Source organism: Stieleria bergensis (assembly GCA_007745635.1).
GTDB classification, from domain to species: Bacteria; Planctomycetota; Planctomycetia; order Pirellulales; family Pirellulaceae; genus Stieleria; species Stieleria bergensis.
The window spans coordinates 5,873,860-5,931,158 of sequence record CP036272.1 but is presented as its reverse complement, the minus strand read 5'-3'; the positions used below and the strand labels follow the sequence as shown (position 1 = coordinate 5,931,158).

Here is a 57,299-nt window from a genome sequence, read left to right as displayed (position 1 = left end):
TTTAGCGTTCAGCAGTTTGGTTACTTCTTGTCACGTCTGGCTGAAACCCCTGACCTTGATGGACGTCCTTTGCTGGATTCTACGATGTCGCTTTTCGGCAGCGGGATGGCCTACGGTCATAGCCATGGAAATGCCAACCTGCCCTTGGTGCTGGCCGGCGGTTCTGGCTGTGGAATCAAACATGGTCGTCACTTGGATTTGAACCAAGGTCATTTCGATGGCTACAAAATGGATGACGCTGGCTACCATTATCGTCTATGTAGTCGACCCGCAAACGTCAAAGCGCACATGAGTAATCTACTACTGACGATGGCCCAGAAAATGGGTGTCGAGGCGGGGCAGTTCGGTGATAGTAATTGCGAATTGGATCTGACATGAATCGTTGGCTAGCTCTCTGTGTCCCGTTTATCGCTTTGGTTGGCTCCATTGGATTGAGCACGGCTGAAGATCCGTATCGACCTCCCGTGGGCGGATTTGCCGATCCATCACAAGCCAAACCATACCGTGGTGAATTGGTGTTTGTCGATCATATCAATCGACGCGGTAGTTTGCGTTTGCATGTGGATGGGCACTACCATGAAGGTAAATTGCATCATTTTGCGATGCTGCCTTATGGCGTCATTCGCTATCGAGGGGCTCCGGCGGAATTGAAAGACATTCCCATTGGGACCGTGTTGTACGGCCGGTTTTATCTGCCACCTGATCCGAAAACTTCCATCGTTCCCAGCAATCATGGTCGTGACGTGACGGCGCCAGCAGAGACTTATGCGGTGTTGTTAGAGGATGGGCCGAGTCTGGCGATACGGGAACAGAAATCGTGGACCCTGAGCAGTGTCAAAATTGACGGTGAGGCCGGCGAACTGGTGGCCAGTCTGCCACGGCTAGAAGGCGGCGAAGGCTTGGGCGGTGAGCATAAACTGACGATTGATGGTTCGACACGCATCTGGCGTGGCCGCGAATTGCTGGGCATGCAGGACCTGATCGACCAAGCCGAGTGGCCCAAGTCAGGCACGATGGACCTGCAAGGCGTGGCGGTTCAAATGAGTTTGGCGTGGCACCCGCGTTACCTGTATCAACAGTTTCATGTCAATGATCTGTGGCTCGATGAAGCGGCGATGGCCGTCGCTGCAGAACGCCAGCGACAACGTCACATCCGACACATTCGAACGCGCTGGATGCCCGCGATGATTGATTCCTGCGACTACGGTCAATTTGGAAACGCCACCGTCAAAGCCACGCTACTTGGCGGCATGGATGAATCGCTGTACCAGCAGTTTAAGCCAGCGCTTCGTGGCAAGATGGCCGTTGCTGAGGACACGCTGCGTACCTGGTGGCCGGACCATGATGGCATGGATGGACAGATCACTGATGTCCAGCAAATCGATCAAGCTCCAGTGCTTGGAAGCAGCGGCATTCAGATCACCTTTGAGGTGCCGTTGATCTTGGAAGGCTTTCGCCCCGGCAGGCTGGTTCGTGTGCGACCGCAGAACTGGCCCAACGTGAAACCACCGGTTGAAGAACGTGTGCGGAGCATCAACGAGCGTTGGCCTAGTGCAGAGATCTTTCAGAAACGCTAGCTGAGTTCCATTACGCCGCATCGGTCGACGTTGGTTGCGCATGCGCGGCGATCGAGTTCCACTGGCTCGTGTTTGCTCTCGCTGGGATTTCGCCTTGTGAAAACGAACGCTCAGTGCTTGCGGTCTCCTATCAACTCCGTTCATGATCGCGCATAATCATTCTGAATCTTGCGCTCTTCAGGTGGACTACAAATGAAACCCCTTGTTCAAATTTCGTTGGATCTGACCAACATTGACGAGGCACTGGAAACGGCCGAAATGGCGATCCGTGCTGGAGTTGATTGGCTGGAAGCTGGCACCCCGTTGATACTGGCCGAAGGCTTGCATGGCGTGCGTGCGTTGCGGGAGCGTTTTCCTGACGTGCCGATTGTGGCTGATCTGAAGACCATGGACGGCGGCTACCTGGAAGCGGAAATGATGGCTGGCGCGGGGGCGACTCATGTTGTGGTCATGGCTCGGGCTCATGAAGAAACCATCCGCTGTGTTGTTCAGGCCGGAAAAGACTTTGGTGTTGCCGTGATGGGCGACAACTTGGGCTACCAGACCATGGTTGACGGTGCCAAACGCTTGGAAGAGTTGGGCTGCGACTACATCGTGCATCACATCGGTTACGACGAACGACGTGGCATCGCAGCGCGTGGGTTGCCGATGCCAAGTCCGCTAGATGATCTCCGTGCGGTCGTGGATGCGGTTGAGATTCCCGTCCAAGCGGTGGGTGGATTGTCGTTAGAGCAAGCCATCGCCTGTCCCAGTTATGGGGCGCCCTTGGTGGTCTTGGGGGCTCCGCTGACCATAGATGCCGATCAGTTCAAAACCGCTGACGGTAACTTGGAAAGTTCATTGAAGCTGATTTGCGATCAGGTGCACGCATTCGGAGAGGTGTCCAAATGACTCAGTCGCCCGCTGTCGTTAACTATTCTCCGGAAGCCTATCATGTCGAACTGCGTGAGTTCGCTCAGCCCACAATCGGTGATGATGACGTGCTGGTCGAAGTCGCTGCTGTCGGCGTGTGTGGCAGCGATCTGCATCAGTGGACCAGTTCGCATAGTTGGCCAGTCAACTATCCCGTGGTGCTAGGACATGAATTCGCCGGCACGATTGTGCAGACCGGCAGGAACGTTCAAGGTTGGCGTGAAGGTGACCGCATCGCCAGTGAAACCGCTGCGGTGATCGATCCGCAAAACCCGCTGACGCGGCGCGGTTTGTACAACCTGGATCCGACTCGAAAAGGATTCGGGTACGGCGTCGATGGTGCGATGACACGGTACACGCGTGTGCCGGCGCGATGTTTGCATCAGGTTCCAGAAACTCTGCCGTTTGAATATGCCGCGCTCACTGAGCCTTGCTGTGTGGCATACAACAGTGTGATTGGTAACTCAAGAATCAATCCAGGGGATCGCGTGCTGGTGATCGGCCCTGGGACCATCGGGATCCTCTGTGCTGCCATCGCCAAGCTTGCCGGTGGCCAGGTTGCTGTGTTGGGATTGCCCTCCGATGCCGAGCGATTTGAAATCGCCAAGCAGTACGGCTGTGAAACCTTAACCGATGCCACCGAATGGGCGCGTGAGCGTGACGGCATGGGAGCAGACGTGGTGATTGATGCTGCTGGTGTTTCAGCAACGCTGAAAACGGCGATCGATTTGGTTCGCCCAGCCGGTTGGATCACAAAGGTTGGCTGGGGGCCAAAGCCATTGGACTTTTCCATTGATCCGCTGGTGCAAAAAAATGTGACGCTGCAGGGTAGCTTTAGCCACCACTGGACGATCTGGGAGCGCGTCCTGGCGATGCTTGATAGTGGTCAGCTGGATGTGAAGCCCATCATTGGGGGACAATGGCCGCTAGAGCAATGGCAAGAGGCCTTTGAAACCATGCACTCTGGTTCAGTGGTCAAGTCGATTCTTAAGCCAACGCTTTAATGCGATGGGTGTTGTTTCTTGTGTTTCTGATTGGATGGATTGATGCCCAAACTTGCTGCGTTTCCCAAGCTGTATTTGCCCGAGCTTTGTAAAACCGGGACCGTTAGCTTAGATCGCTGGATCAATGAAGCTGCTGAATTGCCCGTGCAGGGTTTGGAATGGTATGCGGGCTTTATCGAAATGCAAGATCGAGCCAATTGGCCAGCCTTGCGGCGGAAGGTCGAAGAGAAAAAACTCTGTATCCCCATGGTGTGCTGCTCGCCAGACTTTACGCATCCCGATGCGGAGTTTCGCGAACAGCAAATGGAACGTCAGCGATTTTGGATCGACATGACCGCTGAAATGGGAGGCCGTTATTGCCGTGTGCTCTCCGGGCAGCGACGCCCCGAGTTGTCTCGTGAGCAGGGCGTCAGTCTTGCAGCCCAGTGCATCGATCAGTGCGCACCCTATGCAGCTCAACGCGGCGTGACGCTGATCATTGAAAATCACTACAAGGACGACTTTTGGACGTATCCTGAATTCGCTCAGATGATGGACGTGTTTTGCGATCTCGTCGACCGGGTCCAGTCGCCAAACTTTGGCGTCAACTATGACCCCAGTAATACCATCCTTGCCGGTGAAGATCCGATTGTGTTGTTGCGGCGGGTCGCCGATCGAGTGGTCACGATGCACGCCAGTGATCGTTACCTGATCGACGGCACCTTGGAGGACCTGCGCCGTGAAGAGGTCGGCGTCGAGGGGTATGCCAAGCGATTGCGGCACGGTGAAGTGGGCAAAGGGTTGAACGATTACGACTTGATCTTTTCAATTCTTAAAGAAGCGGGCTTTGCAGACAACTGGATTAGCATCGAAGACGGCGTCGAAGGCATGGATCAGTTGGCCCGCAGTGCTGACTTTTTAGTCAAGAAGATCGCTCAACACTGGCCCTCGTAAGACCGGCACAGGTAAGACCTGCCCAGGTAAACTTGTGCCGGCACAGCGCTCGTCGATCACCGCAAGCGATCACTTGGCATGCTTGTTAGGCTTTCAGCCAATTGATGGTCCAGTGGCGATCGCTGGTCATTTGCACAGCCTCAGCGGGAATGTTTTGCTCGGCCAAGAGGTTGCGAATTTCGCCAAGTGTCAATGCTGCGTGCAGGGATTGCCTGAGCAACTGTTGGGCAAACTCTGATTCACCGCCGGCGTGTTCTTTCACCAGGGCTTCCAAGGTGGTTTCGTCCTGAGGCCGGCAGAGGTCACGCATGAACAGGCGGCCACCATCAACCAGGACGCGAACGGCTTGCTCAAGCATCTGTCCCGGTTCGGCAAGGTGATGCAACACGGTGTTGCTGGTCACAACGTCTCCCATGGCGTCGTCAAAATCGTCCATGGTTTTGCAATCGCCGTGGGCCAGCGAGATGCGGCCTTGTACGCCACCAAACTCGATCTCAAAGCGAGCTGCTTCGAGCATCTCAATTGAAGCGTCCACCCCGATCGCCTCGACATCCGCAGACTGCTGGCAAAGCAAGACAGGGATGGCTGCATTCCCACAGCCGAGGTCAATCACACGGACTCCCGGCAGCCCAGCTTTTAGCAGATCCTGGACAAATTTTCCGTTGACGACGCGATGGTCCATGTTGCCGTATTCTTGGACTTCGGCCACATCATCCATGGTCTCTGGTTCGAGTGTGCGGGGCAGTTCGCTATCGGTGATTTCAGGGCTCATGTTCAAACGTCGGTTGGGAATCACATTTTGATGGGCGCGCGGCGATGGCACCATCAGTTTAGCTTGCTGCAAGCCGCTCGGTAGGCCAGTGAAATGGCTTAGTTCAGTTGGTCGAAGGGCTCGTTGCCAGACGCGGTGCCCAGCGCTCCCCAGACCCCAAATTTAGACGCTTCATTCGGTTCAAGCTCCAGTTTTTTCAGGTCGTAAACGGTCTCGACAGCAGCTGGAGCGACTGGCAGCGGCAGCGGCGCTTCACTGATGCCATTGCCGGCCGGTCGCGGTGTCTGAGATCCGCCAGCGGTCACGTTGGATGAAATTGCATTGGGCATCGTCGTATTGCTGCTGGTCACCGGAGCCACGTGGTGGGGCTTGGCTGGCTGACCTGTGGATCCATAGTCGATGCTATTGGTCACAAACGTGACGGCTCCGTCAGCCATGGCCACATGGCAGCCGCCTCGGTGATAACTGCCTGCGGAAAACAGGCCGTCGACCAGTTCATGGCCGTTGATCGCGACGCTGGGGCTATTAGGGGGCAGCACCGTGTTGACCAAGCTGTATCCCGAACGGCCGTCCGCCCAGCGTGCACCGCGACCATGGTCGCTGAGTGAAAAGGTTTTCTTGTAAGTGCCGTCCCGGTTGCTATCAATCATGCCTCGCGTGCGTCCCGGTTTGAATAGATACTGAACGCTTTGATCGACGACATACTGTCCCGGAATCGATCGATCACCACGGTCCGTGCCAATTTCGCAGATCGTAATCGTATGGGACATTCCATCGATGATGTCTGAGTAATTGCGCTGCAATGAACCCGCAAAGACGCCTCGAGGGTTCTTTGCGCTATGAATGTCGACCAAGCGATCACCGATGCAGAAAGTATAGTTTGTCAGGCCGAATTCCTTGTGCTCTGACGCATCGCCAGGGCAGCGATACGTAGCGACTTGCGTGACCCAGGGTTTAAAGTGCCGGTCCCAGGGGACGGGGCCCATCGAACTGTAGACTTTGCCATCGGAGCGATAGCTTATCGGTGTTAGGATCTGTCCCCAGAGAGGCTGTTGCTCAATGAAGGGCAGGAGTGCAACCAGTCCACTGAGTCGCCCTTGATTTGTTTCCAAGGAGCCAGCTTCCGATGGCCCATTCTCCGTCCCACCGATCGCTGCAGGCAATACATGGAACGCTGCATGGTAGCTGTCCATACCAACCGCCAATTGGCGAAGATTGTTGACGCACTGTGCGCGTCGAGAGACGATGCGACTTGTCGAGATCGCGGGGAGCAACAACGCAAGGATGACAACGATGATGACCACGACGACCGCCGCTTCTAATAACGTAAAACCCGTTCGATGGGTCGCCTGACTTTGCCTGTTCATGATTCGTTTTGGGAAGAAGCGTTCGGTAGGGTGTCGTGCCTGCTTATGCGATTTGCAAGCGGTGATTGAGAGACTTGATTCTAAATGGGAATGGATGGACTCGTTGGGATTGATGCGATCAATCAAGTGCATCGACCTTATCGCCGGCGGTGGCCGTTCCCAGAGCACCCCAGATTCCAAAACGGGATGCAGTGTTTGAAGGTTGCCTTAACCGATCAAGCTGCGATTGGGGCTGACCCGCAACGCTGTCATGCACGTCCGTCAGCGGTGCTTCGGCGATCGTCTGCCCACGTTGAATTGCCTGGTCATCACCGGTGACATTGTCGTTCATGGGGGAATGCTTGGGGCCTCGCGTGCGTGTTGCCTGACCGCAATCGATCGTGTCGGTAATGAAACTCACGGCTCCGTCGGCCAACAGCACGTGGCAACCGCCCATGTGGCGACTGCTAGCCGAGTACAGGCCGTCGGCCAGTTCATCGCCATTGATCGCGACGCTGGGGCTGTTGGGGGGCAGCACCGTGTTCACCAGGCTATCTCCAGCCGAGCCATCGGCCCAGCGTGAACCGCGGCCCTGTTTGCTTAAGGGGGCACTGTCGTTGTAAAAGGACGGCCGTTCTGCGTCGCACAGTTCGGTGGTGTGATCGGGAGCGATCAAGTACTGGATGGGTTGGTCGATGGCGTACTGGCCTTGCAGCCCCCGGTCGCCCAGATCGGTGCTGATTTCGGCCATCGCGATCGTGTTGCCCGTTCCGTCGGTGATTTCATCAAAGCTGCGCGTTAAGGAGCCCGCAAACACCCCGCGAGGATTGTCCGCGCGATGGACATCGACTAAGCGATCACCGATGCAGAACGTGTAATTGGTCAGCCCAAGTTCACCCGTTTTTGCAGGATCGCTGGGGCAGCGGTAGACGGGGATCTCGTTCGTCCATGGGGTGAAATGGCTCTCCCACGGGACCGGCCCCATCGAAGCGTAAAGCTGGCCGCCGGGACCTGGTTCGGTAGGCGATTGAATTTCCTCGTACAGAGCGGCCTGCTCGACAAGAGGGAGTAACGCGACGAGTCCACTAAGCCGTCCCTGATTGGTTTGCGGCGAAGCCGGGCTGCCGTTCAAACTGAGCTGACCGGTGCCACCTAAGGCAGGCGGGAGATGCTGGAAACGCTGATGGTAGTTTTGTAACGCAACTCCAATCTGTTGAAAGTTGTTGCCGCAGATCATCCGCCGCTGTGCTTCGCGAGCCGTTCGCATAGAAGGGAGTAGGAGTGCCACAAGCACGCCAATGATGGCGATCACGACCAGTAGTTCCACCAGTGTTAAGCCCTGGAGCCGAGCAGGTTGATTCGTTGACGTGTTCATGTGATCGCCTCGTTGGGGAGCCATGTCGCGGTCGGTATGACGATGGCAGTGATCCAGGGAACTTTTTGCGCACGCTGCACCCTTCATGTTAGCCGATTGCCGCAAGGTTCAGTTGCAAAAGCCATCGGTGTTTTCAATCAATCCGAGGCTTGTCGTAGCACGACCTCACAATAGCACGTTGTGTCGGGGGCTAACGCTGAGGCGGTTGAGTCACCGGCAGTTGAGTCCTCAGTTGGTTGTAACATTCAAATACCAACAGCGGCAGCAGCCAGCTAATCCATGCACTCCAGCGATAAACGGTCGGTGAACTGGTGTTTGTGACAATGCTGACACCGGCGATCAGGCGCAGGACGATCGGTGCGCACAGCATCAGGAATGTACGCATCGCCCAGCGCTTGTGAGCTTGGTGATTGCGACGGTAGGCATGGTATCCAGCCAATGCACAAAACAGGGCAACCAGCGAAGCATTGATGGCGAAGGCAAGCCCCGTCCACCAACCTGCCAGTGTGCCAGCGGCCATGATGAAGCCACTGGGCACGACGCCCAGAAAAACAATGGTCGCCAGTACCCGGCCTGAAAGTTGATGGTACCGCATGGCGAGACCCGACAGCCCGCTGCCAACCATGAAAATTCCCAGCAGTAAGGCCAGTGGGGAGCTGATCAAGTGCAGGTAAAACGCTTGGCGATACAGCCCTTGAAACATCGACTGGCGACCGATCAGGAAATTCGCCTCAAAGTTCGGTGGGAAATAGTGACGGTACTCCCAGAGAATCGCGGCCACGTTTTTGGTCAACAGAATGGCAATGGCCAACGCTAACCAGTTGACCAGAGACCAACGTTTTCGATTGACGTTCGTGGAGACTCCTGTGCTCAAGACGCAGCCCCTGATCATTGGCCAGCCGGCGACTGACTTGGCTTGCTTGTCTTCGACTCGTTTGTCTTTGCATGGGGGCGGCGAGCTTCCAGCCAAGGCTGGTTGGGCGCTTTGCTGGGATCGTTGATCGCCCAGTCAGGCTTGGGAAACCAACGTAGTCCACTGATGCGCTGATAGGTTTCCCAGACGTGTGCTGCTTGCGGATCGGTCACGCGCAGATCGCCGGTTTGCGTCAGGTAGGTCAGCAGTTGTTTTCGCAGCGAGTCACGTAGCTTGCTGTTGCCCGGTTGATCGATCAGGTTGTTCAGGCAAGCGGGGTCGCTCTGGATGTCATAGAGTTCTTCTGCCGGGCGCAAAGCCACCGACGCGTTGAAGAGATTTTGATTTCGATCGCTGTCACTTTGATACTTGATCATCCAGTCCAGTGTGGGGCAGGCATCGATATCATGATAGCCACCGTGGGGCGGGCCCAGTTTGGATGTGACGACATTCCCATCCTTGTCGTAGGTTGCCGCAGCATACTTTTGGGGTGTGCCCGCAGGGTAACGCTCCGGCGTGAAGTTGATGATGTACAGGTGTGAGTCGGTACGGATGCATCGACAGGGGTAGCTCAGCGAGTTGAATCGACTTGATGAATGGCGTTCGCGTCCGCTGAAGACCGCTTGTCGTTGATAATCGGCGACCGGCTGACTGTCTTTTCGCAGAGAGGGAAGCAAATCCAATCCGGGCATCTTGTCGGCCTGTTTGGGTGTCACACCCGCCGCGGCGAAGATTGTTCGAGTGACATCGATCAGGCTGACCAACTCTTGCGAGTCCTGGCCGCCGGTGATCTGCTTGGGCCAAGCGATCGCCAGCGGCATATGGATACCGTATTCATACAAATTGGCTTTGGCTCTGGGGAATGACATGCCATTGTCGCTGGTGACAATCACCAAGGTGTTTTCCAGTTCACCGGCGGCTTCCAGTTCATCAAGCATGCGCTGCAAGTGTTGGTCAAACCACTGGATTTCAAACAGATAATCTGCCAAGTCACTGCGGATGGTTTCACTGTCGGGCAAGAACGTTGGCACCACAATCTTGCTCAGGTCCATGCCGCTTTGTTTGCCCAGTCCGCTGCCAAAGACACGGTGGGGTTCACGCGCACCAAACCAGAAACAGAACGGCTGGTCATCCTGGCGTGCGGTTAAGAATTCTGAAAAGTTGCTCGCATAGTCCGTTGAAGCGATGCCCGGTGGCGACTTCATCTTGTGTTGATCGTAGGATTTGCCAGCTGGATTGTGAGGCCAACCGGCGGCGCGGCCGGGACTCCAGCCCTTGCCAGTCATGCCGACGTGATAGCCACTGTCTGCCAGCTGTGACGTAAAGACGGGCAAGTCCCTGGGGAAGGTGCTAGCGTGGGTCCCTGCGGCACCGTTTTGCCAGATCTCGCGACCGGTTAAAAACGCTGCTCGCATCGGACTGCAGCCAGGTGCCGGGGTAAACGCGTTATGAAATAAAACCCCTGCTTTGGCCACGCGATCAAAACCGGGGGTCTGAATGACCGGATCACCATAGGCTGAAGCGTGTGGGTAGGACTGATCGTCGGAGATTGCGATCAAAATATTGGGACGCGACTTTGTTTGTGGTTTCGCCGCGGTTTGCTGGGCGGCAGTCTCGCTGTGAATCGCACAGCCGAGAAACAGAAGCAGGCAAGAAATGAAACAAGGCATGCGCCACATGGTTGTCGCCTAACGGGAAGAGGGAATTGGATGAGGAAGCATCGTTCTAGCGCCAGCCCGCGACTGTTTAAAGTCTCGGCAGTGTCCGATGGCTTTTGCGAAACTTGAGTGGCGTCTGCCCCAGGTGTTTCTTGAACTGTTGCGTGAACGCACTTTGGTCGCAAAAACCAAATCGCTCTGCAATCTCGCCAACGCTTTGGTCGGTTTCAACCAAGGCATCGGTGGCTGCTTTGATGCGCGTCTTTGCCAGGAACTCTTGGACGTTCATGCCAAAGAGTTCGACAAAGCGTCGGTGCAGTTGTCGAGTGGAAATCTGCGCCAGCTCGGACAACTCATTGACTGTGATTTTACGATGTAAGTTCTGGTGAATGTGTTGCAGCAACTCGTCAATCTTGGAATATGCCTGAACTTCTTCTTTGGCACCTTTATAGTTTCGGACCGCCCCCATCACCCCGATGATGTTCTGCTGGAGGTCATAAATGGGCAGTTTTGTGGTGGAGAACCAATCCAGCATGCGATGTTCGGTGTACCAGATTTCCACGCGGTTGATCAGCGGTTGCCCGGTGCGCATCACAAACTGATCGTCACGTACAAACTCTTTGGCCAATTGATGGGGAAAGTGGTCAAAGTCAGTGGTGCCGATCACATCGCGTTCGGCGGTAACGCCCAGCCGATTGAGGATGGTTTGGCTGGCGCCCATCATTCGGCTTTGGGAATCCTTGAAGAAGAAGTACACATCGGGCAGGTGTGAAAACAGCAGATGAAACTGCTGTGGGCCTCCCATGGCAAGGAAAAACTGCTCCTGCTGCGGGTGAACGGCCACGGGCGGAGTTGACGATCGATGGTCAGCGGCACTCGGCATTGGGGAACAGTTTTGCGAGGTCGGATCAGGAGGCGAGCCCCACAATCCTGGATCAAAACGCCGCGCAATGCAAGCGTAGCGACGGGGGGGAGGTTTTCCGGTGAGGGCGTTCACTGCCTGAGATTGGCCAGGGATGCTGGGAATTTAGGACGGATGTGGCTACACTAGGGCCGCGGACTGCTGCTCGCGCCGGTTGCTCGGACGCTGGCGGTGCGTCCTCCCGCCTTGAAACTACCTGCCCAGGCCGCGTTTGGCCGTTCCTTTTTTACTCCTTGAGACGTTTCGTCATGCGAAAAGTGCTTGCTTCATGCGCCATGATTGGTGTTCTTTGTTCTGTTGCCACCGGATTCAAAAAGGCTGACAACCCAGGCCCTCAGGTTGCCAGCTATGCGAACGCTTTTCTTGATAAGCTGACTGATGATCAAAAGTCGCTTGCCGTGATGGACTATGACAACGCCAAGCGAATGGATTGGCACTTCATTCCCAAAAAGTCTCGCAAGGGTCTCGTCCTGCGAGAGATGAACAAGGCCCAACGCACCGCGGCCCTGCGTCTGGTGAAATCGGCACTGAGTGAGGCCGGCTATGGCAAGGCCAGCAAAATCATGATGCTCGAAGGCGTCCTTCGCGAACTGGAAGGCCCGGACCGCAATTGGGAACGCGATCCCAATAAGTATTACGTGACCATTTTTGGCACTCCAGGCGACAAAGGTAAATGGGGACTTAGCTTCGAAGGTCACCACCTGTCGACCAACTTCAGTTTCCGCGATGGTCAGCTGGTTGACAGCACGCCGCAATTCATGGCCGCCAACCCTGCTACGGTCATGAATAAGGTCTCCGGTCCGCTTGGTAAAGGGACGCGAGTCTTGCGTGACGAAGAACAGCTTGGTTTTGACCTGGTGAACTCGCTTTCCGGTGACGCGCTAACGGCCGCCGTGATCGCTGAGGAAGCACCCGCAGAAATCCGCTTTGCAGGTGCCGTCCAAGCCAAAGTGGGCGACCCCGAAGGAGTTGCCTTCAGCGCGATGGATAAAAAATCACAGGAACTGTTGCAGCAGCTGGTCGCTGCGTATGTCGACGTGGTGACTGAGAATGTGGCTCAAGAGCGTCGCGACATGATCGCGGAAGATGGTTGGGCAAGCGTGCATTTCGCTTGGGCTGGAGCCAAGAAGCCCGGCGTTGGCCACTATTACAAAGTTCGTGGCAAGCGGTTCCTGATCGAGTTTGTCAACACGCAAGCCGATGCAGCTGGAAACCCAGCCAATCACATTCACTGTGTGTGGCGAGATTTGACCGGCGACTTTGATTTGCCACCAGCAAAGTAAGCTGACTGAGATCAACTGACAGGGCCGGCATCGCGTGCCCTACATGGCCAAAAAGGCGTATAAGCCAACCAGCGTTTTGGCATCTTTGATTTTGTCTGCTGCAAGCCACTCACGCACTTCCTCACGCGTGGCGATTTGGTTTTCGATCTGCTCGGTTGCCTCCCGAGCCGATTCGCCTTCAGATAGCTCTGTGGCCAAAAACAGGTACATCACTTCGTCGCTGATCCCTGGCGCGGAGTAAAACGTGTGAATCAATTTCAACGCACCTGCGCGGTAGCCCGTTTCTTCAATCAGCTCACGATCAGCGGTGGTTTCGACGGGCTCATCGGGCTCACGCGTTCCGGCTGGTAACTCAAGGAGCGTTTCACCCACGGTTGCCCGAGTGTTTTGGATCATGACCAGGCGTCCATCATCCAGGATCGGCAGCAGCACAACAGCCCCGGGATGGCGAATCACTTCACGCTGGTAGGTCTGGCCATCACTGCCCACAAGGTTCAATCGATGGACGTCAAAGCGATTTCCACGTAAGACGATTTCTTCCTGGGGGCCTTCTGATGAGTTCATTTCAATCGCTGCTTTGCAAAGAGGAAGTTAGCGGACAGAATGTTGGTTCACGAAACAACCAGAGAACCGCGGCTAATGTGTAGACAGCATGTTCGGATTCATTAATTGCAACAAGCCCACTGATTGGTCCTCGCGAGACGCGGTCAATATTGTGCAAGGCCATCTGCGTGGCAAGAAGGTCAAAGTCGGTCACTGCGGGACACTGGACCCGCTGGCCGATGGCGTGTTGGTCATCGGGGTGGGGGCAGCCGCCAAATTAGTGCCGTATGTGCACCAGTGCGGCAAGTGTTATCGAGGTCAGTTCCGCCTGGGCGAGGAAACTGAAACCGGGGACATCGAGGTGTCGCCTACCAAGTTTCCAGAGGATCCCGTTCCCACGCGGGCGAGTATCGAAGCTGCTTGCCCAACATTCCTGGGCGACATCAAGCAAGTCCCGCCAGCGTACTCCGCGATCAAAATCAATGGTCGGAGGGCTTACAAAATGGCACGCAAGGGACTGGACGTCGAAGTCCCACCGCGGCAAGTGTTTATTGAGTCTCTGAAAGTGATTCAATACGAGTACCCCAATCTTGAGCTGGAAATCGTTTGCGGAACGGGAACCTACATTCGCACCTTGGGCATGGATCTCGCTCGAAACTTGGGCACCCATGCTGTGATGACTGGACTGCAAAGAAAGCGCGTCGGAGAATTCTTCATCGATCAAGCCGTGCCCATCGAACAGATCCGTGAGCAGCCATTGGAACAGCTTCTGCAGCCCGCAGCGCTGGGCGTGAGCCATTTGCCGCAAGTCATTGTGGACGCGAATCAGCACCTTGACTTGGTGCATGGGAAATTGCTTGACGAGGTTGAAGTCCTGTCACCGAAAAGCCAGTATGCCACCATTCCAGTCGCTGATCAGGAAAGCGAACCGCAGCATGTCGCCGCAATGGATCAAGCGGGGCGGTTGGTGGCGATCTTGGCCAAGCAAGGCCAGCGCTGGAAGGTCAAGAAATGTTTGGTGACGGAGGTCTGGCGCGGAGACGAATCCTGATCCAGTCCATTGCATGTTGACAGTCCAACGATTGCTCAGGTGACAATCACTTCGTCGGCCAGCCGTCCTTGAGCACTTGCTTCATCGCTTTGAGCGTTTCTTGACTCACGTGATGCTCGATTCCCTCACTATCGATCGCCGCTACTTTTTCGCTGACTCCCATCGCTAACAGAAAAGCTTTGACCACTTGGTGACGCTGTTCGCAGTGCTCCGCCAAGCGACGTCCTTCGGGGGTCAATTCGATCGGTCGGTAGGGTTCTGTTTTTGCATAGCCATCGCGGACCAATCGCGCCACTGTGTTGTTGACGGTCGCGTGCGTGACAGAAAAGAACTCTGCTAAGTCAGCTGAGCGACAGATTCCCGTGCGTTGAATCTGTGCGGCAATCGCCTCCACATAGTCTTCTGCCGTTTCCGAAGCGTGGTCGGCTCGAGTTCTGCTAAAAGCTTCTGCCATGAGCGATTGAAATGCACGTGGTGATAAAAGAGGTCCTGTAGGAAACGGGAACTGTACACTGTATCGCTGTGCGAATTCAATGACCAGTGGGACGGGGGAAGTCGCTAGCAGATCGCGTGCAAACCACCTGTTTAGCCTGCGATGCTCAATTCATTTCGTCGCGATTCGCAGTGGGCTTTGGCTGCGAATCGCAGTGGGCTTTGGCTGGCGTTGGCGGCGAATGAGGATTTTTCCTTTGGGAAAACCCTTGCAAGCGACGCGCGGCCAGTTGAGTGACGGTGTTTCCTGTGGTTGGTCTTGGTCAGGGGGCGGGAAACAGGTCTTGACGGGGTTGGGTTGTCAAGTAGGCTTTAAAAAGTTAGCTGAAGCTAAGAAATCGTTCCCTCGGCGAAACCAAAGACATATGAAGCCATCTTGCCTGTCACCCGCCAAACGTTTCCTCCCCGCAGTGCCGCTTGCTCTGGTGGCAGTGTTGTTGCTGTGTCTGGCTGTTGGTTGTGGCTCGTCAAGTTCGCCAGCGGTTTCGTCGCCGGATCGCGTGGTGGACGCCGAGAATCCATTGCAGGTGACGGCAACCGTTGCCATGGTGGCCGATTTGGTTCGCAATGTGGGCGGTGAGCGGACTGAGGTGAACCAGCTGTGTGGCAGCGGCGTTGATCCGCACCTTTATAAAGTCACTCGTGATGACGTTTTAGCGATGCGTTCGTCGGACATGGTGTTCTACAGTGGCTTGATGCTTGAGGGCAAGATGGCCGATGCGTTGGTCAAAGAGGCTCGCAAGCGTCCGGTGATCGCGGTCACTGAAAACGTGCCCGAGGAGCTCTTGCTTGAACCCGATGATTTTGCCGGTCACTACGATCCGCATTTGTGGATGGATGTGTCAGCTTGGTCGCAGTGCGTGGACGTGATTGCGGACGAGCTCTGCGAGTTTGATCCTGAAGGCGAATCGATTTATCGTCGGAATGCAGAATCCTACAAGCGACAGTTGAGTGCGTTACACCAGTATGGTCAGGCGTCCCTGGCGACGATTCCCAAAACCTCACGGTTGATGGTGACCTCGCACGATGCCTTTAATTACTTCGGTCGTGCTTACGGCCTGGAGGTGACCGGAGTGCAAGGGGTTTCCACCGAAAGTGAAGCCGGGTTGCAGTGGATTAATCAGTTGGTCTCAATGATTGTTGACCGAGATGTGAAGGCGGTTTTCGTCGAAAGCAGCGTGGCTTCGGATAATGTCGAAGCGCTCGTTGAAGGTGCTCGGGCCAAGGGGCACGAAGTCAAGATCGCTGACAAAGAATTGTTCAGTGACGCGATGGGAGCGCCCGGGACGTATGAGGGAACCTACATTGGGATGCTCGACCACAACATCACCGTGGTCACACGAGCATTGGGGGGACAAGCAAATCAAGCTGGCTTGAACGGTCAGTTACAGACTAAACCTTAAACCCGCCGTAGGTGGGTGAGATTGAATGAGTCATTGATGACTGGGCCGGCAAAGATCGAAACGACAAACCAGGATTCTGTAGAACAGGGTGACTGTCCCCTTTCGGTGATGGATTTGACGGTTGCTTATCACCGCAAACCGGTGATCTGGGACGTTGAATTTGATTTGCCAGCGGGCTCGTTGGTTGGCATCGTCGGCCCCAATGGTGCTGGCAAAAGCACGTTGCTCAAGGCGGTGATGGAGTTGGTGCCGCGAGCTTCCGGACGCGTCGAAGTGTTCGGTAAACCCTATCATCTATCACGCCGGAACGTTGGCTATGTGCCGCAGCGAGAAAGCGTGGACTGGGATTTTCCCGTCGATGCGTTAGACGTTGTGACCATGGGGTTGTACGGCCAAGTTGGTTGGGGCCGTCCGGTGCGGCAAAAACATCGTGATCTTGCGATGCAAGCACTGGAGCATGTTGGCATTGCCGACCTTGCTAAACGGCAAATCAGCCAGCTCTCCGGTGGCCAGCAGCAACGCACTTTTTTGGCGCGAGCATTGGTGCAAGATGCCGATCTGTATCTGATGGATGAGCCCTTTGCGGCGGTTGACGCGGCGACTGAAAAGGCCATTGTCGAGATTCTGCGCGAGCTCAAGCAACGCAAGAAAACCGCCGTGGTGATCCACCATGACTTGCAAACCGTGCCTGCCTATTTCGATTATGTGGTTCTATTGAACATGCGCGTCGTGGCGCATGGCCCGGTGCAGGAAGTGTTCACTCCCGAGAACCTTCAGAAAACCTATGGTGGACGTCTCACATTGCTCGATGAAGTCACCGAAGCGATGCGACGGCGGGAGCGGTCACTGTGATCTGGTCTGATCTGTGGGATGTGCTGTTACTGCGAGACTACAACACGCGAGTGGTTTTGTTGGGGGTGGCACTGTTAGGAGCGGCATCCGGTTTAGTCGGCAGTTTCACTTTGCTGCGGAAGCGATCCTTGATGGGCGATGCGTTAGCGCACGCGAGTCTGCCCGGTTTGGTGATCGCATTTATGATTGCGGTGGCCGCAGGCGGTGATGGAAAGTCGATGCCGTTGTTATTGGCTGGGGCCACGATGGGTGGCCTGGCGGGTGTGGCTTGCATTTTGTTCTTGCAGCGTTTTACCAAGTTAAAGCAGGACGCCACGTTGGGGATCGTTCTCAGTGTGTTCTTTGGGCTGGGCGTGGTCTTGCTGGGCATCACTCAGAAGATGGACGCCGGTCACAGCGCGGGGCTGGAGACCTATATCTTTGGCAAAACGGCCTCCATGCGGCGGGCCGATGGAATCATGATCGCGATCACGGCGTTGATTTCGATTTTGGTCACCGGGGTGTTGTTCAAGGAGCTCAAACTGCTGTGTTTTGACGCGGATTTTGCTGGCTCGCGAGGTTTGCGTGTTTGGTTGCTGGACACCATTTTGATGGTCTTGGTCGTGATGGTCACGATGGTGGGCCTGCAAGCTGTGGGCTTGGTGTTGATGGTCGCAATGTTGGTCATTCCCGCCGCAGCGGCCCGGTTTTGGACCGAATCGATTTTCCGCTTGGCGTTGGTCTCTGCATCGATCGGTCTGGTTGGCAGCGTGCTGGGGGCGACAGCGAGCGCGGTGATGGCCGATCTGCCCTCAGGAGCAATGATCGTGTTAGCCTGCGCCTTGCTGTTTGCAGTCAGCATGTTCTTTGGTACCCAGCGAGGCGTGCTCCCCAGGCTTTGGCGACGGCGGCAGTTGAATGCCAAGATTGCTCGACAGCATCTCTTGAGAGGCATTTACGAGCTGAGCGAAGCTGAGTTTCAAGATGCAAATCCAGGGCACTGGGTGAGCTTGATTGACCTGCTGCAAAAACGAAGCTGGAATTCCAAGCAGTTGCGCCGCCAGATTGAGACCGCTGAGTTGGTCGAATTAGTGCGTTACAAAACCGATCAAGTGGCGCTCACCAGCGCCGGTTATGCCGAGGCTGCTCGCTTGACCCGTCAACACCGTTTGTGGGAACTGTACCTGGTGCACTATGCCGACGTTGCGACCGCTCGCGTGGATCGCGATGCAGATGACATCGAGCATGTGTTGGAACACGATGTCGTTGAGAAACTTGAGCGGTTGTTGGATCACGATCCGATTCGGATTGCCGTTCCCTCCAGTCCACATGCGATGGAGTCGACCTGATGGCGATGTTGGCAGTGTTGCAGGGATGGGATTGGCAATTTGACGGCTGGATCATGGTTGTCGGCGTGTTATGTGCGACGTCGACAGCACTGCTGGGCAATTTTTTAGTCCTGCGGCGAATGTCGATGCTGGGTGATGCCGTCAGTCACGCTGTCTTGCCGGGCTTGGTGGCTGCGTTTCTGATCAGTCATTCACGCAGCAGTCTGGCAATGTTTGTTGGCGCTGTGATCGTGGGCGTGTTGACGGCCATGTTCACCGAATGGATTCGTCGCTTTGGCCGTGTGGAAGAGAGTGCAGCGATGGGCGTCGTCTTCACGTCGCTGTTTGCGCTCGGCTTGGTGATGATCGTTCAAGCCGACCACGTTGATCTGGATGCTGATTGCGTCTTGTATGGTGCGATCGATTTGACACCGATGTTCACCGTCAACATCGGGGCTTATGAGGTGCCACAAGCAGCGGTGGTGTTGTCAGTGGTGACATTGATCAATGCGGCCTTTGTTCTGGTGTGTTACAAGGAGCTAAAGATCAGTTCCTTTGATCCCTCGCTTGCGCATTCGCAAGGGGTGCGTCCCGCCTGGATGCACTATGCTTTGATGGTTTTGGTGGCAGTGACGACGGTGGCCTGTTTTGAAAGCGTTGGCAACATTTTGGTCGTGGCGATGTTGGTGGTCCCTCCATCGGCAGCGTTCTTGCTGACGCATCGATTGGGGCTGATGATCGTGCTGTCGGTCGTCATCGGAGCTGCGGGGGCGATTTTGGGGCATGTGGGCGCCTTTGCCATCCCGCGTGCGTTTGGGATGCCCAGCACCTCAACCGCTGGCATGATGTCGGTGGCCCTTGGCGGTTTGTTTGTCCTGGCGTTGTTGTTTGCTCCCCAGCAGGGCTTGGTGTCGCGATCGATTCGCCGCTTCGTGCTTTCGCAACAGATTCTTCGCGACGATATCGTGGCCTACTTGTATCGTGCGGGCGAGCGTCACGGAGAAGCGATTGCAAAACGCAGTGACCTGATCACCGAGTTGTTTAGCTCGGCGGTGCCGATGTCTCTGGCGCTGCGCCGCTTGGTCAGGCAGGACTGCATTCGCGATTGCGGCCAGCAGATTGAACTGACCAAACAGGGTGAAAAGCTCGGTAAAGCCTTGGTTCGTTCTCACCGCTTGTGGGAGAGTTACTTGGTCGAGCAGGCGGAACTGGATCGGTCGAAGATTCACGACAAGGCCGAACAGTGGGAGCACTTCACCGGGCAAGCCTTGCGTGATCGCTTGGTCGATCAGACCTCTTCCACTGGCCTTGATCCGCACGGAACGGTGATTCCCGCCGAACCAAAGAGTGACGACGACGGTCCGCCGGATGCAAGCTAGCGGAGTTGGAAACGCGTCTCGTAGCGCGGCGTTTCACTGATGAATTCGTTGTCACCGCTGTCAAATTTAAAGCGATCGTTTAGCGGGGCTGCTTTCAGTGGTTGCAGGTTGTTGAGCTGCAGCAATGAAATCATGTTGCGTCGGCTGATGGTAGCGTCCTGATCGTCGTCCTCTGGGGGCGTGCCAAAGTGTTCGATCTGAACCGGCAGTCCTTTGCCAAAACCCGTCGGTTGATCGTTCTGTAGCGCGACGGCAACGTTGATTCGCGTGGGATAGCTTGGGGGCAGCTTTCCGCCAGACTGACTGATGATCGCCTCTCGTTTGCTGTTTTTCAAATTGCCAATGATGACCATCAGGTCCTGTCCATTGGCGTCACTTGTCCCGAGCGAGAGGTCGTAATCGCGTCGCATGGTGTCCAGGATCTCGCAAAGGCCGCCGGTGAGCATGCTGGGCCGAATCTCCACCGGGTGTCCGACGTTTGGCATGCTCTCCACTGGCTTGCCTTTCGAGCGATAGCGATCGTCCAGGAGGCCCAGGTCGACGCGGCTTAGATTTAGCCTGCCAGCGATCATCTGGCTCGTCCACAGCAGACGCCCATCACTGACTTGACGCAAAAGATCTTCGCGGCGACCGGCAATCTGGGTGTGCATCTCGAATCGCGCGGTTCCTTGACCCTGGTGTAAATAGCTACCAAGACACAGGATTTCGCGTTCTTTGGATTCCTGTTGGGTGCGAACACGTTGCCAGAGGTCGCAGCGAAACCCCGGCCCGTTGGCGATTCGCACGATCAACTCGCTGAGTTGTCGTTCAGCGCGTTGCTGGAGTTGCTCGGCCGAGAGCTTGCTGTCGCGGTCTGGATCTGGAAGGTCGCTGGGCGAGCTGCCTGCTGTGGCCTGCTGGGAGGCAGTGTTTTCCGGAGCCGTGTTTGCTGGCGGTTGCGCAGGTTGTTGATTGGCTTGAGTGGTGTTGGCCAGGAACCTGTCGCTGCACAGGATCAGCAGGGCAAGAAAAACGGCGATTCCTAGCAGCACTGGGCGGTAGAGTCTTGCAGTTTTGCCTAAGTTAACATGCCGGCCTGGTTTGGCGGCTGTTGGGCCTGGGCAGGTTTGCATTTTTTCCGGATCGTTGTGTTTGGCGGGAAATGTCGCGAAATCCCCCGATAATTGCATGCTTTTTTGACTCTCAGAGTCAATCCGGTGTTGTCGATCGATCTTCATTGTCGGGTTATGGCGATTTTTCCAAAGAATTGCCTGCGAACCTGCCGATGCTGTTAGCACGAGGCAGGTCTGCCGGTGAGGTGCCTGGATCGTAGAGACGAACTGGGTCATAAGTCCACCCAGATCGTGATCGCCTGAGACACCTTTGATAATTCAGCCTACGCGGGCTTGTCCCCGCAACCGCATTCGAGCGCGGTGAAACCCAAGGAATGGGGGAAAAGATGAAACGCTTCGTCAACCACTTGTCGCTAATTGCGGCTGGTGCGATGGTCGCGACCGGATGCGTGCCGACCCGCCACAATTTGCCACCAACTCAACACCTGATGCATCCCGGACCCGGCGTCGATGGACCCGGACCCGGTGTGCTTGGTCCACAAGCTGCTATGGGAGCCCCCATGGGCGCTCCCATGGGAATGCCCGCTGGAATGCCTGTTGCATCGACCGGCGATCTGCCTGGCGGCAGCGGTGTGGTTCCAGCGTCATTCGCGGATCCATACTGCCCACCTGGTAGCCAAGGTTATGCCCAGGGCAGCGTCATGGAGGGTGCCATGGTAGCGGCACCTCAAATGCAGAGCGTCCAAGTCACGTTCGGCCGTCCCGAAGGCATGCAGATTCGCTACGATCAAACCGGTAGCGGTACCTTTGACAGCGATCCCTTGATCTGCCCCGCTCGGCAGAACTTTCCGCAAGGTGGTCTGTACCGTCTGAAGTTGACCAACATTCCAAACCGCGAAGGTGTGGAGCTGTATCCGACGGTCGAGCTGGCATTTGCCAATCCTCGCACCGGAGCTTACTTGGCGCACAACTCCATTCCGATTCAGTTTGACCAAGAAGACTTTGACCAAGTCGTCACTGGTAACTTTGTGACCAAGGTTCTGTACCTTCCCGATCCGGACTTCCAAGGTCCTGCGTTGGCTGGTATCGACACTCTGGTTAGCACTCGACTGGATCCAGGCATCGACCCGATTGTTGAAGCCGATCGTCGCGGTTCGATCCTGGCGATCATTCGCTTGGGTGACAAAGACATTGAAATGGCTGGTTCAGGTGCCTTGGGTGCCATGTCACCACCGATCAATGGTCTGCCTGCACCATTCGCCGTTGCGTCCAGTCAGGGTTGCGGCCCGATCGGTGCTCCTGGCGCAGCGGGGCCATCGATGATCGCTGGTGTGAACATGCCTCAGTATGGCATGACAATGACTGGCACTCCAATCGGTCTGCCTGGTCCACCGCACTTGCCATTGGGCGGACCCGCCGGTCTGACCAAGCACGTGATGACCAATCACACCAAGGTTCACATGCCAGCACCTGTTGACAAGTTCAAGATCAACGTCAGGCAGTCTCCGGGTTACCGCTACCCGAACCCTGTAAGTCGCGTGAACATCAGTCAACGCAACCCTGCAGGATGTCTGCACGGTGCTAACTGTCAGACCTGTCAGTAACCGCTGACGAAGCAATCGAACAGGCGTCGGCATCGATAGGGTTAGACCTGCGGATGACCGACGCCTTTTTTTATACGTCTCCGAATCAACGCCAACGCTTGATATCGCTCTTGCTGCCGGTTGATTCGTTGAAGTTCAATGCACCTGTGAATTGAAGGTCCGATGGCAAGTCGCATCATGATCAGATTAAAGCGAACATTGCAGGCATTGCATGCCGGTGATCAAGCCGTACGGATGACCAGCTGGTCCAAAGCCCTGGTTGCTTTGCTTTCGACACTGCTTATTGGCTCACTCGCCAGCCAAGTCATCGCCCAAGGTGCCCGGCCGCTGCCGATGCAGCAAGGCCATCGGCTCTACAACCCTTCCATGCCACCTGGGAATATCTATTATCCTCCAGGTCCTGTGAATCACACTCCAGAGTACTTCCAGCCGGTTGCATTCTCTGGCCCCGGTAAGGTCCAGTTCTCGATGCCTACTGGAGATGGTTTTCAAGAGTCACAACCAGAATTGATGGTTGGATTGAATGTGGGACGCGTGTATCGATTCCGCGTCACCAACATTCCGTTTCATCCCGGAGCAGAACTGTATCCAACGGTGGAACTCTTAGGACGAACCTTTCCACCTGCCGGAGCGGAATTGCGACATCCGATCCCATTGAACCTAAGCGAGACCGATCTGGCCAACGCATTGGGTGGATTAATGGTGACGCGAGTGGTTTACTTGGAAGATCCTCAGTCAGCGTTTCCGCTGGCTGTCGAGCGCAAGGATGCCACTCCGATTGACGTTCCAACCGGTCAAGACCTCCTGGCCACCGCTGACACCTATGGCAGGCCCATTGCAGTCATTCGAATTGGCTCGCTGGCGCCCCCAACAAGCCCTGTGTTGATGGGCCAGTTTTACTTTGGTTACCCGAACTGGATCCCCTTGCAGGCTCCAGCGACCGGGGCCGCCGGGGCGGAACCAGAGCCTGTCTCAGCATCAAACACTCTGCCCCATCGTGTTGGCGATTTGCCAACTGCCGTGCAAGTCGGTTACACCGCGCCGGTGACAAGACGCCGGTCACCGACAGTCGTCCAGCCCGCCGCCAGCGAGCCACTTTATCGCCTCGCTGATCAGAAATAAACCCATTCGTGCTCGCCTTTGCCAAGGCGTTGACGTTGCCTGAGCCAGTTCAGGTCAATGCAAACGATCCCAACGGGATGCAACTCATGATGTTTACCAAATCACCAAACGAAATCGCCCGGCACTCGTCTCCCGCTGAACGGCTGGTGTCACGCATCCCCTTGATCATCGCGGTTCCTTGGATTGTTGCTGCCATCATGGCCCTCTCCGGATGCCAGTTTGGCGGTCAGCGCCAAGTCACGATCTCTGAGGCCAGAACAGCGGGACTGATGAATCAACCGTCCCCGCAGTCGGCCGCCCAGGTCCCGCAGTCGGCCGCAGCACGAGGTGTCCCGTCCAATCACTCACAGGTCGCTCCGGTCGACTACCAACAGAGTGCCGTGCAGCCAGCAACTCTGCCGCCAGCAACTGTGCCGCCGGTTGGGAATTCGGCAAGTCAGGCGGGCGACTTGCCACTTGCCAGTGCTCAGTCTTACAACACTCAACAGGTCGGTGATCTGCCCGCCGTGATGCCACAGGGGCACATCGTTCATGCTCAAACGGTTGGCTTTCGCCACCGGCGTTTGCTGAATCAGGCACCGCTGGGGTATTGTCCCAGTTGTCCGGATGATTCAGCCGGTGTTGTCAGCGGTCCTTGTGTGCAATTTACCCAGGCCGGGGCGTTGACGGTCGATCCTCAAGAATACCTTTGCAACGGTGGCGATTTGCCTGCCAGCGTACGGATGATGAAAAACGGTGACATTGGCGGGTTGAATCCTCAGGATGCTGCCGCAAGCTATGTGACCGTCAATGGAAACGTTGACGTGCAGGCGAGCAACCGCGTGTGTGTGTATTCACCACGATTCGGGGCTGTTCGGCAAATCAGTGGCGCCATTGCTGGGGAACATGCCGTGGGTCCCAACAATACGATTCAGCCGGTGGGTCCCAATGGTTTTGGCTCGATGCAGCCTAGCTTGGCCGTCCAAGAGCAACACGGTCCGATCACAGCCGATGTCGCCAAACGCATCGATGGTTTGCAAGATCGCAACCGCGTCGTGCCAGTGGAATCGTTGCTGACGGTGTTCCAAATCGAAGACGCATTGGAAACCTTGGCAGTCTTGCGAGTCCGAGGCCCTCGCGGGCTGGAGAGGACACAGATTGCTGTCTTGCAACGCGGAGCGGTTGCGGCCGAGACGTGGTTCAAGCGTGATTATGTCGAAGCGGCTGTCCGAGACCAGCGTGCGAGTGAAATTGTTCGAGACCAAAGTGTCAGTGCAGTGGTGTTGTATGAATATCCAGACGATGGACGCTTGGAAATCGTCAAGGTCGCCGATCGTCAGGAAGCCTTGCAAGGTGAAGTGGTTAACTTTGCCATTCACGTTCGCAACGTTGGCGAATCAGCACTCCAGCACGTTGAAATCGCTGACAGTCTCGTGACGCGTCTGGCATACGTCGAAGGTTCACAGTCGGCGACCGCTGATGCACAGTTCGTGATTGTCGACAACGAGGCCAGTTCGAGCCGCATCAGCTGGACGCTCACCGAGCCACTGAAGGTTGGTGAACAAGTCACCATCCAGTTCCAGGCCAAGGTTCGCTAGATGGCCCGCGAGTGGGCCGAATCGTAGGCTCGTTTGCCAGCCGGCGGCCTGATCCGCTGGCTGATCCGCTGGCTGCAACACCTTCACCTGCTGCGAACCGCAGCGATGGTGAATCTCTCAAGTTTCTCGCCAATCTGACGCTTCCTGCGTGACTCGCTGTCGGCGATGTGGTTCAATGATCAGTTGCCCGGCCGATTGTCTGGGCGATCCGCTGTTCTGGGCGTGCTGCCGGTTCGAGCATTCGGCTTGTCCATGCGTTCCCCGGCGCGGTCTGATTCTTTTTCACCCCACAGCTTATTGGGAGACCTCCGAGATGGTCATTCGTTCTTCAAGACGTGTTGGTTGGCTGCGTTTCAGTGTGATGCTTTGCCTGACAGGAATGTTTTTGGCGTCCGCTTCGGCCGCAAACTGGCTGACGCCTGGTCCGGTCTCACTGAAATCCATTGGACCGATGACCTTTACGCCCGATGGCACCTTGCTGATCGGAGATCCCAGTGCGGCGACCGTTTATGCCATGCAGATCGAAAAGAGTGCTGGCGATGCGGCGGCCAGCGACTTCGCTGATCTGACAGCAGCGATCACCAAGCAACGCTCCGCTGGTTCGGCGATCAGCCTTGGTGAGTTGGCGGTGCATCCCGAAAGCAAGTCCACATTCGTGACTGCGATGGTTGACGGCAAGGTGCAGTTGTTGCGGATCAGTGGTGACAACATCAGTGAGGTGAACTTAGATAAAATCAATCATGCTTCGAAGCAGTTAGCCAGCCCGCCGGCGGACAAAGAGTTTAGCCGCCGTGGTCGCAAGTATAACCTTCGCAATCAATCGATCACTGACTTGGCTTTCTTTGATGGCAAGCTCATCGTCTCGGGATTGGCGGCTGGTGACTCACCGTCACAGGTCTTGGAAATGCCTGTCCCGTTTGCCGAGAACAGCATCGCCACCGGTGTCGAGATTTTTCATGCAGCACATGGTCGCGATGAAACGGCAACGATTCGGACCTTTCTGCCGATGAAAATCGATGGTCAGCCAACGCTGTTGGCTGGGTTTACCTGCACTCCGCTGGTTCGCTTTGATTTGGGAAAACTCGACGGATCTCAGCGAGTGCGTGGCACAACGGTTGCTGAGCTTGGTAATCGCAACACACCGCTGGACATGGTGGTTTATGAAAAGGACGGGGCAACCTTCATCTTGATGAGCAATTCAGCTCGGGGGATGATGAAGATCTCGACCACGGGGATTCAGGATCGCGAAGGCTTGACCGATCGCGTCTCCGGTGGCGGCACTGCTGGGCAGGCATTTGAAACCGTTGATGCCCTCGCTGGGATCGTGCAGATGGATCAGCTCGATGGCGGCCACGCCGTGGTGTTGCAGGAAACCGACCATGGGCTCGCGCTCAAGACCATCGAGCTGCCCTAGTTGATGCCTGGCAAGACGGTGCCGCGTTGATCAGTCCGCTTCGTAAGGACGCGGACGCAGCTGGCGAAAGAGCGCTCGTTTCTGATCTGGCAGCGAGTAATCGAAGCCGCAGGAGTAGAGAAATTTCTCTGACGAACTGATCGCCATGATTTCCATCACGCCCAGTTCGCCGGTCCGTTGCACACACAGGTCAACCAGTTTTTGGCCAACGCCTGATCGCTGGTAGTCCGCACGAACTGCCAGCGATTGCAATTCAGCCAGTTTAGGGCTGTAAACTTCGACAGCGGCAAATCCGATGACGGTGCTCTTGGGCAGGTCGGAATCGCTTTCCAAGTCGTCTGTGCCTTCTGCTGGGATGCAGGCAACAAAGCCATGTCGTGTCAGTTCCGTGATCTCTGCATCGGTCCTGGACAGCAGGAGATGCTGGGACACATAGGGACGCAGCAAGGCATGGATCTTTGGCGTGTCCGACGGCAACGCTTGACGATACTCGATGCAGTGATCGTCGCTCGGCGATGAGGCAGTGGAGTCGTTCACGGGCTTTTGGGGCTGCGGCCGGACCGTTTCTGCCGAGCCAAAATGCATGGCGGGCAGTCCGGAGCCGGCAGTCAGGAGCGGGCAGGAGGTGGAACTTAGTTCAGTTGGACCGGGTTCGTTGCCGCCTTGATGGTTTTGCGCATCAGTTTGATCGGGGCTTCGTTACCGGTGAACAACTTGTACTGATAGGCGGCTTGACGGACAAACATGTCCACGCCGGTGATGACACGGCACTGAGCTTGTTTGGCATATTTGACAAGCAGCGTGTTTTCAGGATTGTAAACGGTGTCAAAGACCACCATGTACTGGTTCAACGCCGACGCGTTAAAGGGCGATGTATCCAAGTTGGGGTGCATGCCAACCGGAGTTCCGTTGATCAACAGCTGCACGTTCTGTTCGTGACGTTCTTCCCAAGGGCAAGACGAACAGCCCAATTCGTTGGCCAGCACCATGGTGCGTTCCACGGTTCGCGAAGTGACGATCACGTCGGCCCCACGCTGTCGCAAGCCCCACGCGATCGCGCGTGAGACGCCACCGGCACCAAGCACCATCGCTCGCACCCCCTGCAGCGACTTTTCCCGCTCCAGTTCTTGCCGCTCAAGCTTTTCCAAGATGCAGTCCATTGCCGCTCGATAATCGGTGTTGTAGCCCAAGGCTTCGTCATCTTGAAAGATCAGCGTGTTGATGGCACCAATTCCATTGGCGCTCGATTCAGCATGCGTGCAGTAGTCCAGAGACGTTTCTTTATGAGGGATCGTGATGCTAATGCCGTTCAGGCCCGCTTCACGAGCTCCGTCCATGAACCGGTGCAAGTCATCCTTGGCCACTCGTAGCGGCAGGTAACGCGCATTGAGTTCCTGGTCAGCGAAGGCCGTGTTGTGGATCAAGGGACTGTAGCTATGCCCGACCGGATCGGCGATCACCCCGAACAGCTGCGTTTGGTCGTCAATGTTGCGAACATCGTACATCCCCGACATCTCTTTCCAGTTCAGCTGACCGGGAGCCATTTTGCGATCAGTGCTGTAGGTAGCATACGTGAACGGAGCGCCAAAGCGGTGCGCGAGCAAGCGCGTGATCATGCCGACTTCACCCATGCAAATCCCGATGGTCGGGATTTTGGCATCGCGGATCAGGCGAAACATTCGCAGGTTGTCGTCGAACGAATTCGCCATCGTGGCGATCTTTACGATGTCCGCGTCCTCTTCTGACATCGCCGCATGCAAGTCTTCGAGGTTGTCGGGGGTTTCCGAAAAGTTGTGATAGCTGATGATTCGCTTGGTGTTCCCGTAACGCGGGATCTGGGACGCGATATCAGCTTCGATATCAACATACTCGGCCCCAGAGACAATGGCCGAACGCAGCAACATCAATCGTTCCTGCTCGCTCTTGGTCCAGCGGCCACCGTCTTGGCGGCGGCGGACGGTGATCACCACGGGGCTGGGACGATCGTTCAGCAATCGACCCAAATTGACCGCACGGCCGATGAAGTCCAGTCGCAGTTCAACGAGCTCGGCTCCTTCTTCAACAAGCTGCTTGTGCTCTCCAATCATTCTGGAGTGACTACGGCGGCCAAGGCTGACACAAATCATTTTGGATGTTTCATCAAGGCAGGGACGGACGGCCTGGAGACTCTCCTCGTCGGCTGCCCAAAGGCTGCCAGAACCGTCACCGATCATGCAAATTATTTGTTTGAGCGAATCGTTTCTGCAAACGCTGACCTCACGCCACCTCAGAGAGTGCCGTGACAACCCGTGCCGTGACAACCCGTGCCAAGACAAGGATTGCCATGGAAAAGTCATCTGCAAAAAGCCACGTTCTGGCCGAAAATGCGTTCGCAACCACCCGCGGCGGCCCGTTTTCGACCCCGAAATTTTGCCCCGGCAGGGCATTCTGTCTGCTCCAGCCAGGCAGGGTATCGAATTGTAGACACATCCGATTCGCAACTGTCGTCTATAATACGCAGAAGGCTATTGAAGTATCAGGGGGGAAATTGGATTCCCGAAACGGTTGCCTCAATCTGAGCCCGTCTCTGGCAACGATCCCAGGACACACGCCCCGTCAAGCATGCTTCAGGACCGGCAAGGATGGCATCCCCGGAAGCCACCTTGGAGCTGGCGATTTAACGCCGCAAAGGTCGTTTTCCTCAATGATTTCTCTCCTCACCAGACTCAAACCCATGAAAAATTGCCGTCAACCCGCCTCGGTTCTTTGCCGCTGTTTGGTCCGAGGAGCTCATTGGACGTGGGCAGCCTCTTGCGTCTGTGTCTTGAGCGTCTTGGCACAAGGAACCTCTCAGGCTGCTCCGCCCCCAGCATCCAGTACGCCAGCATCCAGCACGCCGCAAGACGCCCAGCCCCAAACAGTGCCCGCCCAGCCCTCCACGGGACAATGGTTGTGGCCACGCGGAAATGCACAGGGCACCGGCGCGATTACCAATACGTTGCCTGCTGAACTGCAGGTCGCTTGGGAGTTCACCGCCGACGAAGCGATTGAAGGTGAGCCTATCGTGACCGCAGAGGCTGTGTTTGTTGCAGATGTCTTTGGCAAGGTCTACGCGCTGTCTCGACAAACTGGCAAGCTGTTGTGGATGAAGGATTACGAAACCGGCTTTCTGGCGGCTCCTATGGTTCACCAGGGCAAGCTGATCATCGGTGATGTCGATGGCCAAGTTTATGCCTTGCAGGTTGGCGACGGCAAAGAACTCTGGAAGCACAGCACGGCCGGCGAAATCAGTGGCGCCGCTGCGGTCTACAAGGATTCAATTTTGATTGCCAGCCAAGATGGGAAACTCTATAGCTTGGACGATCAGACTGGCAAGCAACGCTGGGTTTATGAGGCCGAGGATCAGATTCAATGTTCGCCCTCCATCTCCGGCGATCGGACTTTTCTTGGCGGCTGTGATGCTCGACTGCATATCGTTGATTTAAAAAGCGGCAAGTCGGCTGCAAAGTCATTGCCACTCTCCGGGCCCACCGGGAGCACGCCGGCGATCTGTGGTGACTATGCCATCGTTCCTGTGATGGACGGCATTGTCTTTGCGTTTGATCTGAAAACCATGAAACAGCTCTGGGCCTATCAAGACCTGGAACAAGATCAAGACTATCGCAGCAGTGCTGCCACCAATGGCGAAGTGGTCATTGTCAGCAGTCAACGGAAACACATTGACGCGTTGGATCTCAAGACTGGCAAGCGACTGTGGCGTCACACGCTGCGGAGGCGCAGTGACGCTTCACCTGTGATCGCCGGAGATGACGTGTGGGTGCCAGCAACCGATGGGCGCCTGCTAAGATTGTCTTTGCAAGATGGTCGCGAGAAATGGACCTATGAAGTTCGTGGTTCGTTTATCGGCGGCGTTGCTGTCACCGGTGACGAACTGTTCATTGCCGATGACGACGGCATTGTTCGCTGCTTTCGAAAGAAATAGTCACTCTCAAGCCCGTTGAGGTCACGGTCATCGTGACCGTCATCGGACAGTCTGAGCAAAAAGGGGACGCAGGCCTATCTTTTCCCATACACGCTGGCGGGGTCAACCAAACGCGTTTCAGCAACCTCTAGGTTCGTGCCTGCGGTGTCGACTTTGCGGAAGAAGCACGAGCGATAGCCTTTGTGGCACGCCGCGCCCGATTGGTGCACCTTCAGCAGAATCGTGTCCCGATCGCAATCCACTCGGACTTCGACAACCTGCTGGCGGTGGCCACTGGTTTCGCCTTTGCGCCAAGGTTGATTGCGTGAACGGCTAAAGTACGTCGCTTGGCCGGTCTCGATGGTCTCGCGCAGTGTCGCTGCATTCATCCAGGCCATCATCAGGATCTCCCCCGAGTCAGCATCCTGCGCGATCGCAGGCAGCAGACCATGAGTGGCTTTGCTGAAGTCAGCAATGGCGGCGACCGCCGTGGCATCTTGCCCATCAACTTGTCCGGCGGTCTCTGAGGGTTTTGGTTCGGTCATAGCTCTACAAGCCGCAGGCAGCTGTTGGGTGAAAGCGAAGTTTGGTGTTCGGCCGTTGAATCATCAGCATGATCGGTGGGGCAACGACAGCATCGAAACGCAGGCCAATGGTGTTTAGCCACAATCCATGCTGCTCAGTGCACTGCCTCTAGCGTGCTTGGTCCCCGGGCAAAGGAGGGCTGGATTATAGGCGCATCCCAATGTTTCGGAACATCCGGTAGAAATTTCATGGCGTTTGACCGACGATTGCCCCGACGCTGAATTCTTGTCTTTATCAGAGTCGATAGTTGATCAGCTAGGCAATCGACAATTCCCATTCAAGGTGTCCCACGTCATGAGCGCGATCGACTTTTCTATCGTCGTCCCAGTACGTGATCAGCAGCAGGCCGTTGAGTCACATTTGAAGGTCATTGCCGACGCCTTGGTGGACAGCCTGAACATTGTGTATGAAGTCATTGTGGTCGATGACGGAAGCTTGGACCAAACGGTGGCGGTGGTCAAGTCACTGGCCGAGACGGATCATCGCATCAAGTTAGTCACTCATCAGCAGCCACGCGGGATTCAAGTCGCCGGTGAGACCGGTGTCCGGCATGCTAGCGGCGAATTTGCCTTTGTCCAGGAATCTCTTTGTCCGATCTCGATTGATGATCTAAAGCAACTCTTGCAGATTGCCAAAGATCCGACAGTTGTCATGGCGCGAGCGGAAACCGTGCGGCAACCGGTCTCTGCCCAGTTGCACAGCCAATTACAGGCAATCGGCATTCAATTCCCCGGACAGTTGGGGAGTCCAATGATGCAGCGATCGATCCTGCGCATGATTCGCTTGCGACATCTCAAGCAGGTCGCGGTCACATCGGAGACGCAGGTCACTGAGGGCGAAGTGCGCTGGTTTCACTCGGTGACCCATGACCCATCTGAAAGTGATCAAGCGAGCACGCCAGCGAGTCAGCCAGCCGTGCAGTCGCCTGTCGTCACGCCCGTGCAGTCGCCTGTCGTCACGCCCGTGCCAGCGCCTAACTACAAGACGCGAAGCCATCAGGCCAAGTCCAGTCTGCCAATTGATTTGCCTCAGAACAGTGTCACGCATCAGCCCAAGGCAAATTTTTAGACGCACCCAGATCGGTGCGATCGCTGCGAGAGGCTCACGTGCGGCCTTAGAAAGGCCGCTCAACGGAGAACTCTGCGATGCGAATCAGCGATGCTTTGGCGGGTGAATCGACCAAGGGCTCAAGCGCTTGCAGAGCTTTCTCTTTGAAGTCGTTGGCGACTTGCTGTGTAAAGGATTTGGCGTCGGATTGATTCAGCCAGGGCAAAATGGCTTTCACGCGTTTGTCGGCCGGTCCTTGCAGGATTTCGATCACGGTGTTGCGATCGGTATCCGAAAGCGTTTCCAGTAGTCGGATGACGGGCAGCGTCATCTTTCCTTGTTGCAAGTCGGTGCCCAGCGTTTTGCCGACCGCATCATCCTGACCCCATAGATCAAGGTAGTCGTCAGCAATTTGGAAAGCGATTCCCAGGGCGTCGCCGTATTCGCTCACTTGGGAAATCATCTTTTCATCGCAGCCTGCTTCGGCCGCCGCTAGCGAGCAGGCGACGCGGCAGAGTTCAGCGGTTTTGCCGCGAATGATCTCAAAGTAGGTTTCGCGATCGAGCTCAAGTTGGTCTCGCTGCAACACTTGGCGGAGTTCACCTTGGCAGACCAGTCGTGCTGCTTCGCCAACCCAGCGGCAAGTTCGAGTGTTCTCCAGTGTTGCCGCCAGGCGATAACTCTGTGCGAACAGATAGTCGCCCAGCAAAATGCTGGTGTGTTCGTTCCACTGGGCATTGATGGTGGGGACGTGGCGACGTGTTTCTGCCTGATCGAGCACGTCGTCGTGCACCAAGGTCGCGGTGTGGATCATTTCCAGGACCACGCCGATGACGACGTGAGAGTCACTCTCAGGTGGATGTTGATTCCCAACGCATTGTTGTTCAAGAGCCTTGGCCATCAACAAGTGGATCGCTGGCCGCAGCCGTTTGCCGCCCAATTGGATGCCGTGACGCAGCAAAGCGGCGACATCTTCGTAGGGGCTTTGCATTTCGTGTTGAATGCGAGCTTCAACCTCAGCAAGCTGATCGATAATTGGGCCGTACAGCATTTGCAGCACGGGGTTCGCGCGGGCCGCCGACGGCAGTTTGTGACTCTCTGGAGAGGCATTCTGGGTTGCCGGGGCGATTGCGATGGCGTCCCCATCTGCCTGGGTGCCGCCCCCAATGATGCCAACTTCGTTGGACGCAGGCGCAACGCTCCGAAGATCTGCGGACTCAGAGACCGGATAGCGAGTTTGGGAGCGTTCCATTGTGGCGTGAAATTGGCAATGAGACAAAGCGATCGGGAACAGAGTTGCCCGCATCGCCAAGCGATGCAGGTGCCTCTCTCCAGCGTGGATATTGTCGGGAACCTGCCGCCATTGCTGATGGGCCCTGCTGTGGACCTCGGCACGCGTTGCAGATGGCACCGTTTTCTGTGTACCCAACCTTGCAAAGCAGGGCCGAAATGCAAAGGCCAGAAATCACTCCGCGAAGAAAAAAACGCGGTCAGCGGGCAATTTCCCACTCGTAACACCACATCGACCGCAATCGGACGCGGTGCATAACAGAATGTTTGGGGGCGACCAATCGCCGCAGCCGTGCCGCCGTGTTGCCCGCCCGCTGTTTTGGCCAGAGGCAACCTGAGTGGCGAGGCGGCGATGGAAAGCCGTTCCATTAGCAGTCATGCCGATTTGGGTGGCAGGTCGCTGGAGTAATCGCCGCTGCGGCCCCCGGACTTTTTGGTCAGCCAGATCGGGCCGATTTGAATCGCTTTGTCGACACTTTTAAGCATGTCATAGATGGTCAGGGCGGCCGTGCTTGCAGCAGTCATCGCTTCCATCTCGATCCCAGTTTTGCCGCTGGTGACTGCTGTCACCTCACAGCGCAGACTTTGGGGCGTGGCGGGGGCTTTGGTGCCAGCGGCCGGTTTGGGTTCGGTCAGCCATTGAAAGGTCACTGAAACGCTTTCGATGGGGATTGCGTGGCACAGTGGAATCAGGTGGCTGGTCCACTTGGAGGCTTGAATGGCGGCGAGGCGAGCGACATTTAGCACGTCACCCTTCCCCGCTGAACCGTCCCGGATTTGCTGGGCGGCTTGAGGGCTGAGTTGGACATCGGCACAGGCCACAGCGATGCGTCGGGTGATCTCTTTGGCAGAGACATCGACCATGTGTGCGTTGCCGGAGGGATCAAAATGGGACGAAGCCATGAGTTGATAATGGGAACGAGGTAGAAATGACGGCAGTTGAGCGCATAAAAAAACGTCACGCATTTGCGGGAAATGCGTGACGTTTGTGAGCTCAGTTGGCGGTGACAGTCGGAATTCACATCGAGGATGTGCGTTAACCAGCTATCAAACCAACTCTTTCTTTGATCCAACGAGCGTTCGCAATCGTTCGGCCAGCAGACGGGCGTCGAACGGGTTTTTGAACGTTTCGTTGATGCTACTACGGTCGAAGCTCATCGGCTGACCATCGTTGGGCAGCAGAGCGATCAGAATGACGTCTGCGAAGTCTGGATTCTTTCGCAGGTTTTGACAAATCTGAACGGCTTCAATCTTTCCAATCGAAAAGTCTACGATAATGCAATCGGGAGTGAAGCTTTCGGCCTGAATGCCAGCTTCAAAACCGCTTGCAGCGACGGCGACTTTAAACGATTTTTCCGGTAGCAGTTCTCGCTTCAGGTTCTCGATTAGCACTTGGTCCTGGGCGACGATTAGGCACTTGGCCATCGCTTCGTCTTCCAGGTCACCCAAGGGCATACCGTGTTCCTTAAGGAACTTGATCAGGTATTCACGAGGAATACGACGATCTTGTGATCCTGGAATTCGGTAGCCTTTCAAACGCCCCGAATCGAACCATTTTGAAACGGTTCGGGGTGCGACTTTGCAAATCTTGGCGACCTGTCCAGTCGTAAAGACCTTCATATCAGGCTCTCCATAACGCCTCGTTGATTATTCCCTCGAACAATGGTGCGTTGGTACCCAATGTTCTCATAGCCCGTTTCATCTTCCTGGCCTTGATCTCGGCTCTTAAACATCAACCTGTTCGTTGCTTCCAAGTGGACGCAGTCAGTCAGTTTGATAACCGTGAACAATTCCATTCCAATGCTGGGTCAGGCCACCCGGCACACATCCTGTGATATTTGCCGGACGGGATAACTTGCTTGGTTTCTTCGTTGGTTGCAGACAAGTTTGTCTGCGTGGGAGGAGAAGCTGAGTGGTAAGGCGACCAACGCCAAACGTTCCAAAGACGTTATGAGACCGGTTGGTGATGGGTGTTTTCACCAACCTATCTAACGCCAGGAACGTTCGGCTATGATCGCCAACGCGTTCATTCGTGTTTGTGGACTCAAGCCACAAACAATCCTTTCAAGCGGTTCCCAGAAATCCCCCCTGGGTGAATCAAAACCCGACTGCCACCAGCTTTCTCGTGAAAGCTCAGCCAAAGGTGTCCGATCCGAAATTATTGTCGAGCAAAACCGGTCCAGATCTTTAGAGTGTTTCTATGGGAACAAGCCTCATTGCCGGATTGATGGTCCTGTCTATGCCTAGCACGCGCCTTGTGTTGCAATCGCCCCATACAAAAAACACGTGATTTTCAGCACTTTCACAATGCACTTGGTCTTGAAGCCCTGTGGCCTAGCCGTCGGCAAACCCAAAAAAACTTTTCCGAAAAATTGCGTTCCACTGGCAATTCAACCTAGACGCCCCTTGGTTGGGCTCGCTAACCGCCGCGCAGCTTACCGATCAGCCCTGACAATCAGCATCGCTTGCACATTGCTGGTCACCAGCCACCTTAGCCTGACGTCTAGAATCAGTATGATGGTCTTGCCTGATGCGATACCGAAGGTTGACCGGGTTTTACCAACACGGTGGGCGGCCGTGTTGAAATGCGTTTTAGCGCCCTGTCCCCTGCATCTACTGTGACCTCTGCAAACTGAACCCTCACTGCGACTTGAGAAATGATTGATTCATCGTATGCCTTTTTCCAAGAACTGATTCAAACGCCCAGCCCTTCTGGGTTTGAAGAACGCATTCAGCAGGTGGTCAATCAGTACATCACGCCACATGCTGATCGTGTGCGCATCGATATTCATGGCAACCTGATCGCTGAATCTGGAAACACAACCGGTCCCAAGCTGTTGTACGCCGGCCACTGTGATCAAATCGGGATGTTGGTTTCCCACATTGATGAGTTTGGTTTTGTCTATGCACAGACGATCGGTGGTTGGGATCCACAGCAATTGGTCGGACAGTCGATGACCATCTGGACCGAGGATGGCCCGCTGCCCGCAGTGATTAGCCGCAAACCCATTCACTTGCTGACACCCGATGAACGCAACAAGGTCGTCAAGCTGACCGACTTGTGGTTGGACATCGGAGCGGCTGACGGTGCAGAAGCTCGCAAACAGGTTCAGATTGGCGATCCAATCACCCTGAACCTAGAGATGCGTCCTTTGCTGAACAACATCGTTAGCGGGCCAGGCATGGACAACAAGACTGGCACGTGGACGGTCATCGAAGCTCTGCGACGGGCCAAGGAAATCAACGCTTCAAAGGCGTTGGATTGTCACTTGAATAGCGTGTCGACCGTGCAAGAAGAAATCGGTTTGCGAGGAGCCAAAACCGCAGCCGGCGGCATTCAACCCGACGTCGCGATTGCGGTGGATGTGACTCACGCTTCGGATTGCCCCACGATTGACAAGAACACTCAAGGTGACATTCGACTCGGCGGTGGTCCGGTGATCTTTCGAGGCCCTAACATCAATCATAAAGTCGCTCGCCGCCTGATTGATTTGGCAGAGCACAATGACATCCCGTATCAGGTTGCTGCCATTGGGCGCGCGACGCCGAATGATGCCAACGTGCTGCAGCTGCATGGTGCCGGTGTCGCCACGGGCTTGGTTGCCGTCCCCAATCGCTACATGCACTCGGCGGTGGAAGCGATTTCAATGGATGACATTGATCATGTCGCTCAACTGCTGGCACACTTTGCCGTTGCGTTGAAGGCGGATGATGACTTCACACCATCGGTCTGAGAGCGTGGGCCGAGCGTGCCAAAGCAAAGACGCAATGCAAAGACGCAAAGCAATGCAAAGCGGAGGCTTTAGACCCAACGTTTAAGCGCTGGCCCGCTTGAGTCTCTCTAGTGGCACGTAATAGCGAACATAATGATTGCCATCGCTAAAGCGTTCGCCTTTTGCGTCTGGAACCAGCACGGTCGCTCGGCGAGTGATACGGTTCACTTTGCCGTGGAGCACTTTGCCGTCAGCGCGAAACGAGACAAGATCGCCCACGCGGATGTTGAACTTTGCCGCAGCCCGTTCGCGCTGGGTCACCAAATTGTGCTGATAGTCGGTGTGGCCAAAGTACCGCCGGGCGATGGACTGAAATCGAGGTTCGTTGCAATTCCCATCGTTCCAAATCAGGATTTCCGTTAGATGCACGAACTCGTGTTCTGCGATGCGTTGCATCGCATCCAGGCGATCGTGGCAGACGCAGCCACCGACTTCGATCGGGCGTCGCGCATTGTCGTCAAAGGTTTGGAAAAGCAAGGTGGACGACAGCACGAGTTCGAAACTGCGTCGGCCGTTGCTTGAACCATCATGGTACTGCGTGACCAGTTTGCCGCCTGCGCTGGTCATTCGTTTGGAAAGTTTAAAGCGAATGCCTTCTCTGCTGGCCTGCTGTAAAATCTTGCCGCCCGCAAACATGTCGTCGTACAGCCGAATCATGCGACCGACGTCGTCGCTACTGATGCGATCAAAATTGCCGCGCGTGATGCTGCGACTGGTCATCAGGATCTGCTGCCGAATCTCCTGCCGCAGTCGCTGTTGTTCACCGGCGGTGAACTGACGAATCGTCACCTCGTCGGCCAGCGTCTGAAGCGCTTTCCGATCACGTCCCATCGCTGGTTTGCTGGCCGATTTGACAGCGGGCGACCGGGTGGACGATTGGCGCGAACGATGAGGCATGATGATCAGATGGTGACGAACTGGAAAGGCAAACTCAGGGATGTGATCAAGCGTGGTCTCAATTATATCGGAACAATCGGCCACGTTGCCAGAGTGGATCGCAGATGATATTCCTGACTGGAGGCGTGAGTTTTGCCGCCTGGAAGGGGCGGTTCGACTTTCCCCGCGAGTTGCTACGAAGGCCTGTTGGGGCGTTTACTGGTCAATTGAGCGTCTGAAAGCACTTCGTCTTGAGCGGCGCTGGCCAGTTCCTGAAACCAAGCATCGGGATCTAACGGTGCATCCGACCAATGGTCTGGCAAGGTCGCGTCCGTTGATGTGTGCGGCGGTAACGAAGCGAGCGGTGACAGACTGAATTGCTGATCGGTTTGCAGTTCGGTCAGCAGGTCCGGTGTCACTTCGTCCGTCCCGCTGATCGATTGCCGCTGGAAGCTCTTGGCCTGCGAGAGCTTCCCAGCACCGCTTAGCGATTGTGTTCCAACGGTCGCCGTTGACGGTGGCTGTGAAGGTTCAAACAGCGAAACGTGATGCAGCGAGCTCGCGCTGGGGACATAGCCAGCCATCGCATAGGCGACCGAATAATGTGCACTTGCGATGCCGTGAGAGTCACTGCCGCTGGCATGTTGATGCGGGTACGAAGCCAGCAGCCATTTTAACTGCGCGGATGTCAGTCTGGGATTGGCCGACAACATCAGTGCTGCCAAGCCAGCGACGTGTGGGCTGGCGGCACTGGAGCCCGATAGCAGCGCGTAACGCCCACCGGAGTAAGTGCTCAAGATATTCACACCGGGCGCATCGACCTGAATCGCATGGGTGTCACCAACGCGATTGCTAAAACCAGCGAGTTGATCGTGCTGATTCATTGCGCCCACTGAAATCACGCCGGTGGCTTGAACAAACTCATTCGGAGAGCTTAGGATTGCCGGAGAGGTGGGCGAGTTGGCACCCTCATTGCCCGCCGCTGCGACCACCAGTGAACCGGCCACCACGGCATCGTAAACCGCTTGGGCAATCACCGGACTGTAGTTGCCACCCAAGGATAAGTTGATGATCGATGCACCCATGTCTGCGGCATAGCGAATCCCGGCAGCGACGGCCTGATCGCTGCCTTGACCGTCGCGATCTAGGACTCGCACCGGCAAGATCTTCGCTTGCGGCGCCACGCCCTGCACTTTTGTTCCATTGGCTGCGATGATGCCCGCGACATGTGTGCCGTGCCCATTCGGGTCGTCAGGATCAGCGTCGTCGTCGACGAAGTCATAGCCCGTGACATCATCGATCCAGCCATTGGCATCATCGTCGATCCCATTGCCGGGGATCTCGTCGCGGTTGACATAGAACTGGTTGCGTAGCTCTGGATGATCAAGGTCCACACCGCTATCGACCACTGCGACGGTGATGCCCTGCCCCTGGTAGCCCTGCGCCCAGGCCTCCGGTGCGGCGACGCGATCAATGTTCCACTGTCTTGTTCCACCGACGTCGTCAACCCACTGCAGCGGTTGCGGCGGGGCGGTGGTGGTGGCGACCGACTGAACATCAATGGACAGCCGGTAAAACATCTCCTGTGACTGATTGGCAAGAATCGCCAGGTAGTACGTGCCAGCGGGCAAGGTGCCCATCACTTGATCGGATTGTGTCCCCGAACGACGCGAGGCCGTTAGCAAGCGACCTTGCTGATCAAGGACAAATAAGTCAGCACTGCCTGTTAAGCGATCCAGTTGAATCTGAACCTCTGATTGGTTGGCAACATCAAAACGGACCAAGTCCAGTTGATCGCTGGCGTCTAGCTTGCCGTGACGCTGCAACAGGCCATCGATTCGGCCAAAGTCAACGGCGTCATCGAGCGTGTTTCCTGCGGCATCCTGACTGACTGCTTGCAAGGCCGAAACGGTCGAGCTGTCTGGGATCGCAACGCCCGGTTCATCAGACAGTGAGTTCCAATTCAGAGCGCCAGCATCGGCGGCGGCCAACAATCGCGGTTCTAAACGCTCCTGTTGACTGGTGGTTCGAGTCCCGGTTGGAACGCGACGTTTTTGGGGGGGCTGCGAGGAACGCACGATAAGAATCTGGTGTAAGCGGAAACAATCCATTGCAATCAACGCCTACTGTTGCCACTGGAAAGAGAAAGGCAAATCAAAAGGCGATCAGGATTGCCTTCATCGCTGGTTGGAAAACAAGATTTGCACGCAACTCGCGGCCTTATCTGCCCGTGTCTTGACTGGCAATCGTCAATGGACAGTCAGTGAAGAGCCGCGTCTATCGAAGGGGGACGATGGATCGCTGGCTGGAATCGAAGAACCACCAAGCAAGGCTGGATTCCTGGTGCCCAGTCCTGACACCGAATGAAGATCCCCAGGTGCCCTGGGGCTGGCAGCGATGCCCTTTAACGGGTTTGCTGCAGCGTGGTTCGGTAGCCACCACGGTTATCATCTAGGCCGTTGAGATGATCATTGATGCGCAATAGCAACCAACTGTACTGCTGGATGGTTAATTCTTTTGGCGCATCAATTGGCTCGATCACTAGCGTTTTGACCCACTGTTTCTCGTCACTCAGGTTGGGGATCACGCATGCCAAGCATTGACCCAAGGGGCGGTCGTTGGCATAGTGAATCGTGACGCCTGCGGGTTCGCTGATCCAAGGTTTGGGATCTTGGTTGATGGTGCATTGTCCCTGCGCGTCGATGCGAACCGTTGTTCCCGGTGGTAAACGCACACCGATGCTTTGCCAGCCTTGATTGGCCGCGATGTCGCGTTGAATGGGTTGACCTTGCCATGGAGAATCGTTGACGGAAACGTCGATGGTTTCCCGTTCCCACTGAAACCCATAGTCGACCTGTTGGGCTGCAACCCGCCAACGGGCTTGAACGACCGGCCACATTCGAGCCAGGTCTCGCTTTAGCAGATCGTTGAACACTGCTGGCGTGTCAGAGGCTCTGGAAAACGACTCCAGAAACGCTTGGCGAGTGTCTGGGTAATGGTACAGCATGGACACCGCTAGCCAGCTCCAACCATATCGCTCGACATTGCCTTGGCGATCGATCGGATACGCCAACACGGCATCCAGTGTCGGCACGTTGCCTTGCTTTCGAGCGGCTGACATGGCTTTGAAACGACCCCAGTACGGCGTGTCGGCGTTTGTTGCCGGCACCTGGTCAATGACAAGCTCGGTTCCAGTTCCGCGATGCAGGGCAAGCCACTCAGCGACGCCTTCACCAAACCACTGTGGACCGATGCCGTTGAATTGATCCAAGCAAAATGCATGCACACCTTCGTGTAATAGCAGGTGACGTGTGTAGTATTCACTCGGCTGCTTGAACAGCCAAACGGTTTGGTTGCGAGCAAACCCAAACTTGAAATTCAGCGTGCTGGGAAGATCGCCCGAGCGCCGAAAGCGATCCGCTTGTTCCATTAAATACGCTTTGATGTGAAAATCTGCGATCAACGGCTGGGAACGGTTTAATCGTTCGGCCCACTGTGGCACCGCTGCGTCGAATGAGGCAACGAGCTGTTTGAGCTCCTGCTGATCTTCAGAATCAGAGACCAGCGTGATGTGCTTGCCGGTGACGGATTGGAACTCAGCCTCTGGGCTGTCCTGAGCCCATCCATCAGCCGGTTGGAAGCAAACCATCAGCACAGCGGCAAACAGTCGCCAAGCAAGCTTTGGACCTGCGGCGGGCCAGCCAAACCGGCAACCAGTCCAAGGCGGGACGCCCTTGCGGATCGTTGTTCGTTGACGTCCCGATCGCAGCATTCTGTCAGGAAGCCATCCAGCACTTAAAAAACGCTTGAGCGCTGCTAAACTGACCAAGGCTGAAGCCTCACAGCGATCATTGGAATTCATTTCGTTCACGTCGGTTAATCTGCATCATGAATCAGAGACACTCCCAGTTTAGCTGCGCGAGGTTGTGTTGCCACGCGGCCGCTTTCCCGAATCATCAAAATCCAGCTTCACCGGTAACGGCTCGCAGGCCTTTGCGGCGACTGTGGCTGGTCGTTTTGGCGTTGCCGTTGCTTGCGGGCTGCGTTTCACGAAGCGAGTCCGATGTGGTGATTTACTCAGCGCTGGACGAAGAGTTTGCGGCGCCGATCCTGGGGGCTTTCGAACGCAGTGGGGATCACGAGACAGGGGTGATTGCCAAATTTGACGTCGAATCGACCAAGACGCTCGGCCTGGTCAATCAGATCATCAACGAGGGACAACCGCCGCAGTGTGACGTGTTTTGGAACAACGAGATTTTGCACACCGTGCGGTTGCAAAAGTTGGGTCTATTACAGCCTCGCAAATGGGCCGTGCAGTCTGGCTGGCCGGCCGACATGATTGCCAGCGATGGTTCCTGGTGTGGCTTTGCCGCCCGTGCTCGCGTCCTGATCGTGAACACCAAGCTGATTGAAGACAAAAGTCAGTTCCCCAGCAGCCTCTATGATTTGGCAGACCCCAAGTGGAAAGGCAAGTGCGCCATGGCGCGGCCTCTGTTTGGCACCACGGCGACTCATTTTGCTGTTCTCCGGTCCACTGACGGCGAAGCGGAAACGTTGAAGCTTCTAGAATCCATTCGTGACAACGCGGTGATTCTCTCTGGGAACAAGCAAGTCGCACAAGCTGTCTCGACAGGGCAAGTCGCGTGGGGAATCACGGATACCGATGATGCAATCATTGAAAAGGATTTCGGTTTGCCGGTCAGAATCATCTTTCCTGATCAACAGCCAGAGCAAATGGGAACATTGCGAATTCCCAACACCTTGGCGGTCCTGAAAGAGGCTCCACATCCGATTGCTGCAGGCAAGTTGGCGGATTACTTGGTCTCCCCGGCAATCGAAGATCGATTGGCAATGGGTGACAGCAGCCAATTGCAAATCAGCCGAGAAGCCGAGTACACGCCGCGCGTCCTGCCACAAACACCGGTGCGGTGGATGAAGGTTGATTTCGAAAAAGCAGCCGAGGATTGGCCCTCCTGGTCTGAAAAGGTCCTGGCCCTGTTTCAGTGAGCCCGCTGTGGTTGCAGCGCGCTAAAACAGGACTCTGCAGTCGTGCTGGGTTCGCAAGAGTCGCATTCCGGCGCTGCTATTGATGCAGAATCATTTGCACGATATTGGTCACGATCTTGGCTGCATCCTGAGTGTCGTAACCTGGGCATTGCACCGAGTTGGTGCTTTCCAGTGCACAGCTCAAATCCAGTGGCGAGAACACCACGCTGACCAAGCCGTCGGGAGACTGTGAGTATTCCAAACGCGGTGGTCCGACTTGCTTGAGAACGTCGATGCCGTCTCCTTCGCGAATGCTGCGCCGAATGGTGACTTTGCTGAGGTCGTAGCCTAAATAGTCTGTTGACAGTGCTGGGTGATCCGCTGGCAGGCTGCGTAGCGGAGCGTCTTTTAGGATGGCATTGATTTCGGTGCGAAAGGAATTGGCGAAGGCTTCATTGCCGCAGATTGCATTGCCAAGAATCACACCACCATTGTCGATGAACTTGCGAAGTGCCGCACGTTGTGGGGCGGTGAGCTGAAACGATTTTCGACCGTGCAGCCACAATAATGAGACTTCTGAAAGCGATTCATCATCAATGCCGACCGATTCAGAGGGCACACTGATGGCGACTTCGGCTTGGTTGCGAATGATGGAGGCCACGTTCGGAAGCGCGCGGCGCGCGTCTGCCCCGCCGGCGTTCACATCCATCCAGGCAATGCGCGTGGTGCCTCGTTCGGTGCGATCGAGCACGCTGGCTTGTAAGACAAGACGTTGATCGAGTTTGTCTTTGAGTTCCCGTCCGGTGGCGTAAGAGACCAGGTTTTGGCCGATGCGGACACATTGTTCGATTTCACCTCGAAATGGATCTTCATCATCGTCCGCTTTCATCAAGTGATCACCGAGTTCCCAGCGACAGCTGATTGATTTGGGGACATAGAAAATCGGTGTCCGGCAACAGGCTTGGACGCCGTACACCCAAAAGTCCTTTGGCAGCAGGTCTGCTTTGACCGTGCGATCGGCGGTCCAGATCGGATGGGAGGCCGGCAATCGTTCTAGCGGCGCGTCGGGGTACCACTGGTTGCAGAGTTTGGACACGGATTGGTTGAAGGCCGATGCGTCGCCACAGCCATCACCCCCACAGGCTTCGAACAGGATTGTGCCGCCTTGTTCGGTGTATTGTTTCAGCATTTCTGACCGGTCGTCAGCAAGCTGCAAAGCATCTTGTCCGCTGATCAACAAGACGGGGGTCTGCAGCAGGTCTGTCAGCGCGGCGTTCTCTAATCGCACGCTCTGCCATGTCAGGTCGCGACCCCATGATCGTTCGACATGTCGGATCAGTTGACGCAGTGCATCGGGGTGGGGCTTCCATTCTCGGCGAGCAACCGGATTGGCTGGTGCGTTTGTATCGAGGTCGCCGATCACCACTTGCCGCTTGCCTTTGGCCAGGAACAGCAAGGCGAACGAGGTTGCAACGGTGGGCTCTTCCCAGTTCTTTGCACCGCTCCAATAACCTTGGAATTGATCTTGGAGGCTGAGCAGTTTTTCGGCTCCTTCGCGATACCAGTCATGTTGACCAAAGAAGCGTTTCCCGGTCAGTCTGCCGGTTCTTTCCAAGGCGTACATGTAATAAAAGTAGGTTCGCTGGGCCGCATTGGTGTTCGCGTTGACTTGAAAACGTTCTTCCAGCCATGCCAAGCCCGCTTGGACTGGATCTCGCTGGTCGCTGTCACCGCCACAGCAGCGGATGCCGTTTTCACCAACACTGGAGGTGCTCTCGCCTAGTCTTCCTTTGGCAATGACCAGCGAGCCGATTCCCGCGCAGGTCATGCTGCCCGTGGGTGGGCTGGAGAGACTGCCGATCGAATAGCCCCAGCCACCGTCATCTGACTGGCCTTTTTCCCAGTAGTCGACCGTGCGTTGAAATACGATCGGATCGACGGCAACGCCAATGTCTTGTGCGGCGCCTAATGCCAACACGGCAAACTGTGTGTTGGATGGGTCGGGGCGACCGGTTCCACGACCGTAATTCCAGCCTCCACCGGTGGTCTGGCTTTTGCTCAGCCACTGCGCGTTTTCGCGGATCCGTGGTAGATCGCCAGCGGCGCCATAGTGGCAGTAGACCAATGTTTGTAGCGAGATGGAATATGTGTCTTTGACCGTGATCGCTCGCAGGTACTTCATTGCTTGAGCGATCGCCGGATCATCTTTGGGAACGCCAGCGTTCAGTAACGCTAGGGTGCACAGAGCCGTTAAGCCACAGGGATGATTGCCGTTGAACTCTTCCCAGCCGCCATTGTCCAGCTGAGTCTTTCGTAGGTACGCAATCCCGCGACGAATGGAACGCTCCACCTCGATGGCATTGATTTCAGCGCTCGCCGGTCGCTGGAACGTTGTCACGATCAGAGCGACAAGCAACAGTAGTTTGATTTCAAAACGCTTCATGAAACTCTTTTGGCTGACCTTCCGTCGGCAGTGAGCAGCGATGGCGGTTGGTATTCACAGGCATGGTCCCCATGCAGTCGGTCGACCATCGGATTCACATCAGGGTCGATTTCTTGGCCGGGGACTCCACGGATGCTTGATCGGCAGACGCTGACAACCCGCTGGCAACCCGCTGATCAGCGGGCGGTTCCGGGCTGGCTTGTTGCCAGCGCCCATCCTGATATGATCATCGTCACTTGCTGCGGTGGGCGAACGTGGCTTGCACTGATCCTATTGTATTGTTTCTAAGCAAATTGCAGTGAATGTTGCTTGGTTGGGTCTGGATTTTGAGGGGTAATTCCCAGTGCTACCGTTTTGCCGTCAAGCTGGTTTCCGATAACCTATCCTTTTTGGTCTAACGCAGGACAAAATCTTGCCGTTCAGACGGAGAAGCCCAGAAAATCGAGGCCCTGTCAAAGCAGTCAGACGCATCTTGTGGCTTGTTCGGATTTGACACTGATGCATTAGCTGGACCAAGCTGGCGCTTGAATCATTTTTTCCCTCTCTTGTTGACTCTCAGCCGTGAACGACCCCAACCAAGCCAAACCGCCTGTATCCAAACAACCCGTTGCGGGACAGACCGCCAATCAAGGTGGGGGCAATTCCGGACAAGGCGGGCGTAACTTAGGAGACGTGCTGCGCGAGTTTGCCGAGCATCAGACGACGATTCGAGCCGAACTGGGCAAGGTCATTGTGGGGCAAACGGATACCATCGAACAACTGCTGGCCGCCATTTACACCCGAGGCCATTGTCTGCTGGAAGGTGTGCCGGGGCTGGCCAAAACCTTGATCGTCAGCACGTTGGCCAGCATCCTGGATGTGTCTTTCAAGCGGATTCAGTTTACGCCTGACTTGATGCCTTCTGACATCACCGGCACCCAGGTTTTGGAAGAAGACGAACATGGCAAGCGGAGCTTTCGCTTTGTCGAAGGGCCAATCTTTACCAACATTTTGCTGGCCGACGAAATCAACCGAACGCCACCCAAGACGCAAGCGGCGTTACTGGAAGCCATGCAGGAGCGGCAAGTCACCGTGGGCCGCGACACGTATCAGTTGCCCAAGCCCTTCTTCACCATCGCCACCCAAAACCCCATTGAACAAGAGGGCACCTATCCGCTGCCAGAAGCACAGTTGGACCGGTTCATGTTCAATATCAAACTGGATTATCCGTCAGCCAGCGAAGAAGAACAGATCCTGACGTCAACCACTCGTGGCGAAACGCCAACGGTCAACAAAGTCTTGTCCGGAAAAGCCATTTTAAATGTGCAGCAGTTGGTGACCAGCGTTGCGGTGAATCCTTACGTGATTCGCTATGTGACTCAGTTGGTGCGTGCGACGCGCCCCGGCGACGAAACCGCACCGCAGTACGTTCGTGACCTGGTGGATTTTGGTGCTGGCCCGCGGGCGGGACAAAACTTGATCGCCGGTGCAAAAGCGATCGCAGCGATGGACGGTCGCTTTAGCGTGGACGTTAGCGATGTCCGCCGAGTGGCTTTGCCCGTGCTGCGTCACCGAATCGGGACCAACTTCCAAGCGACCGCTGAAGGCATGACAAGCGATTCAGTGGTGTCGCGACTGGTTGAAGAAATTCAGCCGCCCAAGCCGGAAAAGATGGCCAAATGAGCGACACTCTTTCCCCCGAAGCGTTGCAGCAGATCCAGCGACTGGATCTGCGAGCTCGGATGGTCGTGCGAGGCTTCTTGCAAGGACTGCACAGTAGCCCCTTTCATGGCTTTTCCGTCCAGTTCAGCGAACACCGCCGCTATAACCGTGGCGATGATCCAAAGCTGATTGATTGGTTGGCCTATGCGAAGACGGATAAGTACTTCATCAAGCGTTTTGAAGCCGAAACCAACTTGATGGGATACCTGGTCATCGATTTGTCCAAATCGATGGGCTTTACCGAAAGCCAATCGATGACCAAGTTCGAATACGTGACCTGTTTGGCCGCTGCGCTGACCTACCTGATGTTGATGCAGCAGGACCCGGTTGGCCTGTTGACCTTCGATGAAAAGCTGCACGCGGCGCTGCCGGCACGCAGTCGGCGTGGACACCTTGGCGATGTGATCGCTCACCTGTCAAAGCTTCAGCCCACCGGGACCACCAATGTGCCTGCCGCACTGACTCAGGTGGCGGCGATGTTGAAACAGCACTCGCTGGTCATGCTGTTCAGTGATCTGTGGCCGCAAGGGAACCTCAAAGCCGGTGACGATTCTTGGCAGCAACAAATCGATCAAATCATCAGTTCACTGGCACGTCTTCGTCACGCCGGTCACGACGTGATTGTCTTTCATGTCCTGGATGCTGCGGAGGTTGAATTTCCTTACGATGGTCCGGTGCAATTCACCGACAGTGAAACAGGCGAAACGGTGTCCGTTGATGCCAGCGGTTTTCGAGCAGACTACTTGCAGGCGCTAAGTGAATTTCGTGACGCCTATCGCGAGGGCTGCAATCGACTGCAAATTGATTACGTCCCGTTGGATACCAGCATGCCCTTCGATACCGCATTGAGGGAGTACCTGCAGCAACGCCAAGGGCGTTTCTAATCGATGGTCTTGCCGCTTGGTGGCTTGCCTTGCAGGGACCGCCCCGCGTGCTCTCTGCAGCCTTCGCCGATTGACAGGCTTGATGGTTCTAGCCCCCAAAGCTGGCGTTGAAGAAAATCTCTTCCACAAATAGTCCGTTGAACATTCCTGAGGGATGCAGTTCAACCGTGTCATCGGAGTAGTCCGTCCCGAGTGTGGGATTTGCAGAATTGGGGACAGGGAATCCCGGGTTTAAGAAGCCGTCACCATTCAGGTCGTCGAAGACGTAGATGCTGCCGTCGGCCATCAGGATGTTGATCTGTGTGCCGTGGACAGCTTTCCAGCCACGGGTGTCTTGCAGGTAGGTGTGATTTGCTTTCGGGCCAATCGGTGGCGGGCAATTCTCTGTCGTTCCATAGCCTCGTTCGCCGTCGATTTGTGTGTCCAGAATGTCACCACCTTTGATAAACAGCATTGTGCCTTGAACACTGTGCCAGAACGCTGGACCACGATTTACGGTTCGGCTCAAGGCAGTTCCTGCTGGTAAGTGATTTCCCAGTCGTTCACGTTGTTGACTGGATGCGGTCAGCGGCCCAATGTCCATCATGAGTCTGCCCTGATTTCCAACCTCTGGTGCCCCACAGCCCAACAGCGGCATGGTCCTCGAAGAGATTCTTGAGCGGTCAATGACAGACATCTTCAACGGGCCGGTGGTCGACGGCAAGCCTTGGAAATTCTGATAGGCCGGGTCGGCGACGGACTGGCTGAAGTTAGGAGGTTGGGTGACGAGCTTTATCCCTTGTCGTGTTAGCAGCCAACTGGCACAGTAATTTGTATTGATGCCTTCACTGATGACATGCTCGGCGACCCATTGAGCGCGCTCGTTGGACATTGGCTGTGTCCGGTTCATCAAATTTATCAGCGGTTGTTCGCTGTAACGTTCCGGGAGGCCGTTGTTGGACCACGTTGTCGCATCACCTGCCAAGACATCGTTAAGAGTGCTTAATCCGACTGCAGGATTAGCGGGGTCGATCAGTGGTAATCCATCTAAATGGCTCTGGAGATCAGCGACCCAGCCATAGGTATCAATGCTGCCATCTGTAGCAATGTCTGTTGCCCCAGAACACAGATAACCACCGGGATCATTTTCAGCATGCATCCAGAAGGCGACTCCTGCGTGCCTGAGGGTTTCCTGGCATTGCCGCTGTCTGCTCCAGTGCCTGGCAAAGTGAATGCCTAGCACGCAGAGCGGAACGATGAATGCCAATGCGAAACCGACTGCCAGCAGATCCACCAGACGAAATCGAAACGATCGCTTGAGCATGTTTCAGTCCGGGTGGATCGCCTGGCGATTGCTACTCGGGATGGATGAAGCCGAGATGGCCTTCAAAAGTGGCGGCATTGTAGCTGATGGTGCTGAGCGACACTCATTTTGCCAAAGAAAACATGTGGGGTCGATCCATCAAATGCTCGAAACTTCTCGGCAGCTTCACGAAGTCGTGCGATGCCGTCTTTCACCGAGACTTCTTCGCTTGGCCAAAGCACCGTTTGAGCCGGCCCGGGGAGCTTGAATCCCGTCGCTGCTTTTCGCAGAACCATGGGGCGAATGATGCGAGAGAACGTCCGCATGATCCAAGTCGATGGAGGTGCGTCGCGGTTGCCAGAGGCGATTTCCAAGGTGCGGGCGAGGTGCTCTAGAATCTGGCCCAGCGAAAAGTTGCCCGTCGCGTGATGTGGACCGGCAGCAAGCGTTTCCGCTTCCTGCATCGCTTCGTCAAAGGATTCAAACCGCAGTGTGCGATGTTCTGGTTTAGCCATGGTTCCCTCCTGGTGGTAAGCCGTTGCTATTTACAAATGTTCGTTAGCGTACCAATTCCGTCGACAATCACACTGCAACGATCACCAGGCTGCAAATAAACCGGTGGGTCCTTGGCGTCACCAACTCCAGGCGGAGTGCCAGTGAAAATCAGATCACCGGGTTTCAAGGTGACAAACTTTGACAGATGAGCAACGATGGTGGGAATATCGAAGATCAATTGCGCTGTGGTGCTCTCTTGAACGATCTCGCCGTTGAGTTCCATTTGGACTCGCAGGTTGCCGGGATCAGCGATCTGAGCTTTGCTGACCACGCAGGGTCCGATCGGTGCGAAGGTGTCAAAGGTTTTCCCCAGTAACCACTGTCCACCTGGGCGGCCCTTTTGCCAGTCACGCGCCGACACATCATGCCCGCAGGTGTAGCCAAAGACGGCGTCCATGGCTTCGTCGGCGGAGATGTTTTTTGCTTCCTTGCCGATGACGACAACCAGTTCGGCTTCGTAATCCACTCGGCTAGAAATCGATGGCAGTTCGATGGCCTCTCCATGCCCAACGATCGCCGTATTGAACTTGCTAAACACAACCGGTTCACTGGGGATCTCGGCGCCGGTTTCCAAGGCGTGATCGCGATAATTCAAGCCAATGCAGAAAAGCTTCTCTGGCATCGGTACCGGTGGCAGCAGTGTTTCCGGGGCCGGCTGCCACAGGTTTGCCGGAACATTCTCCGTTGTTGGCAGCTTCGATCCATCGGTTTCGAACAGCTGTGGACCGACCGGTGGTGAATCCATCAACGCATGCAGCGGGCAAACCTTGCCTTGATCAGACAACGCATACTCAGGGCGACCGTCGGAATTCAGGATGCGACACAGGGACATGGGAGAACTCTAGAAAAAATGAACTTGAATCGAGACGCATTCGGTAGCCTACCACTGTTCGACCAATTTGTCTTTGGCCTCAGTTAGTTCCTTGACCACCTCGGGATACTCTGTGGCGACATTCTTGGTTTCGCTGGGGTCCGTGCCCAGGTCAACCAGGAACACAGAGTCTTTCAGCTTGCCGCCGTTGACCTGTTGGGTTTGCGGCAGAGTGGTGTCACGTGGGTTGCCGATCAGTTTCCACTTGCCGCGACGAATGGCCCATTGCGGAGACTTGCCAGCACCCATTTGCCAGTAAAACTGTTGCCGCGAAGACTCGGCGTTTTTCTCAAGGATTTGGCGGGCGCTGATTCCGTCCAGCGTTGTCTTAGGCAATGGCACGTCGCACCAATCGCAAAGCGTTGGCAGCCAATCACAGCCGGTCAAAAATTGATCTCGCACTTGGCCAGCAGGAAGCTGGCCTGGATAGCGGACGACGCTGGGGACTCGAATTCCACCCTCGAATAAGCTGAACTTCGCCCCTCGATAAGGCCCGGCATTGCCGCCGCCGCCAAAGGCGCGAACTTCCGTGCTATGCCCGTGGTCGGGTTGATAGATCACGATCGTGTTGTCAGCCTGACCGGTCTTGTCTAAATGGTCCAGGACTTCACCGATGTGCTGATCCATGGTGGAGACAAAGGCACAGTATTCGCGTCTTGGTGTGGGTAAATCCTGATAGTGTTCTAACCACTGGGCACTGCCCTGATAGGGATAGTGGGGTGCATTGAAGGCCCAGTACAGCATCCAGGGACGCTCTCCTTGTTCATCCATGAACTGTTTACAGCGATCGACCATTTGGTCAGGGAAGTACTGTCCGCCGCGATGGATCTCGACCCCGTTGTCCCACAGGTCATGGCGATTGGGGCCATTCCAATAGAAAAAGTGCGAGTAGTTATCAATGCAGCCTTCGAGGTGGCCAAACCAATTCGCGAACCCTTGCCCCGAGGGGATGCTTTCGGGCGTCTTGCCAAGATGCCATTTGCCCACATGACCGGTGCTGTATCCGCCGGCGGCAAAGGCTTCCGCCAGGGTGATTTCTTCGGCCGCCAATGGGCCGTTGCCTGGTTGACCGGCGCGTGCGGGAAAGCGACCGGTCAGCAAGCCCACTCGGCTGGCCGAGCAAACGGGGGCGGGGGCATACATCTGGGTGAGCTTCAAGCCTTGCCGGGCCAAGCGATCCATATGAGGCGTTTTCAGGTCTTTGACACCGAAGCAACTCATGTCGATTGAACCCTGATCATCACCGTAAATCACCAGCACGTTGGGGCGTTTGGTTTTTGCTGTCACCGCTTTGGAAACCACGGGACGCAGCACAATGTTGCGGTAGCGAACGGAGGTATGATCGCCTTGCAGGAAAATTGGGCCAGGTGCAGTGTCGTCACTGCTGTTGCCGCCACCGGTGCAGCCAATCAGGGGCTCGTTGTCGATCACTTTGTGTCCGTTCAGTTCGACAGTGATGTGGCGGTCGACCAAGGTCAGCACATAACGATTCCAATGTCCGCCCGGTTGAGCCGCGTTCTGGCTGGGGAGGATACGGCCGAAGATGGCGCCGGGCCCAGCGATGCCTTGCATCTTGCTGTTTTTGTCGACCACCTGGGCTTCGTACATGCCACGCAAGTAGATGCCGCTGTTGCCGCCCGCTGGCACGTTGTATTCAATGGTCAGTTCGAAATCGCTGAAGTGGTCTTCGGTGATCAAGTTGCCGTATTGTCCGTAGGCACCAAAGTCGGTTTTCGGAGTCTCATTGATCAGGAGTCCATTCTCCGCTCGCCAGCCGTTCAGCTTGTTGTCCCGCGAGAGTTTCCAGCCCGAGAGGTCTTTGCCATTGAAAAGCTCGATCGGGGCCCCGAACCGGACTTTGCTGAGGTCAGGTTGGGCTGGCAAATCAGGAATCCGCTTGCCGCTCAGCGAGAGGGTCTGCTGACTGTTGGGGACCGGTTTGCCGTCAACCAGATTGACCTGACTGAACGTCAGTTGAAGTTGATCGGAGTCATTGGGGTCCAATTCGGCAACGAAGGGTTCGCTGATCAATTTGAACGTCCCGGCACCGCCGGGTTGCCAGCGCACTTTGCGTTTGAACGACAGTCGCCCCTCGTTCAATGTGACCTCACTGGTCGGCCGAGCACTGCCGACGCTCCATAGCAGGTCAGCTGAAAGCGTCTGTCCATCCTCGCCTTGATGAACACGTAACCAAGCCGGGTTACCATCGGGAAGCTGGAACGACCACGCGCTGAGGAGTTGATTGGTGGTGACTGGTTCAGCCGCCACAGCGGTTGGGTTCAGGGCGATGCTCGCAAAGCACCAAGCAAATAAAACGAATTTAGCGAAACCGGTGAGAATCTTCATGGGCGAGCAACGAGTGACGAGATCGGCAGGGAGTGGGAGCCGATAGTTTAATCGATGCAGCAGCCGATGTTACCACGGCATTTTTCAGCGCCAGTCGCCGGGTTTGGCGGTTTGGCGGTTTTGGGGCGACGGGCGGGTCGGACGCAACGGGGAACCTGTTTCAACCCATGGCTGGCGCGTTGTGAATGACGGGTTGTGGCTGGTGCGCGGCGGCGCTTTACCAGCGGTTTTCCATCTGTGAAACGATGCGTTGGGCAAGTTTTTTGATCGCTTCACGATTGGCAGCCCCCACGCTTTGGCCCGCTTCGGGAACGAATCGAGCGCTTTGGGTGAACACCGTAGGCTCGTTGGGGTTTTGCTTGGTGATGGCGTTGGTAAACAACGGCATGCCTCCGCGACCGGTCCAGTTGGCGGACACTGCGATGGCTGTATCGAGTGCGCGTGGATCGTCCGAACTGGCTTCGGTGAGCACGACTTTGCCTTCACTGCCGATCGTGCACTGCAGCACTGAATCCGCTCCGGCGTGATCCACCACGATGAACGGGGTCCGCCGTTGGATTTCGTCAATCACGGCCTCGGTCAATTGAGGGCCGAGTTGATGCCGAGCCGTTTGATTCTGGGCCACGGGGACATAAATGGTCCGAATGTTGGCCGGATACAAATGATCAGTGCCGAATTGGTACGCGGCGCAGCCAGGCAACCAAAGGATTCCCAGGGCGATACAGATCAATGATTCGAAACGCATGAACATCGGCAGATGTGGCTCCTGTCTAACGCAGCAATGGAGCGGCCGTTTCGGGTTCGGCTGGATCGCCATCGGATTCGCCGGCGACGGATCCCGTTGGAACCATGATCAGCGGTGGCGATTGTTTGGATGATGGAAAGACCTTGGTCATAAACATCAGCGGACGGCCTGGTGAGGCAGGCAAGGGGCCGATGCGAGCCAGGGCTTCACGAGCCTCATCCGCTTGTGGAACATTGGGATGCAAGGTCAGGAGTTCTTGGTACAAGTTGGCCGCTGAGCCATACTGGCTTTGCTTTGCGCGAAAGCGTGCTCGATAAGCCAGTTTCTCGGCTTTGCGAAACTCAACTTCTGCTGCTGATTTGGCTAGCTCTTCGGCATACTTTGGTTCACGCAATTCCAAGGGGAATCGTTTCCGTGTTTGCTGAACCAACTCGTCAGCTTCCTGCAGCAGCAGGTCGCCATACTTGGGACCACTGTAAAGAGATAGTTTGCAGCGGATACCTAGCATGTGTGCCAAGAACTGGTGCTCGCTGTCGGTAAAGGTCGTGCGTAGGTCGGTCAGGAATTCGTCGGCTGATTGGAAGTTGCCGTTGCGAATGTGTTGCACCGCCGCCGCCATGGTTGCATCATCGGCTAGCTTGCCGGTTGGATCGTCATAGCGAATTTGATCCAAGACGCGAATCGCGTTGGCGTCCAGGTTGCTTAGCGGGCGACTCTTGTCGAAGAGGTTGGCTTTGTACCAGCCATCACCGGCTGCTTGAGCGTAATCGAGCCAGTACTGACTGATCGAAAACAGTCTCGCTGCCGCACGATCGGTGTGACGGTTACGTGGGTATTCTTTTTGCAGCTGTTGAAAGGCATCACGCGAGCGAATCAAATCGTTCGCAAAGAAGTAAGATTCGCCCTGCATGAACAAAGCGTCTTGTTCCAACGCCATGCCGCGAGCTTCTTCTGCGGCATCGTCGAACAGCTGGCCCGCTTTCTTGAAGAGCTTGCCGCGTTCCTCTTTGGGCAGGGTGGTCGCTTGGCGAAACAGTTCATCGGCTTTGACGTAGTCAGTCTTGGCACGCTCAAGTCGTGAACGTTCATCCTTGCCAATCAATCGCAAGGCGGATTCGGTCAGGTCCTGCGGCGTTTCTGTTTCTGGCCTGGTTTCCTGATCAGAATCCGAGGACCCGAACGAAGGAAACTTGGGCAGCTTCAACTGTGCTTCGGCGGTGGATGCTGTCAACAAGAAACTGCAGGTCGCCAGGAGCAAGGCAACCCTTGTCACCGACGAGGCGAAGGTGGTTTTCTGTTTGGGATGCACAACAGTCTGGATTGGTTTTGTCAATGTCGTCATTCGCTCGGTTCCATCCGGGCGGGCAAGAAGGATTGCATCCTCGGAGTCTTGCCCAAAATCACTTCAATGTATCGATTGAGTAACACGCGTACGTCGCGATAGTTCGCGTCAATCTTATTGGCGCTGGCCGTCGCGAGTGGCAAGCGAGTTTGATTGTCCAGTAATCGCTCCAAACACTGCAACGTTTTAGGTCGCACGATGAAGACGCTCGGTTGGCTGATTCGACAGGAGCCACAAACCACACCGCCGGCGGCTGGGCTAAATGGGACGGAGCGATCCAGTTGGGTCGCGACGCCGCAATCGGCACAGGTTCGAGTGGTGGGGGTGTGACCGAGCAAACGCAAGGCAATCGCATCAAAGCCCAGTAGCGCCAGAGCGGCATTACCGGTGCCATCGATTTGACTCAGTGCATCCAACGTCAGGTCATAAAGCATCGGCTGGGGATCATGTGTTTCGGTCAGCAATCGCAACATTTCCGCCAAATAGTATCCACCGTGCAGACGGGTCAGTGACTTGTCAGCACCACGGAATCGGCGATTGAGCTTTGCTTCGGTTAACAGATCCAGCGCATCGGAGGCTTTACGGATAAGGACTACACGACAGACGGCAAGCAGGTCAAGCGAACCTTCAAAAGAACTTTTCGGCCGGCGTGCTCCTTTGGCAATTGCCGTCACTTGCCCAAAGTCTCTGGTGAACAGAGTGACGATCAAGCTTGTCTCGCTGAACTCAATCGTTTTCAGCACAACGGCGACAGAAGATTCGGCAGCCATTTACAGTTCGTCGTCATCGTCATCGGCTTCGCCTAACGCACCGAGCGAAGTCAGCAATTCACCCATTTCAGCGGCAGCGTGGGCGTCGTCTTGTTGGCGTGCCTGGTCGATTCCGTCTCGAAGCAGTGTGCGGGCCTCGTCGATTCGCCCCAATTGGACCAGTTGCTGGGCTGACATGAAGAAGGCCGCGACGAATGGCGGCTTCTCAGCGATCAGTTCGGCCAGCTTGCTGAGGCTGGCTTCATGATCCGCTTCGCTGCGTAGTTCCATGGCCAAACTGTAACGCAGGAACGTATCTTCAGGGGAATCCGCCAACATGGCGAGGATCTTTTCTTTGCGAGACATGCAAGCGTGGTGGGCAGGAGTGGTGGATGGATGAACGGGAGCTGGCAGCGACTAGGTCAACGGTTTCACCCAACGCTGTCCGCGTCCGGCGGCTGAAAACACTAATTCGGTCAGCTGTGTCTCCAGCGTGCGATGACTGGCGTCGATCGCTGTTTCGACTTTGAACACACAGCGGGTGGCCAGCGACTGGACCAGCGCACTGACCAGGAAACGTTCTGCATCGGTCAACTCTCCAGGCGTCTCGGTGACGGTCAGGTCAAGGATCGCTTCGCTGCAGCTCATCACTTGTGCCTCTGGATCGCTGAGCCACAGACGAGCGTTCGCCAAGTGTTCGCCCGTGCGGTGGTTGATCAGTTGGTAATGTTCGATGTCCAAGTGGCTCATGGCGCTGGCATAGCGGCCACCTTGGGGAACCACCGCTGATCGTTCGGCGCGCGTGGTGCGACGAAACTGGATCATGGTGCGATTGGTGGGCGGACGATAAGGCGCGGTGGTCACCGCCATTCGCAAGTATTGGTTTTCCGGTGAATAGCCTTGGCGGCTCAGCAGCGAAGCGACACGCATGTCATCTTCAGGCACTCCAATTCCGTGCCCCACCGGTGGCAGGCCTGCAAAACCACACATCTGGTCTCGGGCCAGTCCAACCTGTAAACGAGTGCAGCCAAGATCACGGGCTCGCTGTTCAGCGGCGGCCAGGATCTGATCGCTAAAACGAAGGCCTTCTTGTGTAAAGCAAATGGCCGAGACGACCGCCAGATGATCGTCGTTGTCTTGCAGTCGAGGGTCTTCGGAAATGCTAGGTCGACTGAGGTACGCCCAGGCTTGCAGGTGCCCGTTATCTTCGGCCACAATCAAATCGTGGGGATGAAAGAACGTCCGTGATAAGATCGCTCGATCAATGATCGCGGCACTGACCGCAGGCGGCATCCCGACGCTCTCCCAGTGCTCGCTCCAGACCCGGGTCAGCCCTGGGAGGTCGGCATTGCAAAATTCACGGATGCTTCTCATCGATCGTCGCTTCGAACAA

General features: G+C 55.9%; 50 protein-coding genes (1 of these 50 running past the window's edge). 22 read left to right on the top strand and 28 right to left on the bottom strand.

Translation table 11 applies throughout. The features are described 5' to 3' along the window. From SV7mr_RS20835 to SV7mr_RS20815, 5 genes are all read left to right on the top strand, one after another. Nucleotides 1-378: the 3' end of a DUF1552 domain-containing protein gene (locus tag SV7mr_RS20835; protein WP_145276319.1), read on the top strand. 969 nt of this gene lie to the left of the window's left edge; the window shows 378 of its 1,347 coding nt (coding positions 970-1,347); its start codon lies off the left edge, out of view; its stop codon occupies nt 376-378. Beyond that, a complete protein-coding gene (locus SV7mr_RS20830; RefSeq protein WP_145276317.1) occupies nt 375-1,577 on the top strand; it encodes a hypothetical protein in 1,203 nt (400 codons plus the stop codon). The genes SV7mr_RS20835 and SV7mr_RS20830 overlap by 4 nt, the downstream gene beginning before the upstream one ends. A gap of 192 nt (nt 1,578-1,769) precedes the next feature. Beyond that, nucleotides 1,770-2,468, top strand: coding sequence for an orotidine 5'-phosphate decarboxylase / HUMPS family protein (locus SV7mr_RS20825; RefSeq protein ID WP_145276315.1), 699 nt, complete (start codon nt 1,770-1,772; stop codon nt 2,466-2,468). Continuing rightward, nucleotides 2,465-3,493, top strand: a complete 1,029-nt coding sequence (locus SV7mr_RS20820; protein WP_145276313.1) for a zinc-binding dehydrogenase — start codon at nt 2,465-2,467, stop codon at nt 3,491-3,493. Before SV7mr_RS20825 ends, SV7mr_RS20820 begins: the two co-directional genes overlap by 4 nt. Nucleotides 3,494-3,535: 42 nt before the next feature. Further along, a complete protein-coding gene (locus tag SV7mr_RS20815) occupies nt 3,536-4,426 on the top strand; it encodes a sugar phosphate isomerase/epimerase family protein (RefSeq protein ID WP_145276311.1) in 891 nt (296 codons plus the stop codon). An 85-nt stretch (nt 4,427-4,511) separates the two neighbouring features. Here the strand turns inward: SV7mr_RS20815 and SV7mr_RS20810 are convergent, their stop codons facing one another. From SV7mr_RS20810 to SV7mr_RS20785, 6 genes are all read right to left on the bottom strand, one after another. Then, nucleotides 4,512-5,198, bottom strand: coding sequence for a class I SAM-dependent methyltransferase (locus SV7mr_RS20810; RefSeq protein WP_419187702.1), 687 nt, complete (start codon nt 5,196-5,198; stop codon nt 4,512-4,514). A gap of 98 nt (nt 5,199-5,296) precedes the next feature. Beyond that, nucleotides 5,297-6,565 (bottom strand): DUF1559 domain-containing protein, encoded by a 1,269-nt coding sequence (locus tag SV7mr_RS20805; RefSeq protein ID WP_419187701.1) that lies wholly within the window; start codon nt 6,563-6,565, stop codon nt 5,297-5,299. A gap of 118 nt (nt 6,566-6,683) precedes the next feature. Continuing rightward, complete coding sequence (locus SV7mr_RS20800) at nt 6,684-7,919, bottom strand: DUF1559 domain-containing protein (protein ID WP_419187700.1); 1,236 nt, start codon at nt 7,917-7,919, stop codon at nt 6,684-6,686. Nucleotides 7,920-8,109: 190 nt separating this feature from the next. Next, nucleotides 8,110-8,793, bottom strand: a complete 684-nt coding sequence (locus SV7mr_RS20795) for a DUF2306 domain-containing protein (protein WP_419187699.1) — start codon at nt 8,791-8,793, stop codon at nt 8,110-8,112. Nucleotides 8,794-8,807: 14 nt separating this feature from the next. Next, nucleotides 8,808-10,511: a sulfatase family protein gene (locus SV7mr_RS20790; protein ID WP_419187698.1), complete on the bottom strand. Its 1,704-nt coding sequence runs from the start codon at nt 10,509-10,511 to the stop codon at nt 8,808-8,810. A 67-nt stretch (nt 10,512-10,578) separates the two neighbouring features. Further along, complete coding sequence (locus tag SV7mr_RS20785) at nt 10,579-11,373, bottom strand: AraC family transcriptional regulator (RefSeq protein WP_419187697.1); 795 nt, start codon at nt 11,371-11,373, stop codon at nt 10,579-10,581. Between the two features lie 287 nt (nt 11,374-11,660). On the opposite strand from SV7mr_RS20785, the gene SV7mr_RS20780 reads away from it, so the two are divergent. After that, nucleotides 11,661-12,695: a DUF3500 domain-containing protein gene (locus SV7mr_RS20780; RefSeq protein ID WP_145276300.1), complete on the top strand. Its 1,035-nt coding sequence runs from the start codon at nt 11,661-11,663 to the stop codon at nt 12,693-12,695. A gap of 39 nt (nt 12,696-12,734) precedes the next feature. Here the strand turns inward: SV7mr_RS20780 and SV7mr_RS20775 are convergent, their stop codons facing one another. Continuing rightward, on the bottom strand, nt 12,735-13,259 hold the full coding sequence (locus SV7mr_RS20775) for an NUDIX hydrolase (protein WP_145276298.1): 525 nt from the start codon (nt 13,257-13,259) through the stop codon (nt 12,735-12,737). Between the two features lie 88 nt (nt 13,260-13,347). Here SV7mr_RS20775 and truB point away from each other — a divergent pair, with 88 nt between their 5' ends. Beyond that, nucleotides 13,348-14,289 (top strand): tRNA pseudouridine(55) synthase TruB, encoded by a 942-nt coding sequence (gene truB, locus SV7mr_RS20770; RefSeq protein WP_145276296.1) that lies wholly within the window; start codon nt 13,348-13,350, stop codon nt 14,287-14,289. A gap of 46 nt (nt 14,290-14,335) precedes the next feature. On the opposite strand, the gene mntR is transcribed toward truB, so the two are convergent. Beyond that, on the bottom strand, nt 14,336-14,743 hold the full coding sequence (mntR, locus tag SV7mr_RS20765) for a manganese-binding transcriptional regulator MntR (protein ID WP_145276294.1): 408 nt from the start codon (nt 14,741-14,743) through the stop codon (nt 14,336-14,338). A gap of 403 nt (nt 14,744-15,146) precedes the next feature. Between mntR and SV7mr_RS20760 the strand changes: the two genes are divergently transcribed. From SV7mr_RS20760 to SV7mr_RS20745, 4 genes are all read left to right on the top strand, one after another. Then, nucleotides 15,147-16,184, top strand: coding sequence for a metal ABC transporter solute-binding protein, Zn/Mn family (locus SV7mr_RS20760; protein WP_145276292.1), 1,038 nt, complete (start codon nt 15,147-15,149; stop codon nt 16,182-16,184). A 108-nt stretch (nt 16,185-16,292) separates the two neighbouring features. Continuing rightward, complete coding sequence (locus SV7mr_RS20755; protein ID WP_419188490.1) at nt 16,293-17,036, top strand: metal ABC transporter ATP-binding protein; 744 nt, start codon at nt 16,293-16,295, stop codon at nt 17,034-17,036. Continuing rightward, a complete protein-coding gene (locus SV7mr_RS20750) occupies nt 17,033-18,364 on the top strand; it encodes a metal ABC transporter permease (RefSeq protein ID WP_419187696.1) in 1,332 nt (443 codons plus the stop codon). The genes SV7mr_RS20755 and SV7mr_RS20750 overlap by 4 nt, the downstream gene beginning before the upstream one ends. Further along, nucleotides 18,364-19,722, top strand: a complete 1,359-nt coding sequence (locus tag SV7mr_RS20745) for a metal ABC transporter permease (RefSeq protein WP_145276288.1) — start codon at nt 18,364-18,366, stop codon at nt 19,720-19,722. Before SV7mr_RS20750 ends, SV7mr_RS20745 begins: the two co-directional genes overlap by 1 nt. Here the strand turns inward: SV7mr_RS20745 and SV7mr_RS20740 are convergent. Further along, nucleotides 19,719-20,939 (bottom strand): hypothetical protein, encoded by a 1,221-nt coding sequence (locus SV7mr_RS20740; protein WP_419187695.1) that lies wholly within the window; start codon nt 20,937-20,939, stop codon nt 19,719-19,721. The genes SV7mr_RS20745 and SV7mr_RS20740 overlap by 4 nt on opposite strands. A 221-nt stretch (nt 20,940-21,160) precedes the next feature. On the opposite strand from SV7mr_RS20740, the gene SV7mr_RS20735 reads away from it, so the two are divergent. From SV7mr_RS20735 to SV7mr_RS20720, 4 genes are all read left to right on the top strand, one after another. After that, nucleotides 21,161-22,378 (top strand): hypothetical protein, encoded by a 1,218-nt coding sequence (locus SV7mr_RS20735; protein ID WP_145276284.1) that lies wholly within the window; start codon nt 21,161-21,163, stop codon nt 22,376-22,378. A gap of 177 nt (nt 22,379-22,555) precedes the next feature. Next, nucleotides 22,556-23,500, top strand: a complete 945-nt coding sequence (locus SV7mr_RS20730; RefSeq protein ID WP_419187694.1) for a hypothetical protein — start codon at nt 22,556-22,558, stop codon at nt 23,498-23,500. Between the two features lie 86 nt (nt 23,501-23,586). Next, nucleotides 23,587-25,077 (top strand): hypothetical protein, encoded by a 1,491-nt coding sequence (locus tag SV7mr_RS20725; RefSeq protein WP_419187693.1) that lies wholly within the window; start codon nt 23,587-23,589, stop codon nt 25,075-25,077. A 313-nt stretch (nt 25,078-25,390) separates the two neighbouring features. Then, nucleotides 25,391-26,491 (top strand): hypothetical protein, encoded by a 1,101-nt coding sequence (locus SV7mr_RS20720; RefSeq protein WP_145276280.1) that lies wholly within the window; start codon nt 25,391-25,393, stop codon nt 26,489-26,491. A gap of 30 nt (nt 26,492-26,521) precedes the next feature. Here the strand turns inward: SV7mr_RS20720 and SV7mr_RS20715 are convergent, their stop codons facing one another. Then, nucleotides 26,522-27,076 (bottom strand): GNAT family N-acetyltransferase, encoded by a 555-nt coding sequence (locus SV7mr_RS20715; protein WP_145276278.1) that lies wholly within the window; start codon nt 27,074-27,076, stop codon nt 26,522-26,524. Between the two features lie 47 nt (nt 27,077-27,123). Further along, a complete protein-coding gene (aroE, locus tag SV7mr_RS20710; protein ID WP_145278800.1) occupies nt 27,124-28,617 on the bottom strand; it encodes a shikimate dehydrogenase in 1,494 nt (497 codons plus the stop codon). Nucleotides 28,618-29,294: 677 nt separating this feature from the next. On the opposite strand from aroE, the gene SV7mr_RS20705 reads away from it, so the two are divergent. Beyond that, nucleotides 29,295-30,452, top strand: a complete 1,158-nt coding sequence (locus tag SV7mr_RS20705; RefSeq protein ID WP_419187692.1) for an outer membrane protein assembly factor BamB family protein — start codon at nt 29,295-29,297, stop codon at nt 30,450-30,452. 74 nt (nt 30,453-30,526) lie between these two features. Here the strand turns inward: SV7mr_RS20705 and hisI are convergent, their stop codons facing one another. Further along, on the bottom strand, nt 30,527-30,976 hold the full coding sequence (gene hisI / locus SV7mr_RS20700; RefSeq protein ID WP_145276274.1) for a phosphoribosyl-AMP cyclohydrolase: 450 nt from the start codon (nt 30,974-30,976) through the stop codon (nt 30,527-30,529). A 334-nt stretch (nt 30,977-31,310) separates the two neighbouring features. Between hisI and SV7mr_RS20695 the strand changes: the two genes are divergently transcribed. Beyond that, nucleotides 31,311-32,084, top strand: a complete 774-nt coding sequence (locus SV7mr_RS20695; protein ID WP_145276272.1) for a glycosyltransferase family 2 protein — start codon at nt 31,311-31,313, stop codon at nt 32,082-32,084. A gap of 46 nt (nt 32,085-32,130) precedes the next feature. On the opposite strand, the gene SV7mr_RS20690 is transcribed toward SV7mr_RS20695, so the two are convergent. The 3 genes from SV7mr_RS20690 to SV7mr_RS20680 form a co-directional block, all read right to left on the bottom strand. Further along, nucleotides 32,131-33,315, bottom strand: coding sequence for a polyprenyl synthetase family protein (locus tag SV7mr_RS20690; protein WP_419187691.1), 1,185 nt, complete (start codon nt 33,313-33,315; stop codon nt 32,131-32,133). 413 nt (nt 33,316-33,728) lie between these two features. After that, nucleotides 33,729-34,256, bottom strand: a complete 528-nt coding sequence (gene moaC, locus SV7mr_RS20685) for a cyclic pyranopterin monophosphate synthase MoaC (RefSeq protein ID WP_145276270.1) — start codon at nt 34,254-34,256, stop codon at nt 33,729-33,731. Nucleotides 34,257-34,400: 144 nt separating this feature from the next. Further along, complete coding sequence (locus SV7mr_RS20680) at nt 34,401-34,973, bottom strand: helix-turn-helix domain-containing protein (RefSeq protein ID WP_145276268.1); 573 nt, start codon at nt 34,971-34,973, stop codon at nt 34,401-34,403. Between the two features lie 1,037 nt (nt 34,974-36,010). Here SV7mr_RS20680 and SV7mr_RS20675 point away from each other — a divergent pair. Further along, entirely contained in the window at nt 36,011-37,087 is a 1,077-nt protein-coding gene (locus SV7mr_RS20675; protein ID WP_145276266.1) for a M42 family metallopeptidase, read from the top strand. A gap of 81 nt (nt 37,088-37,168) precedes the next feature. Here the strand turns inward: SV7mr_RS20675 and SV7mr_RS20670 are convergent, their stop codons facing one another. Next, a complete protein-coding gene (locus SV7mr_RS20670) occupies nt 37,169-38,023 on the bottom strand; it encodes a hypothetical protein (protein WP_419187690.1) in 855 nt (284 codons plus the stop codon). Nucleotides 38,024-38,196: 173 nt separating this feature from the next. Then, entirely contained in the window at nt 38,197-40,080 is a 1,884-nt protein-coding gene (locus SV7mr_RS20665; RefSeq protein ID WP_419187689.1) for a S8 family serine peptidase, read from the bottom strand. Between the two features lie 157 nt (nt 40,081-40,237). On the opposite strand from SV7mr_RS20665, the gene SV7mr_RS25660 reads away from it, so the two are divergent. Continuing rightward, nucleotides 40,238-40,369, top strand: a complete 132-nt coding sequence (locus SV7mr_RS25660; RefSeq protein WP_419187688.1) for a hypothetical protein — start codon at nt 40,238-40,240, stop codon at nt 40,367-40,369. A 37-nt stretch (nt 40,370-40,406) separates the two neighbouring features. Here SV7mr_RS25660 and SV7mr_RS20660 read toward each other — a convergent pair whose 3' ends face one another. Then, nucleotides 40,407-41,864: a hypothetical protein gene (locus SV7mr_RS20660; RefSeq protein WP_145276262.1), complete on the bottom strand. Its 1,458-nt coding sequence runs from the start codon at nt 41,862-41,864 to the stop codon at nt 40,407-40,409. Between the two features lie 26 nt (nt 41,865-41,890). Between SV7mr_RS20660 and SV7mr_RS20655 the strand changes: the two genes are divergently transcribed. Beyond that, nucleotides 41,891-43,009 (top strand): extracellular solute-binding protein, encoded by a 1,119-nt coding sequence (locus SV7mr_RS20655; protein ID WP_145276260.1) that lies wholly within the window; start codon nt 41,891-41,893, stop codon nt 43,007-43,009. Between the two features lie 76 nt (nt 43,010-43,085). On the opposite strand, the gene SV7mr_RS20650 is transcribed toward SV7mr_RS20655, so the two are convergent. Next, a complete protein-coding gene (locus SV7mr_RS20650; protein ID WP_145276258.1) occupies nt 43,086-45,431 on the bottom strand; it encodes a DUF4159 domain-containing protein in 2,346 nt (781 codons plus the stop codon). Nucleotides 45,432-46,103: 672 nt separating this feature from the next. On the opposite strand from SV7mr_RS20650, the gene SV7mr_RS20645 reads away from it, so the two are divergent. Together SV7mr_RS20645 and SV7mr_RS20640 are read left to right on the top strand one after the other, a co-directional pair. Continuing rightward, nucleotides 46,104-47,093, top strand: coding sequence for an AAA family ATPase (locus SV7mr_RS20645; RefSeq protein ID WP_145278794.1), 990 nt, complete (start codon nt 46,104-46,106; stop codon nt 47,091-47,093). Beyond that, nucleotides 47,090-48,016: a DUF58 domain-containing protein gene (locus SV7mr_RS20640; protein ID WP_145276256.1), complete on the top strand. Its 927-nt coding sequence runs from the start codon at nt 47,090-47,092 to the stop codon at nt 48,014-48,016. Before SV7mr_RS20645 ends, SV7mr_RS20640 begins: the two co-directional genes overlap by 4 nt. 88 nt (nt 48,017-48,104) lie before the next feature. Here the strand turns inward: SV7mr_RS20640 and SV7mr_RS20635 are convergent, their stop codons facing one another. The 9 genes from SV7mr_RS20635 to SV7mr_RS20595 form a co-directional block, all read right to left on the bottom strand. Then, nucleotides 48,105-49,319 (bottom strand): DUF1559 domain-containing protein, encoded by a 1,215-nt coding sequence (locus SV7mr_RS20635; protein ID WP_145276254.1) that lies wholly within the window; start codon nt 49,317-49,319, stop codon nt 48,105-48,107. A gap of 62 nt (nt 49,320-49,381) precedes the next feature. Next, entirely contained in the window at nt 49,382-49,813 is a 432-nt protein-coding gene (locus SV7mr_RS20630; RefSeq protein WP_145276252.1) for a DUF1569 domain-containing protein, read from the bottom strand. Nucleotides 49,814-49,839: 26 nt separating this feature from the next. Further along, nucleotides 49,840-50,685, bottom strand: a complete 846-nt coding sequence (locus SV7mr_RS20625; protein WP_145276250.1) for a fumarylacetoacetate hydrolase family protein — start codon at nt 50,683-50,685, stop codon at nt 49,840-49,842. 48 nt (nt 50,686-50,733) lie between these two features. Next, complete coding sequence (locus SV7mr_RS20620; RefSeq protein ID WP_145276248.1) at nt 50,734-53,070, bottom strand: sulfatase-like hydrolase/transferase; 2,337 nt, start codon at nt 53,068-53,070, stop codon at nt 50,734-50,736. 217 nt (nt 53,071-53,287) lie between these two features. Continuing rightward, nucleotides 53,288-53,815 (bottom strand): LPS assembly lipoprotein LptE, encoded by a 528-nt coding sequence (gene lptE, locus SV7mr_RS20615; RefSeq protein ID WP_419187687.1) that lies wholly within the window; start codon nt 53,813-53,815, stop codon nt 53,288-53,290. A 25-nt stretch (nt 53,816-53,840) separates the two neighbouring features. After that, a complete protein-coding gene (locus SV7mr_RS20610; RefSeq protein ID WP_145276244.1) occupies nt 53,841-55,157 on the bottom strand; it encodes a tetratricopeptide repeat protein in 1,317 nt (438 codons plus the stop codon). Beyond that, complete coding sequence (gene recO, locus SV7mr_RS20605) at nt 55,154-55,927, bottom strand: DNA repair protein RecO (protein WP_145276242.1); 774 nt, start codon at nt 55,925-55,927, stop codon at nt 55,154-55,156. The genes SV7mr_RS20610 and recO overlap by 4 nt, the downstream gene beginning before the upstream one ends. Next, nucleotides 55,928-56,272 carry a tetratricopeptide repeat protein gene (locus SV7mr_RS20600; protein ID WP_145276240.1) on the bottom strand — a complete coding sequence of 115 codons (345 nt, stop codon included), beginning with the start codon at nt 56,270-56,272 and terminating at the stop codon, nt 55,928-55,930. A gap of 51 nt (nt 56,273-56,323) precedes the next feature. Further along, nucleotides 56,324-57,280 carry a GNAT family N-acetyltransferase gene (locus SV7mr_RS20595; RefSeq protein WP_145276238.1) on the bottom strand — a complete coding sequence of 319 codons (957 nt, stop codon included), beginning with the start codon at nt 57,278-57,280 and terminating at the stop codon, nt 56,324-56,326. Nucleotides 57,281-57,299: the final 19 nt, after the last annotated feature.

What these genes read in the sequence shown, in the direction of transcription:
- SV7mr_RS20805 (WP_419187701.1), bottom strand. Translation starts at nt 6,565, where the DNA reads ATGAACAGGCAAAGTCAGGCGACCCATCGAACGGGTTTTACGTTATTA.
- SV7mr_RS20760 (WP_145276292.1), top strand. Translation starts at nt 15,147, where the DNA reads ATGAAGCCATCTTGCCTGTCACCCGCCAAACGTTTCCTCCCCGCAGTG.
- SV7mr_RS20820 (WP_145276313.1), top strand. Translation starts at nt 2,465, where the DNA reads ATGACTCAGTCGCCCGCTGTCGTTAACTATTCTCCGGAAGCCTATCAT.
- SV7mr_RS20745 (WP_145276288.1), top strand. Translation starts at nt 18,364, where the DNA reads ATGGCGATGTTGGCAGTGTTGCAGGGATGGGATTGGCAATTTGACGGC.
- SV7mr_RS20690 (WP_419187691.1), bottom strand. Translation starts at nt 33,315, where the DNA reads ATGGAACGCTCCCAAACTCGCTATCCGGTCTCTGAGTCCGCAGATCTT.
- SV7mr_RS20670 (WP_419187690.1), bottom strand. Translation starts at nt 38,023, where the DNA reads ATGCCTCATCGTTCGCGCCAATCGTCCACCCGGTCGCCCGCTGTCAAA.
- SV7mr_RS20730 (WP_419187694.1), top strand. Translation starts at nt 22,556, where the DNA reads ATGATCAGATTAAAGCGAACATTGCAGGCATTGCATGCCGGTGATCAA.
- SV7mr_RS20825 (WP_145276315.1), top strand. Translation starts at nt 1,770, where the DNA reads ATGAAACCCCTTGTTCAAATTTCGTTGGATCTGACCAACATTGACGAG.
- SV7mr_RS20735 (WP_145276284.1), top strand. Translation starts at nt 21,161, where the DNA reads ATGAAACGCTTCGTCAACCACTTGTCGCTAATTGCGGCTGGTGCGATG.
- lptE (WP_419187687.1), bottom strand. Translation starts at nt 53,815, where the DNA reads ATGCGTTTCGAATCATTGATCTGTATCGCCCTGGGAATCCTTTGGTTG.
- SV7mr_RS20620 (WP_145276248.1), bottom strand. Translation starts at nt 53,070, where the DNA reads ATGAAGATTCTCACCGGTTTCGCTAAATTCGTTTTATTTGCTTGGTGC.
- mntR (WP_145276294.1), bottom strand. Translation starts at nt 14,743, where the DNA reads ATGGCAGAAGCTTTTAGCAGAACTCGAGCCGACCACGCTTCGGAAACG.
- SV7mr_RS20660 (WP_145276262.1), bottom strand. Translation starts at nt 41,864, where the DNA reads ATGAATTCCAATGATCGCTGTGAGGCTTCAGCCTTGGTCAGTTTAGCA.
- hisI (WP_145276274.1), bottom strand. Translation starts at nt 30,976, where the DNA reads ATGACCGAACCAAAACCCTCAGAGACCGCCGGACAAGTTGATGGGCAA.
- SV7mr_RS20715 (WP_145276278.1), bottom strand. Translation starts at nt 27,076, where the DNA reads ATGCATTTTGGCTCGGCAGAAACGGTCCGGCCGCAGCCCCAAAAGCCC.
- SV7mr_RS20780 (WP_145276300.1), top strand. Translation starts at nt 11,661, where the DNA reads ATGCGAAAAGTGCTTGCTTCATGCGCCATGATTGGTGTTCTTTGTTCT.
- SV7mr_RS20600 (WP_145276240.1), bottom strand. Translation starts at nt 56,272, where the DNA reads ATGTCTCGCAAAGAAAAGATCCTCGCCATGTTGGCGGATTCCCCTGAA.
- SV7mr_RS20680 (WP_145276268.1), bottom strand. Translation starts at nt 34,973, where the DNA reads ATGAAGGTCTTTACGACTGGACAGGTCGCCAAGATTTGCAAAGTCGCA.
- SV7mr_RS20740 (WP_419187695.1), bottom strand. Translation starts at nt 20,939, where the DNA reads ATGAAGATCGATCGACAACACCGGATTGACTCTGAGAGTCAAAAAAGC.
- SV7mr_RS20655 (WP_145276260.1), top strand. Translation starts at nt 41,891, where the DNA reads ATGAATCAGAGACACTCCCAGTTTAGCTGCGCGAGGTTGTGTTGCCAC.
- truB (WP_145276296.1), top strand. Translation starts at nt 13,348, where the DNA reads ATGTTCGGATTCATTAATTGCAACAAGCCCACTGATTGGTCCTCGCGA.
- SV7mr_RS20725 (WP_419187693.1), top strand. Translation starts at nt 23,587, where the DNA reads ATGATGTTTACCAAATCACCAAACGAAATCGCCCGGCACTCGTCTCCC.
- recO (WP_145276242.1), bottom strand. Translation starts at nt 55,927, where the DNA reads ATGGCTGCCGAATCTTCTGTCGCCGTTGTGCTGAAAACGATTGAGTTC.
- SV7mr_RS20785 (WP_419187697.1), bottom strand. Translation starts at nt 11,373, where the DNA reads ATGCCGAGTGCCGCTGACCATCGATCGTCAACTCCGCCCGTGGCCGTT.
- SV7mr_RS20640 (WP_145276256.1), top strand. Translation starts at nt 47,090, where the DNA reads ATGAGCGACACTCTTTCCCCCGAAGCGTTGCAGCAGATCCAGCGACTG.
- SV7mr_RS20810 (WP_419187702.1), bottom strand. Translation starts at nt 5,198, where the DNA reads ATGAGCCCTGAAATCACCGATAGCGAACTGCCCCGCACACTCGAACCA.
- SV7mr_RS20815 (WP_145276311.1), top strand. Translation starts at nt 3,536, where the DNA reads ATGCCCAAACTTGCTGCGTTTCCCAAGCTGTATTTGCCCGAGCTTTGT.
- moaC (WP_145276270.1), bottom strand. Translation starts at nt 34,256, where the DNA reads ATGGCTTCGTCCCATTTTGATCCCTCCGGCAACGCACACATGGTCGAT.
- aroE (WP_145278800.1), bottom strand. Translation starts at nt 28,617, where the DNA reads ATGATTTGTGTCAGCCTTGGCCGCCGTAGTCACTCCAGAATGATTGGA.
- SV7mr_RS20595 (WP_145276238.1), bottom strand. Translation starts at nt 57,280, where the DNA reads ATGAGAAGCATCCGTGAATTTTGCAATGCCGACCTCCCAGGGCTGACC.
- SV7mr_RS20675 (WP_145276266.1), top strand. Translation starts at nt 36,011, where the DNA reads ATGATTGATTCATCGTATGCCTTTTTCCAAGAACTGATTCAAACGCCC.
- SV7mr_RS20630 (WP_145276252.1), bottom strand. Translation starts at nt 49,813, where the DNA reads ATGGCTAAACCAGAACATCGCACACTGCGGTTTGAATCCTTTGACGAA.
- SV7mr_RS20625 (WP_145276250.1), bottom strand. Translation starts at nt 50,685, where the DNA reads ATGTCCCTGTGTCGCATCCTGAATTCCGACGGTCGCCCTGAGTATGCG.
- SV7mr_RS20695 (WP_145276272.1), top strand. Translation starts at nt 31,311, where the DNA reads ATGAGCGCGATCGACTTTTCTATCGTCGTCCCAGTACGTGATCAGCAG.
- SV7mr_RS20790 (WP_419187698.1), bottom strand. Translation starts at nt 10,511, where the DNA reads ATGTGGCGCATGCCTTGTTTCATTTCTTGCCTGCTTCTGTTTCTCGGC.
- SV7mr_RS20775 (WP_145276298.1), bottom strand. Translation starts at nt 13,259, where the DNA reads ATGAACTCATCAGAAGGCCCCCAGGAAGAAATCGTCTTACGTGGAAAT.
- SV7mr_RS20610 (WP_145276244.1), bottom strand. Translation starts at nt 55,157, where the DNA reads ATGACGACATTGACAAAACCAATCCAGACTGTTGTGCATCCCAAACAG.
- SV7mr_RS20720 (WP_145276280.1), top strand. Translation starts at nt 25,391, where the DNA reads ATGGTCATTCGTTCTTCAAGACGTGTTGGTTGGCTGCGTTTCAGTGTG.
- SV7mr_RS20830 (WP_145276317.1), top strand. Translation starts at nt 375, where the DNA reads ATGAATCGTTGGCTAGCTCTCTGTGTCCCGTTTATCGCTTTGGTTGGC.
- SV7mr_RS20635 (WP_145276254.1), bottom strand. Translation starts at nt 49,319, where the DNA reads ATGCTCAAGCGATCGTTTCGATTTCGTCTGGTGGATCTGCTGGCAGTC.
- SV7mr_RS20755 (WP_419188490.1), top strand. Translation starts at nt 16,293, where the DNA reads ATGGATTTGACGGTTGCTTATCACCGCAAACCGGTGATCTGGGACGTT.
- SV7mr_RS20800 (WP_419187700.1), bottom strand. Translation starts at nt 7,919, where the DNA reads ATGAACACGTCAACGAATCAACCTGCTCGGCTCCAGGGCTTAACACTG.
- SV7mr_RS20650 (WP_145276258.1), bottom strand. Translation starts at nt 45,431, where the DNA reads ATGAAGCGTTTTGAAATCAAACTACTGTTGCTTGTCGCTCTGATCGTG.